General features: G+C 60.2%; 54 protein-coding genes and 1 riboswitch (2 of these 55 only partly in view). Of the genes, 32 read left to right on the top strand and 22 right to left on the bottom strand.

The window, feature by feature from the left end:
- Positions 1-608 carry the 3' portion of a DcaP family trimeric outer membrane transporter gene (locus ACN0RV_RS01325; protein ID WP_417344867.1) on the top strand. It extends 430 nt beyond the left edge of the window, so 608 of the gene's 1,038 nt are visible here — the last part of the coding sequence; its start codon lies off the left edge, out of view; the stop codon is at positions 606-608.
- A 62-nt stretch (positions 609-670) separates the two neighbouring features.
- Here ACN0RV_RS01325 and ACN0RV_RS01320 read toward each other — a convergent pair whose 3' ends face one another.
- The 3 genes from ACN0RV_RS01320 to ACN0RV_RS01310 form a co-directional block, all read right to left on the bottom strand.
- Positions 671-1,597 (bottom strand): SphA family protein, encoded by a 927-nt coding sequence (locus ACN0RV_RS01320; protein WP_417344865.1) that lies wholly within the window; start codon positions 1,595-1,597, stop codon positions 671-673.
- Positions 1,598-1,706: 109 nt separating this feature from the next.
- On the bottom strand, positions 1,707-2,195 hold the full coding sequence (locus ACN0RV_RS01315; protein WP_417344863.1) for a cytochrome c3 family protein: 489 nt from the start codon (positions 2,193-2,195) through the stop codon (positions 1,707-1,709).
- 54 nt (positions 2,196-2,249) lie between these two features.
- Complete coding sequence (locus ACN0RV_RS01310) at positions 2,250-3,965, bottom strand: FAD-dependent oxidoreductase (protein ID WP_417344862.1); 1,716 nt, start codon at positions 3,963-3,965, stop codon at positions 2,250-2,252.
- Between the two features lie 187 nt (positions 3,966-4,152).
- Between ACN0RV_RS01310 and ACN0RV_RS01305 the strand changes: the two genes are divergently transcribed.
- Complete coding sequence (locus ACN0RV_RS01305; protein ID WP_417344860.1) at positions 4,153-5,772, top strand: sigma 54-interacting transcriptional regulator; 1,620 nt, start codon at positions 4,153-4,155, stop codon at positions 5,770-5,772.
- Positions 5,773-5,837: 65 nt separating this feature from the next.
- Here the strand turns inward: ACN0RV_RS01305 and ACN0RV_RS01300 are convergent, their stop codons facing one another.
- The 5 genes from ACN0RV_RS01300 to metB all read right to left on the bottom strand — a co-directional run bounded on the left by ACN0RV_RS01300 (position 5,838) and on the right by metB (position 13,917).
- On the bottom strand, positions 5,838-7,412 hold the full coding sequence (locus ACN0RV_RS01300; protein ID WP_417345382.1) for a methyl-accepting chemotaxis protein: 1,575 nt from the start codon (positions 7,410-7,412) through the stop codon (positions 5,838-5,840).
- Positions 7,413-7,624: 212 nt separating this feature from the next.
- Positions 7,625-9,199 (bottom strand): PAS domain-containing methyl-accepting chemotaxis protein, encoded by a 1,575-nt coding sequence (locus ACN0RV_RS01295; RefSeq protein ID WP_417344858.1) that lies wholly within the window; start codon positions 9,197-9,199, stop codon positions 7,625-7,627.
- A gap of 284 nt (positions 9,200-9,483) precedes the next feature.
- Positions 9,484-10,365, bottom strand: a complete 882-nt coding sequence (gene metF / locus ACN0RV_RS01290) for a methylenetetrahydrofolate reductase (RefSeq protein ID WP_417344856.1) — start codon at positions 10,363-10,365, stop codon at positions 9,484-9,486.
- A gap of 31 nt (positions 10,366-10,396) precedes the next feature.
- Positions 10,397-12,766, bottom strand: a complete 2,370-nt coding sequence (metL, locus tag ACN0RV_RS01285) for a bifunctional aspartate kinase/homoserine dehydrogenase II (RefSeq protein WP_417344854.1) — start codon at positions 12,764-12,766, stop codon at positions 10,397-10,399.
- Complete coding sequence (metB, locus tag ACN0RV_RS01280; RefSeq protein ID WP_417344852.1) at positions 12,763-13,917, bottom strand: cystathionine gamma-synthase; 1,155 nt, start codon at positions 13,915-13,917, stop codon at positions 12,763-12,765. Before metB ends, metL begins: the two co-directional genes overlap by 4 nt.
- 181 nt (positions 13,918-14,098) lie before the next feature.
- On the opposite strand from metB, the gene metJ reads away from it, so the two are divergent.
- Entirely contained in the window at positions 14,099-14,416 is a 318-nt protein-coding gene (gene metJ / locus ACN0RV_RS01275; RefSeq protein WP_417344850.1) for a met regulon transcriptional regulator MetJ, read from the top strand.
- A gap of 135 nt (positions 14,417-14,551) precedes the next feature.
- On the opposite strand, the gene ACN0RV_RS01270 is transcribed toward metJ, so the two are convergent.
- Both ACN0RV_RS01270 and rpmE read right to left on the bottom strand, forming a co-directional pair.
- Entirely contained in the window at positions 14,552-15,799 is a 1,248-nt protein-coding gene (locus tag ACN0RV_RS01270) for a malic enzyme-like NAD(P)-binding protein (RefSeq protein ID WP_417344848.1), read from the bottom strand.
- 534 nt (positions 15,800-16,333) lie between these two features.
- Positions 16,334-16,549, bottom strand: a complete 216-nt coding sequence (gene rpmE / locus ACN0RV_RS01265; protein ID WP_028107834.1) for a 50S ribosomal protein L31 — start codon at positions 16,547-16,549, stop codon at positions 16,334-16,336.
- 245 nt (positions 16,550-16,794) lie between these two features.
- Here rpmE and priA point away from each other — a divergent pair, with 245 nt between their 5' ends.
- From priA to ACN0RV_RS01230, 7 genes are all read left to right on the top strand, one after another.
- On the top strand, positions 16,795-18,984 hold the full coding sequence (gene priA, locus ACN0RV_RS01260) for a primosomal protein N' (protein WP_417344846.1): 2,190 nt from the start codon (positions 16,795-16,797) through the stop codon (positions 18,982-18,984).
- Positions 18,985-19,144: 160 nt separating this feature from the next.
- On the top strand, positions 19,145-20,896 hold the full coding sequence (argS, locus tag ACN0RV_RS01255; protein ID WP_417344844.1) for an arginine--tRNA ligase: 1,752 nt from the start codon (positions 19,145-19,147) through the stop codon (positions 20,894-20,896).
- Positions 20,897-20,899: 3 nt separating this feature from the next.
- Positions 20,900-21,451 carry an SPOR domain-containing protein gene (locus ACN0RV_RS01250; RefSeq protein ID WP_417344843.1) on the top strand — a complete coding sequence of 184 codons (552 nt, stop codon included), beginning with the start codon at positions 20,900-20,902 and terminating at the stop codon, positions 21,449-21,451.
- A 58-nt stretch (positions 21,452-21,509) separates the two neighbouring features.
- On the top strand, positions 21,510-22,106 hold the full coding sequence (locus tag ACN0RV_RS01245; RefSeq protein ID WP_417344841.1) for a tRNA-uridine aminocarboxypropyltransferase: 597 nt from the start codon (positions 21,510-21,512) through the stop codon (positions 22,104-22,106).
- A gap of 204 nt (positions 22,107-22,310) precedes the next feature.
- A complete protein-coding gene (hslV, locus tag ACN0RV_RS01240; RefSeq protein ID WP_417344839.1) occupies positions 22,311-22,841 on the top strand; it encodes an ATP-dependent protease subunit HslV in 531 nt (176 codons plus the stop codon).
- A gap of 5 nt (positions 22,842-22,846) precedes the next feature.
- Complete coding sequence (gene hslU / locus ACN0RV_RS01235; protein WP_417344837.1) at positions 22,847-24,172, top strand: HslU--HslV peptidase ATPase subunit; 1,326 nt, start codon at positions 22,847-22,849, stop codon at positions 24,170-24,172.
- A gap of 17 nt (positions 24,173-24,189) precedes the next feature.
- The gene (locus tag ACN0RV_RS01230) at positions 24,190-24,579 is read left to right on the top strand and encodes a gamma-butyrobetaine hydroxylase-like domain-containing protein (protein ID WP_417344835.1); all 390 of its coding nucleotides are present in this window, start codon (positions 24,190-24,192) and stop codon (positions 24,577-24,579) included.
- Positions 24,580-24,642: 63 nt separating this feature from the next.
- Here ACN0RV_RS01230 and ACN0RV_RS01225 read toward each other — a convergent pair whose 3' ends face one another.
- The 3 genes from ACN0RV_RS01225 to ACN0RV_RS01215 form a co-directional block, all read right to left on the bottom strand.
- Positions 24,643-25,704 (bottom strand): MJ1255/VC2487 family glycosyltransferase, encoded by a 1,062-nt coding sequence (locus ACN0RV_RS01225; RefSeq protein WP_417344833.1) that lies wholly within the window; start codon positions 25,702-25,704, stop codon positions 24,643-24,645.
- A 13-nt stretch (positions 25,705-25,717) separates the two neighbouring features.
- Positions 25,718-26,236 carry a phosphatase PAP2 family protein gene (locus tag ACN0RV_RS01220; protein ID WP_417344832.1) on the bottom strand — a complete coding sequence of 173 codons (519 nt, stop codon included), beginning with the start codon at positions 26,234-26,236 and terminating at the stop codon, positions 25,718-25,720.
- 175 nt (positions 26,237-26,411) lie between these two features.
- Positions 26,412-26,660, bottom strand: coding sequence for a YgjV family protein (locus tag ACN0RV_RS01215; protein ID WP_028107844.1), 249 nt, complete (start codon positions 26,658-26,660; stop codon positions 26,412-26,414).
- 342 nt (positions 26,661-27,002) lie between these two features.
- On the opposite strand from ACN0RV_RS01215, the gene rraA reads away from it, so the two are divergent.
- Positions 27,003-27,488, top strand: a complete 486-nt coding sequence (gene rraA / locus ACN0RV_RS01210) for a ribonuclease E activity regulator RraA (protein WP_028107845.1) — start codon at positions 27,003-27,005, stop codon at positions 27,486-27,488.
- A gap of 2 nt (positions 27,489-27,490) precedes the next feature.
- Positions 27,491-28,552, top strand: coding sequence for a formimidoylglutamase (locus ACN0RV_RS01205; RefSeq protein WP_417344830.1), 1,062 nt, complete (start codon positions 27,491-27,493; stop codon positions 28,550-28,552).
- On the opposite strand, the gene ACN0RV_RS01200 is transcribed toward ACN0RV_RS01205, so the two are convergent.
- Together ACN0RV_RS01200 and ACN0RV_RS01195 are read right to left on the bottom strand one after the other, a co-directional pair.
- Positions 28,524-30,440 (bottom strand): EAL domain-containing protein, encoded by a 1,917-nt coding sequence (locus tag ACN0RV_RS01200; RefSeq protein ID WP_417344829.1) that lies wholly within the window; start codon positions 30,438-30,440, stop codon positions 28,524-28,526. The two genes, ACN0RV_RS01205 and ACN0RV_RS01200, sit on opposite strands and share 29 nt — an antisense overlap.
- Complete coding sequence (locus tag ACN0RV_RS01195) at positions 30,437-31,102, bottom strand: transglutaminase-like cysteine peptidase (RefSeq protein ID WP_417344827.1); 666 nt, start codon at positions 31,100-31,102, stop codon at positions 30,437-30,439. The genes ACN0RV_RS01200 and ACN0RV_RS01195 overlap by 4 nt, the downstream gene beginning before the upstream one ends.
- Positions 31,103-31,260: 158 nt before the next feature.
- Here ACN0RV_RS01195 and ubiE point away from each other — a divergent pair, with 158 nt between their 5' ends.
- From ubiE to ACN0RV_RS01135, 12 genes are all read left to right on the top strand, one after another.
- Entirely contained in the window at positions 31,261-32,013 is a 753-nt protein-coding gene (ubiE, locus tag ACN0RV_RS01190) for a bifunctional demethylmenaquinone methyltransferase/2-methoxy-6-polyprenyl-1,4-benzoquinol methylase UbiE (protein WP_286340691.1), read from the top strand.
- A 12-nt stretch (positions 32,014-32,025) separates the two neighbouring features.
- Positions 32,026-32,628 (top strand): ubiquinone biosynthesis accessory factor UbiJ, encoded by a 603-nt coding sequence (locus ACN0RV_RS01185; protein ID WP_417344825.1) that lies wholly within the window; start codon positions 32,026-32,028, stop codon positions 32,626-32,628.
- On the top strand, positions 32,625-34,259 hold the full coding sequence (ubiB, locus tag ACN0RV_RS01180; protein ID WP_417344823.1) for a ubiquinone biosynthesis regulatory protein kinase UbiB: 1,635 nt from the start codon (positions 32,625-32,627) through the stop codon (positions 34,257-34,259). The genes ACN0RV_RS01185 and ubiB overlap by 4 nt, the downstream gene beginning before the upstream one ends.
- A 65-nt stretch (positions 34,260-34,324) precedes the next feature.
- On the top strand, positions 34,325-34,549 hold the full coding sequence (tatE, locus tag ACN0RV_RS01175) for a twin-arginine translocase subunit TatE (RefSeq protein WP_417344821.1): 225 nt from the start codon (positions 34,325-34,327) through the stop codon (positions 34,547-34,549).
- A gap of 6 nt (positions 34,550-34,555) precedes the next feature.
- Positions 34,556-34,948, top strand: coding sequence for a Sec-independent protein translocase protein TatB (gene tatB, locus ACN0RV_RS01170; RefSeq protein ID WP_417344819.1), 393 nt, complete (start codon positions 34,556-34,558; stop codon positions 34,946-34,948).
- Positions 34,949-34,950: 2 nt separating this feature from the next.
- Positions 34,951-35,706: a twin-arginine translocase subunit TatC gene (gene tatC / locus ACN0RV_RS01165; protein WP_417344817.1), complete on the top strand. Its 756-nt coding sequence runs from the start codon at positions 34,951-34,953 to the stop codon at positions 35,704-35,706.
- A gap of 40 nt (positions 35,707-35,746) precedes the next feature.
- The gene (locus ACN0RV_RS01160; protein ID WP_417344816.1) at positions 35,747-36,259 is read left to right on the top strand and encodes a hypothetical protein; all 513 of its coding nucleotides are present in this window, start codon (positions 35,747-35,749) and stop codon (positions 36,257-36,259) included.
- Positions 36,256-37,032 carry a TatD family hydrolase gene (locus tag ACN0RV_RS01155; RefSeq protein WP_417344814.1) on the top strand — a complete coding sequence of 259 codons (777 nt, stop codon included), beginning with the start codon at positions 36,256-36,258 and terminating at the stop codon, positions 37,030-37,032. The genes ACN0RV_RS01160 and ACN0RV_RS01155 overlap by 4 nt, the downstream gene beginning before the upstream one ends.
- A 154-nt stretch (positions 37,033-37,186) precedes the next feature.
- On the top strand, positions 37,187-38,158 hold the full coding sequence (gene hemB, locus ACN0RV_RS01150; protein WP_417345380.1) for a porphobilinogen synthase: 972 nt from the start codon (positions 37,187-37,189) through the stop codon (positions 38,156-38,158).
- A gap of 161 nt (positions 38,159-38,319) precedes the next feature.
- Positions 38,320-38,859 carry a thioredoxin family protein gene (locus ACN0RV_RS01145; protein ID WP_417344812.1) on the top strand — a complete coding sequence of 180 codons (540 nt, stop codon included), beginning with the start codon at positions 38,320-38,322 and terminating at the stop codon, positions 38,857-38,859.
- 193 nt (positions 38,860-39,052) lie between these two features.
- Positions 39,053-39,132: riboswitch (cyclic di-GMP riboswitch) on the top strand.
- An 82-nt stretch (positions 39,133-39,214) separates the two neighbouring features.
- Positions 39,215-41,860 (top strand): hypothetical protein, encoded by a 2,646-nt coding sequence (locus ACN0RV_RS01140; protein WP_417344810.1) that lies wholly within the window; start codon positions 39,215-39,217, stop codon positions 41,858-41,860.
- Between the two features lie 321 nt (positions 41,861-42,181).
- On the top strand, positions 42,182-42,544 hold the full coding sequence (locus ACN0RV_RS01135; protein WP_417344808.1) for a DUF3718 domain-containing protein: 363 nt from the start codon (positions 42,182-42,184) through the stop codon (positions 42,542-42,544).
- A 43-nt stretch (positions 42,545-42,587) separates the two neighbouring features.
- Here the strand turns inward: ACN0RV_RS01135 and ACN0RV_RS01130 are convergent, their stop codons facing one another.
- The 4 genes from ACN0RV_RS01130 to rhlB all read right to left on the bottom strand — a co-directional run bounded on the left by ACN0RV_RS01130 (position 42,588) and on the right by rhlB (position 47,741).
- Positions 42,588-43,922 (bottom strand): CoA-disulfide reductase, encoded by a 1,335-nt coding sequence (locus tag ACN0RV_RS01130; RefSeq protein ID WP_417344807.1) that lies wholly within the window; start codon positions 43,920-43,922, stop codon positions 42,588-42,590.
- 61 nt (positions 43,923-43,983) lie between these two features.
- The gene (locus ACN0RV_RS01125; protein WP_417344805.1) at positions 43,984-45,378 is read right to left on the bottom strand and encodes an L-cystine transporter; all 1,395 of its coding nucleotides are present in this window, start codon (positions 45,376-45,378) and stop codon (positions 43,984-43,986) included.
- 169 nt (positions 45,379-45,547) lie between these two features.
- On the bottom strand, positions 45,548-46,471 hold the full coding sequence (locus tag ACN0RV_RS01120; RefSeq protein WP_417344803.1) for an exopolyphosphatase: 924 nt from the start codon (positions 46,469-46,471) through the stop codon (positions 45,548-45,550).
- Positions 46,458-47,741 (bottom strand): ATP-dependent RNA helicase RhlB, encoded by a 1,284-nt coding sequence (gene rhlB, locus ACN0RV_RS01115; RefSeq protein ID WP_417344802.1) that lies wholly within the window; start codon positions 47,739-47,741, stop codon positions 46,458-46,460. Before rhlB ends, ACN0RV_RS01120 begins: the two co-directional genes overlap by 14 nt.
- A gap of 321 nt (positions 47,742-48,062) precedes the next feature.
- Here rhlB and trxA point away from each other — a divergent pair, with 321 nt between their 5' ends.
- Together trxA and rho are read left to right on the top strand one after the other, a co-directional pair.
- Positions 48,063-48,389 carry a thioredoxin TrxA gene (gene trxA / locus ACN0RV_RS01110; protein WP_417344801.1) on the top strand — a complete coding sequence of 109 codons (327 nt, stop codon included), beginning with the start codon at positions 48,063-48,065 and terminating at the stop codon, positions 48,387-48,389.
- 223 nt (positions 48,390-48,612) lie between these two features.
- On the top strand, positions 48,613-49,878 hold the full coding sequence (rho, locus tag ACN0RV_RS01105; protein WP_286340707.1) for a transcription termination factor Rho: 1,266 nt from the start codon (positions 48,613-48,615) through the stop codon (positions 49,876-49,878).
- A gap of 50 nt (positions 49,879-49,928) precedes the next feature.
- Here the strand turns inward: rho and ACN0RV_RS01100 are convergent, their stop codons facing one another.
- Positions 49,929-50,882 (bottom strand): LysR family transcriptional regulator, encoded by a 954-nt coding sequence (locus ACN0RV_RS01100; protein ID WP_417344799.1) that lies wholly within the window; start codon positions 50,880-50,882, stop codon positions 49,929-49,931.
- A gap of 451 nt (positions 50,883-51,333) precedes the next feature.
- On the opposite strand from ACN0RV_RS01100, the gene ACN0RV_RS01095 reads away from it, so the two are divergent.
- From ACN0RV_RS01095 to ACN0RV_RS01075, 5 genes are read left to right on the top strand one after another with little or no spacing between them, the layout of a single operon-like run.
- A complete protein-coding gene (locus ACN0RV_RS01095) occupies positions 51,334-51,513 on the top strand; it encodes a hypothetical protein (protein WP_286340709.1) in 180 nt (59 codons plus the stop codon).
- Between the two features lie 46 nt (positions 51,514-51,559).
- Positions 51,560-52,027, top strand: coding sequence for a nitrite reductase (locus ACN0RV_RS01090; protein WP_417344797.1), 468 nt, complete (start codon positions 51,560-51,562; stop codon positions 52,025-52,027).
- Positions 52,024-52,689 (top strand): 4Fe-4S dicluster domain-containing protein, encoded by a 666-nt coding sequence (locus ACN0RV_RS01085; protein WP_417344795.1) that lies wholly within the window; start codon positions 52,024-52,026, stop codon positions 52,687-52,689. Before ACN0RV_RS01090 ends, ACN0RV_RS01085 begins: the two co-directional genes overlap by 4 nt.
- Positions 52,689-53,648, top strand: a complete 960-nt coding sequence (gene nrfD, locus ACN0RV_RS01080) for a cytochrome c nitrite reductase subunit NrfD (protein WP_417344793.1) — start codon at positions 52,689-52,691, stop codon at positions 53,646-53,648. The genes ACN0RV_RS01085 and nrfD overlap by 1 nt, the downstream gene beginning before the upstream one ends.
- A 26-nt stretch (positions 53,649-53,674) precedes the next feature.
- Entirely contained in the window at positions 53,675-53,965 is a 291-nt protein-coding gene (locus ACN0RV_RS01075; protein WP_417344791.1) for a cytochrome c3 family protein, read from the top strand.
- A 582-nt stretch (positions 53,966-54,547) separates the two neighbouring features.
- Here the strand turns inward: ACN0RV_RS01075 and ACN0RV_RS01070 are convergent.
- Entirely contained in the window at positions 54,548-55,006 is a 459-nt protein-coding gene (locus ACN0RV_RS01070) for an NfeD family protein (RefSeq protein WP_417344789.1), read from the bottom strand.
- Entirely contained in the window at positions 55,003-55,935 is a 933-nt protein-coding gene (locus tag ACN0RV_RS01065; protein ID WP_417344788.1) for an SPFH domain-containing protein, read from the bottom strand. The genes ACN0RV_RS01070 and ACN0RV_RS01065 overlap by 4 nt, the downstream gene beginning before the upstream one ends.
- Positions 55,936-56,059: 124 nt before the next feature.
- On the opposite strand from ACN0RV_RS01065, the gene ubiD reads away from it, so the two are divergent.
- Positions 56,060-56,881, top strand: partial view of a 4-hydroxy-3-polyprenylbenzoate decarboxylase gene (gene ubiD, locus ACN0RV_RS01060; RefSeq protein WP_417344786.1) — the 5' portion only. 645 nt of this gene lie beyond the right edge of the window; 822 of the gene's 1,467 nt are visible here — the first part of the coding sequence; the start codon lies at positions 56,060-56,062; its stop codon lies off the right edge, out of view.

Genomic DNA, 56,881 nt, shown 5'->3' with positions numbered 1-56,881 from the left:
GCCAGGCCCAGCTGCGTTACCAGGGCGAGCACTGGCAGCTGGCACTGGAGAATCCCAAGACCTACGGCACCCAGTCCGATGGACAGAACATCGATGACAACAACGATTGGATGCCGGACCTGATCCTGCGCCGGGACTGGCGCGGTGACTGGGGAGAGCTGTCGATAAGTGGCCTGGCCCGTTACCTGGCCCCGGATGGACTGGCGGAGCTGGGACTCGGTGCCTCGGCCTCCGCCAGCCTGCACCTGGGCCAGGACAGTCTGAAACTGCAACTGCACCATGGCAACCTGGGGCGCTACGTCGGCACCTCCGCCGCCAAGGACATTGCCCACGGCGAATTGGAGACCACCAGCGCCGCCATGCTGGGTTACCAACATCACTGGGGCAACGCCCTGCGCTCCACCCTATTTGTGGGCAAAATCCTTACCGATGTGGAAAAGGTGGACCGCACCCACCTGGGCATCAACCTGTTCGCCTCCCCGGAGCCCTACCTGGATCTGGGACTGGAGCTGGGCCACATCCAGGTGCAGGATGAGGACATCCACTTTCGTCAGCCCCGGCGCGGCGGTTCCAGCTACCTGCAGGCCACCGCCCTCTACCGCTTCTAGCCACAAAAAAAGCCCCGGATGACCGGGGCTTTGCTTTAAAGGGTGATGATGAGAAGGCCAAGCTAGAAGGATTTGGTGAAGGTCAGGGTGATGCAGTCTCCCTCGACGGTATTCTCGGCGCCAAACTCGTTGAGATAACGCAAGTTGGCTTGCAGCAGCCAGGGCAGATACATCAAGTTGACCTCTGCACCGACGCCGTAAACCCGTTTACGCTGGTCCTTCACCGTACCCGGGCCATCGTGGTTGTCGTCACTGATCTGCCAGGAGGCGGCATAGTTGATGCCGGGGCGAATCAGCCAGTGGTCGTCCAGCATCATGTTCTTACCGACGCCCCCCTCCAGGGTGAACTCCATACCGGGGCGCACATCCGTCTCATCCTGTTTGCCATGAAACAGGGTGCGGGACAGGGTACTGAAGCTCCAGCTGCGATCCTCGTCGAAGAAGTAGGTACCGCCGGCGGTGACCATACCGGACCAGTAGCCCAGACCAACGGACTCCGGCTCATCGGCGGAATAGGAACCGGTTGGCGCAATCGCCGCCAGCGCCAGGATGGCGTCGAACTTTGGGGTGTACCAGAACAGGGCCAGGGGCTCGATAACGATGTCCGCCACCTCGAAATCTGAGGAGCGATCGAAGGCACCACCTATGGCGATCTCCTTCTTCACCACGGGCACGATCAGGTTGTAGGCCCAGTTGGCGCCAAAGATCTTGGTGTCGGTGACGTTGACGAAGCGGTGGGCCTGGGCGTACACCTCCAGGTTGAAGTCCATGGTCAACTCATCGCCATTGTCATCCATGAGGCGACCGGCGTCATACCAGGTGTTGTACATGCGGTAGTGCATCCCAGGAGGGGGCGGCGTACCCGCCTCCACACCCTCTGTGCCTATGGAGTAATGGGTGCCAGAGGTGGCCGCCAGCGCTGCCCCACAGTCTGCCAGGAGAAATGAAAGCAGTACTGCACGGGAGCAGTGAGAATATTTCAGTTTCATCGTTATTATCTCCAGCGCCCGTCTCTTTTTTAAAGACAGGCACCTTATTTACAGCCAAAGAAACGACTGATGGATTTTTATTTTTGCGGCGAATTAATTGCCGGAAAAATTAATTATTCACAGACCAACCCTGAGGCAGCCTTTTATCCCATTCGGCGGTATGACATTCGCCGCACAACAGTGTCGAGGGCTGATGGGACTTGTGGCACTGATAGCATTCCGGGTCCACATGGGAGTGGTGAGGGTTGATGCCCCACGCCTCCTCAAGGTGGTGAGTCTGCTGCGCCAGCGCCTCGTAACCCTCGTGACAGCGAAGACAGAACTCGTTGTCGAACTCCCGGGTATACATGGGATCGTCATACTCGCCCTTGGCGTAGGCTTCGGCCTCCCAGGCGCGGGTTTGCGCATCCTGCTCATGGCAGTCGGTGCACTCGAGCCCCATCGCCAGATGCCTGGATGAGAGCAGCCTGGTGTCGCTGGCTGCCTCAACATAGGGCTGGATGATGTGGCACTCTCCGGCGCAGGATTCCTGGGCCGATGCGCCACCACTGGCGGCCACCAGCAGGGCCAGGCCCGCCAGCTGTAACTGTGTTTTCACGTTGTTTCACTCCTATCGCGGCGCTGCCCCTTTCAGGGCAGCGCACTCAGGCAATTACACGTCGATGGAGGGCATCAGCTTGTCCACGTCGCCACCGGCGGCGAGGATGCCGGCCATGCGACCATAAGTGAGGCAGCGGCCATGGCCGATACCGGGACAGATGGTGGGGTAGTCATTGGCAAAGAAGTCGCCCTGGGCGGCACCAACCACGTACAGGCCGGGAATCGACTTGTCATCCTTGTCCTTCACCAGCAGGCTGGAGTCGGTGCTCAGGCCACCGCACATGGTGAGCACGGTGCTGTAGAGCTTACCGGCGTAGAAGGGAGGCTTGATCACCGGGGTCAGCAGTTCCTTGCGCTTACCGAAGTCGGGATCGTTCTGCTGCTGATACAGCTCGTTATACCGGGCGATGGTCTTCTCCAGCTGCGCCTTGGGTACACCCATCTTGTCGGCCAGTTCGCCGACGCTGTTGGCCACCAACACCTTGCCATCCTTGATGTGGGCCTCCTGGGTCATGAGCTCGATCTCTTTGTTCCAGCCTTTGCCCCAGGGCTGCCACATCTGGCCATAGAACAGGCCGCCGGCGATGTTGGCGTCCACCTGGGCCTTCACCTGATCCGCCCAATCGCGGTCATAGATGGTCCAGGCGATGCCATCGGGCTCCAGCTCCTTGGTGCAGCTCTTGGACTGGGTGTTCACATCCTCGTTCTTGAAACGCTTACCGTGGGCATTGACGTGGAGGAAGCCGTAACTGGCAGCCCCGGCCTCCAGATGGATCACCGCCGCGTGGGGCTCGTGCTTCTGCATCACCGCCCCGGCCTGCATCGCCTGAATCATGCCGTCACCGGTGTTGCACTTGTTGGGGAAGTAGATCTGTGCGTCCGCCTTCAGGGCGAAGGGGGAGAAACGCTGCATCATCTCGCGGTTGGACGCATAGTCGCCGGTGGCAATGATGACGTTCTTGGCGTTGAACTGGGTGTAGTTGCCACGCTTGCCGGCGATGACGCCCACCGCCTTGCCTTCGGCATCCCGCAGGATCTGGGCAGAAGGGGTCTTGTAGTGAACCTTGACGCCCTTGACGACCGCCTCCTTCTCCATGGCCGGTACTATGGTGGCATTACCAATGCCTTTGGAGTGACCGTAGACGTAGGAGAGATCGGCATCCTTTTCATGGAAGAAGTGGGTCACCGGGTACTCGGTGTAATCCGGGCCCTTGTAGTACCCCTCCCACATGGTGACTTCCAGGCCATGCTTTTTACCAATCTCAGTGGCCCAATCCATGGCGGCGCCACTCTTGCGGAAGAATTGCCACAGCAGCTCCTCATCCACCCGGCCCTGGGCCCAGGCCACCAGCTCTCGAATGATCTGGCGGGTGTCGTTCTCAATGCCCATGGACTTCTGCACCTGGCTGTCCAGGGCTGTGATGTGACCACCACGGAAGGCAGGCACCTTGTTCTTCTCAACGATATCCACCTTGGCACCCAGCTCTGCGGCGGAGATGGCCGCAGACAGACCCGCCAGACCGGCACCGATCACCACGATGTCGGTCTCAACCACCTTCTTGATGTGGCGCTTTGGAATGGGTTTGGCCGGTTTCTCCCAGCTCCACTGGTGGGTGTCGGCAGCGGGTTGGCCAATGTTCATGCCTCCGGCGAACGCCGCTCCGGGCATGGCTGTCCCCACCACGGCGGCGGCACTGGCCACAGCACCACCTTTCAGAAAACCTCGGCGAGACGCATCAGCAATACCGGTATTTTTTTCATCTTTCATATCAGACTTCTCCATTATTTTTATCGGCCTAAAAGAGGGGCCTGGCTGAATAATTGCAGTCTCTGTGCCAACACGTTTTAGGCAATATTTCTTGAAGGAAGTCTCAAATGAATCATTTTTATGAAGCGCCAATTATCAGATTGATATATTCATTATCAAATCGATAATCATGAAGCCGAGCCAGATTATGAAAGCCTCAGAATTAACCCTGAAAGACCTGCTGACCGTTTCGCCAAACGACTCACTGGTTCGCTTTATGCAGCAGCGCGTGCTGATCTTCGATGCGCTGGCACTGGGCCTGCTCCGCAAGGAGCTTATCGATACCCTGGGCCGCAAAGGCGCCCGCAAGGTGCTGACCCGCTTCGGCTATGCCCACGGCTGGCGCACCGCCAAGATGCTGGAGGAGGAGTTTCCCGACGTGGTCTCCGAAGGTCATGGCGGCGAGCACCTGCATCGCCTCTTCGGTCTGGTGAACACCACCAAAATCATCGTGGGAGATGGCCAGGAGGGACGCCCGCTGATCGAATCGACCCTGGCCGACTCCTACGAAGCGGAGCAACACCTGCAGCTGTTTGGCCAGGCCAAGGAGGGGGTGTGCTGGACCCTGGTGGGGTTTGCCAGTGGTTATGAGACCGGCAAGACCGGACGAGAGGTCTACTTCATCGAAGACCGCTGCTGCGCCTGCGGTGCAGACAGCTGCCACATCGTCGGTCGGTTTCGCGAGGAGTGGGGAGAGGAACTCACCCCTCACCTGCCCTATTTCGAAACCACGGACACCGACAGCCTGCTGGCCAGGCTGACCGACAAGTTTCACGATCTGGAGCGACGACTGGACCAGAAGAAGCGGGAGCTGGCTCTGTTCAACGACGATACCGACCCCATTCCCGGCTTCGTGGTACGCAGCCAACCGATGCAGAAACTGATGGAGATGGCCCGCCGGGTCGCTCAGGTGGACTCCTCCATCCTGGTCACCGGCGACAGCGGCGTGGGCAAGGAGCAGGTCAGTCGCTACGTACACCACTGCTCCTCCCGAAAGGAGCGCCCCTTCATCACGGTGAACTGCGGCGCCCTCAGCGAAACCCTGCTGGAGTCCGAACTCTTTGGTCACGCCAAGGGTGCCTTCACCGGCGCCGACCGTGCCAGGGCCGGCCTGTTTGAGGAAGCGGATGGCGGCACCCTGTTTCTGGACGAGATTGGGGAAACCAGCCTCAATATGCAGGTCAAGCTGCTTCGTGCCCTGCAGGAGCGCGAAGTGAAGCGGGTGGGCGAAAACCTGTCCCGCCCCTTTAATGTCCGCATCATCGCCGCCACCAACCGCGACCTGGAGCAAGAGGTCGAGGCGGGACGTTTCAGGCTGGATCTGCTCTACCGCCTCAAGGTGATTGAGCTGGACATCCCGCCGCTGAACCAGCGCGGCGAAGATATTCTGCCCCTGGCCAACCAGTTCCTCTACAAATTCAGCAGCGAGATGAACCGCAACATCATCGGCCTCTCCCGCGCCGCAATACAGAGGCTGATGAACTACCGCTGGCCTGGGAATGTCAGGGAGCTGCATAACGCCATGGAGCGGGCCGTTGCCCTGTGTCAGGGGGAGTGGATTGAGCCGGAGGATCTGCCCCGGGAGATCTCGGCGGCCATCGACGAACCCAAGGTCGACACCCAGATTCGTCCTCTGAAGGCGGTGGAGCGGGACTACATCCTATCGGTGCTTGACGCCTGTGGCGGCGATAAGCAGCAGGCCGCCCAGGCGCTGCAGTTGGGCATTGCCACCCTCTATCGCAAACTCAAGGAGTATGGCGTCTCCTGAGCCACACACTTACCCAGCCACAAAAAAGCCCCGGATGACCGGGGCTTTTCTCTGTTTGGTGCGACTCAGTACTCCCGCTGAACGCTCTGCTTCCAGAACTGCTGGGACAGACCGTGGGTCTTGGTGGACAAACGGCTCATCTGCTCACAACGGTCCTTGGCCATCTCGGTCTGTTCCAGGCTCTGCTCCGCCAGCTCGCTGATCACCTGAATTGCCCCGCTGATCTCACTGGCCACCGTGGTCTGCTGACCCATGGCGGTGGCGTTGTGCTCGGACATCTCGGTGATGCGATTGATGGAGGCGCGCAGCTGCTCGAAGGCGGCGTCCGCTTCCTCTGCCAGCTCCACAGAGCGGCTGGCCTGGGTCTGGCCCGCCTGCATCGCCTCGGTAGCACGGCGGGTGCTGTCCTGGAACTTGTTGACGATGGTTTCGATCTGAGCGGTGGACTCGCTGGTGCGGCTGGAGAGCTGACGCACCTCGTCGGCCACCACGGCGAAGCCGCGGCCGGACTCACCGGCACGGGCCGCCTCAATGGCGGCGTTCAGGGCCAGCAGGTTGGTCTGCTCGGCGATGCCACGGATAACGTCCAGCACGCCGCTGATGTCACGGCTGTCGCGCTCGATGGAGGCCACCACTTCGGAGAAGTGCCCCACCTCTTCGCTGAGCTTGTTGATCGCCTCGATCACCGTCATCAGACGGTCGTGACCCTGCTCGGCGGCGGTATGACTGCGGCCCATCTCTTCGGCGGCGCTCTGGGTGTTGCTGTTCACCTCGGCGAAGCTGGCGGTCATCTCCTCCATGGCGGTGGCCGCCTGGCTGGTTTGCTGACTCTGGCTGTCGGCCCGCTCGCGGGTGTCGTTGATGGTGGAGGTCAGGTTCAGGCTCTGCTCACTGATGGAGCCGGCGGAATCCGCCATGCGCCCTACTACACCCCCGGTCTCGGTGACCAGGAAGTGCATCGCCAGATCCAGCTTGCCGATCTCATCCTGGCGGCCGGTGTACACCCCCTGGGCAATGGGATCGGCAATGATGTTGTTGGCGGTCTCCACCAGGGCCCGGAAGGGGGCCAACAGGCCGTAGATGCCGGCGACACCCAGCAGACCACCGGCAACACCGGCAGCCACAGGCGAGTACACGGCTCCGGCGGCGGTAGCGGCGCTCACCGAGGCGGCCCACAGCATCAGTCGACCACCGAAACCCAGAACGTCTTTGCGCAGCTCTTTGGGAGTCTTGCCCTGATTGATCGCCGAGTAGATGCGCTCTGCCGAGGCCACCTGTGCGTCGGTGGGCTTGCGGCGCACCGACTGGTACTCATGAATCTTGCCGTTCTCATACACCGGCGCCACATAGGCGTTGACCCAGTAGTGATCGCCGCTCTTGGCGCGGTTCTTCACCACCCCCATCCAGGGCTGGCCTGACTTCACTCTCTCCCACAAGGAGTTGAACGCCGCCGGAGGCATATCCGGGTGACGCACGATGTTGTGGGGTTGGCGATGCAGCTCCTCGAATGAGTACTCCCCGACCTCGATGAAGGTCTCATTGGCGTACTTGATGTTGCCATCCAGGTCCGTGGTGGACAGCAGGATGCAATCACGACTGAGCGTCTTCTCTTTCTGGGTAACCGGTTGATTATTGCGCATGGTGATCGGGGCTTTTTTTATAAGTGGCGCCATTCTGGCAAACCCCTTCGAACCGGGATATGACCCACATCACGTTATTGATACGTTAAATGAGCTAACCAATAAAATCAGGGGGAAGGAGAGGAGAAGCCGATCATTTATGACAGCTTTGTGAACAGAACCGCGGGCGCTGACGCGACCCGCGGTAGTGCATCTATTCGAATAATCCGTGCTTAGTATTCGCGTTGTACGCTTTGCTTCCAGAACTGCTGGGACAGACCATGGGTCTTGTCCGCCAGGCGATTCATCTGTTCACTGCGATCCTTGGCCAGCTCGGTCTGATCCAGGCTCTCCTGGGCCAGTTCACTGATCACCTGGATCGCCTGACTGATCTCACTGGCTACCGTGGTCTGCTGCCCCATGGCGGTGGCGTTGTGCTCGGACATCTCGGCGATGCGGTTGATGGACGCGCGCAGCTGTTCGAAGGCAGCGTCCGCCTCCTCGGCCAGCTCCACGGAACGACTGGCCTGAGTCTGGCCCGCTTCCATCGCTTCGGTGGCGCGGCGGGTGCTTTCCTGGAACTTGGAGACGATCTGCTCGATCTGGGTGGTGGACTCGCTGGTGCGACTGGAGAGCTGACGCACCTCGTCGGCCACCACCGCGAAGCCCCGGCCCGACTCCCCGGCACGAGCCGCTTCGATGGCGGCATTGAGGGCCAGCAGGTTGGTCTGATCGGCGATGCCCCGGATCACCTCCAGCACCCCGTTGATCTCGCGGCTGTCCTCTTCGATGGAGGCCACCACTTCGGAGAAGTGGCCCACCTCTTCGCTGAGCTTGTTGATCGCCTCGATCACCGTTTCCAGGCGGTCATGGCCCTGCTCGGCGGCCTGGTGGCTGCGCCCCATCTCTTCGGCGGCAATCTGGGTGTTGTTGTTCACCTCGGCAAAGCTGGCGGTCATCTCCTCCATAGCGGTGGCCGCCTGGCTGGTCTGCTGGCTCTGCTGATCCGCCCGATCCCGGGTCTCGTTGATGGTGTAGGTCAGCTCTGTACTCTGTTCGCTGATGGACCCGGCAGAGTCGGCCATGCGCCCTACTACGCCGCCGGTCTCAGTCACCAGGAAGTGCATCGCCAGATCCACCTTACCAATCTCATCCTGACGACCGGAGTACACCCCACGAGCAACCGGATCGTCGATGATGCTGGTGGCGGTGCCGACCAGTTTACGCAGGGGCGACAGCAGGCTGTGAATGCCCAGGGCGGCCACGGCGGCCCCGGCCAGGCCCGCCGCAATGGGCGAGTAGATGGCACCCACGGCGGTCAGAGAGGTGGCCGCCAGGGTCCATAGCATCAATTTGCCACCAAAGCCCAGAATGCTGGGCTTCAGCTCTCTGGGGGTCTTGCCGGCGTTCACCGCCTTGTAGATGCGGTCGGCGCGCTCCACCTGCTCCGAGGTGGGCTTACGACGCACCGACTGGTACTCATGCAGCTTGCCATCTTCATAGACGGGGGCGATGTAGGCGTTCACCCAGTAGTAATCACCGTTCTTACAGCGGTTTTTCACTACCCCAATCCAGGGCGTGCCGGACTTGATCGTGTCCCACATGGACTCGAAGGCCACCGGCGGCATGTCCGGGTGACGGACGATGTTGTGCTCCTCACCGTGGAGCTCGTCGAAGGAGTAGCCGCAGATGTCGCTGAAGTCCTGGTTGGCGTACTTGACGTCGCCGTCCAGATTGGTAGTGGAAAGCAGGATGGAGTCCAGATTAACGGGCTGCTCTCGTTCGGTAACCGGTTGATTGTTGCGCATGAGATGGATGTTCTTATGTAGGGTGTCGGCATTTTGACAGTTGCCCTGACTCAAGAACTTGACCGCTGTCAAACTTACACCTGTGCACCCATAGGCAAACCGCTAAATTTTCGAGCGAAATCACAACATTTTTCACATGAATTTCAGTGAATATAAGCGGGGCTAAATTGTAGCGCAGAACAAAACTTGAACAGGGCGCTTCATCACCGCACCGGTCAAAACGTCATGAAATTGTCACCGGCCCCAGATAAGACAACGGCTGCCCAGTGGCAGCCGTTTGAGGCTTAGGGGCGCACCCCCAGGGCGTGGCAGATGGCGTAGCTCAGCTCAGCCCGGTTCAGGGTGTAGAAGTGGAACTCCCTCACCCCCTCTTTGGCCAGCACCTTAGCCATCTCGATGGCAACGTTGGCCCCCACCAGTTTGCGGGTCGCCGGGTCGTCATCCAGGCCATCAAACATGTGGTGCAGCCAGTTGGGGACATGGACATTGGTGAACCCGGCAAACTTCAGCAACTGACGGTAGTTGGTCACCGGCAGGATGCCCGGGACAATCTCCACGTCGATGCCGGCGGCGGCACAGCGGTCACGGAAGCGCAGGTAGGCTTCGATGTCATAGAAAAACTGGGTGATGGCGCGATTGGCTCCGGCATCCACCTTACGTTTGAGGTTGATGAGATCCGCCTGGGCACTGGCGGCCTCGGGATGCACCTCAGGATAAGCGGCCACGGAGATCTCGAAGTCATGCTCCTCCTTCAGCAGCTTCACCAGGTCCACCGCGAAACGGTCGGGGCGGCCCTGCCCCTCCGGCAGGTCGCCACGCAGGGCGACGATGTGGCGCACGCCCTGCTCCCAGTACTGATTGGCCAGGCCACGCAGCTCCTCTTCGGTGGCGTCCACCACGGTCAGATGAGGGGCGGCCACCAGATCGGTCTGGTTGTGGATCTTCTCGATCACCTTGTGGGTTCGATCCCGTACCCCGGAGTTGGCCCCATAGGTCACGGAAACGAAGCGGGGCTTCAGCGGCGCCAGCCGTTCAACCGAGTTCCACAGGGTCTGCTCCATCTCCTCGGTGGAGGGGGGGAAGAACTCGAAGGAAACCTGGATATCTTTCAGGTGGCTCAAACGCTCGTTCAGGGCTTCTAACTGCTGTGCGTGATGAAATCCCATTGATACTACTCCCGTAAAACGTGCGTCCGGCTCAGTGAAGCAGACGTCGGCAAATGGCTACAAAATCGGACTGAACCGCGGCGGCGGTCACTTCCCTTCCGGCCCCAGGGCCCTGAATCACCAGGCCATTGGGGTAATGCTTGCTGAGGAACAGGAACTGATTGTCCCCCGCAGGCAGGTTGGCGAAGGGGTGACTCTGATCTACCTGCTCCAGACCCACACGGGCCTTCACCTCGCCCGCCTCTATGGTCAGGCTGGCGGCGTATCTCAGGGCCAGGCCCTTCTCTTTGGCGCTGTCGGCGGCCCCCTGCATCACAGGGTCCAGCTCTCCGATGCGCTCCAGGAACTGGTTCAGGGGCAGATCCGCCAACGCCTCTGGCACCAGGGACTCCAGCTCAATCTGCTCCAGCTCCAGGTTCAGTCCCAGTTCACGGGCGAGAATCAGCAGTTTGCGCTGCATGTCCCGGCCGGACAGGTCATCCCTGGGGTCGGGCTCAGTCAGCCCCTGAGCCTTGGCGTTGAGCACCAGCTCGGAGAAGGGGCCACCGCGATCGAAGTGATCGAACAACCAGCTCAGGGTGCCGGAAAACACCCCGGACACCGAAGTGATGGCATCACCGCTGCGCTTTAGGTCATCGATGCTGTAGAACACCGGCAGTCCGGCGCCCACCGAGGCGTTATAGCGCCAGTAACGGTGGCAGTTGGACAGCTGGCGCTGCAGCTCCTGATAGAAGGCACCCGGGCCGCTGCCCGCCTGCTTATTGGCGCTGACCAGGTGCAGGCCGGCGGCCACAATTTCAGGATAGTGCAGCGCCAGGGTGGCCGAGGCGGTGATGTCCAGCAGCACCACCTCATCCAGATCCATGGCGGCGGCCTGATCCAGCCACTCCAGAGAGGCAAACTCCAGGGCTTCATCCTGGTAGCGGGCCAGTCCGCTATTGGGCTCGATACCCGCTTCATCGATCAAATAGTGTTGGGAGCCGATGATCCCCACCAGCCGCATCTCAGCCTCAAACTCGTCGTTGAGCTGCTGCTGTTGCAGGGCGAAGAGATCCAGCCAGGCGGAACCGATGTTGCCCTTGCCCGCCAGCACCAGTCCGATGCGCTTGCGGGGGCCGGCACAGCGGCGGTGAATGGACTCCACCAGTGCGGTCACCTCGCGAGCCGGCACCAGGGTGACCAGGGCCTGATCGTGGCGACAACAGGGCAAGGCGCTGCGACTAAGCAGGCGGGAGAAGGCCCCAGCCAGTCGACCTGGGTGCTGACTCACCAGCCCCACCAGGCCGTAATCGTCGCCGCTGCTGAGCAGGGTCAGGCCCAGTTTCTTCGCCTGGTCCGCCAACTCACTGCCGAGGGCCTTGGCCTGCTCACAGGTCAGGGCCAGGGCTAATGATTGGTCGTAGTGGGCCAGGGGCGGCAAACCCTGCTGCGCCAACCAGTCACACAACTGGTGAAAAGCGGGGGCTTTGCCTTTGAAACGGAACAGGGTTACCCGGCTGAGGCTGGTGACCACAGGTTCGGTCTGCTCATTGCCTCTGGGCAGGATGCGGGTAAAAGGGCTGTCCGGGGTGTAGCTGGAGCGAACATTCAGAGCCAGCGCCACCTGACGCAGGGGCTGCAGGGTACGGCTGTGCAGAACCGGGGAGCCCAGGCGAGCCAGTTGATCCGCTTCATCCAGGCTGAGGCTGCCCTGCAGACGGGCGTCCGCCAGCAGGTTGGGATCGGCGTTGTAGATGCCGGGCACGTCGGTCCAGATGGTCACCTCAGTCACTTCGGCCAGGGCACCGATGAGGGTGGCACTGTAGTCAGAACCGTTGCGTCCCAGCAGACGGGTGCGCCCCTGGCCGTTGGCCCCAAAGTAGCCGGTGATCACCACACGCTGGTTGGGGCGCTGCGCCAGAGCGCGATGCAGGTTCTCGGAGGATTGCCCCCAATCCGGGCGGGGCTGGACGCTGTCATCCAGCAACAGGAAATCTCTGGCGTCCAGGGCAGTCGCCGGAGCGCCGAGCTTGCTCAGCAGAGCCGCCAGCAAGCGGGCAGACCACAACTCACCGAACGCCTGGATGGCGGCGCAATCTCTCGGATCGGCAGCCAGGGCCTGATCGATGTGGTCGATGTCAGCAGCCAGCTGATGGGTCAGGGACTGCCCCGACTCCCCCAGGGTGTCGGTCACCAGCCCCAGTTGGAATGCCTTCAGCTGATCCAGCTCTTCCGCGTAGTTGTGACCATGACGGGCCAGCCGCAGCAGTTCCAGCAGGGCATTGGTGGTCTTGCCTGCGGCAGAGACCACCACCAGATCCCCGGCGTGACCGTGGGTCTGCAGTATGTGGGCGACCCGGTGGTAACACTCGGCGTCTGCCAGGCTGGAACCACCGAACTTGTGCAGCTGCTTCACTGTCACTGCAGAGCCTCCAGGGCCTGGCGCAGGTCCGCCACCAGGTCCTCACTGTCTTCGATGCCCACGGAGAGGCGAATCAGGGTGTCTTCGATGCCGGCGGCGCGACGGGCTTCCGGCGCCATGGCAGCGTGGGTCATGGTGGCTGGGTGAGCCACCAGGCTCTCTACCCCGCCCAGACTCTCCGCCAGGGAGAACAGCTCCAGCTGAGCCAGGAAATCACGCACCTGCTGCTCGCCGCCCTTAAGTTCGAAGCTGAGCATGGCACCGAAACCGCTCTGCTGACGCTTGGCCAGCTCATGGCCAGGATGGGAAACCAAACCGGGATAATGCACCCTGGCCACCGCAGGGTGGCTCTCCAGCAGGGCGACCACCGCTTCGGCGTTCTCCTGGTGCTGGCGCATACGCAGCGGCAGGGTGCGCAGGCCGCGCAGGGTCAGGAAGGAGTCAAAGGGGGCACCGGTGATGCCCAGGCAGTTGCCCCACCAGGCCAGGGTTTCCGCCAGCTCCGGCTCGCGGGCAATCACCGCCCCGCCAACCACGTCGGAGTGACCGTTGATGTACTTGGTGGTGGAGTGAACCACGATGTCCGCCCCCAGGTTCAGAGGCTTCTGCAGCACAGGGGAGAGGAAGGTGTTGTCCGCCACCACCAGGGCACCGGCCTCTTTGGCCACCTTGGCCACCTTCTCCACATCCACCACGCGCAGCAGCGGATTGCTCGGGGTTTCCAGCCACACCATCTTGGGGCTCTTCGCCAGGGCTTCGGCCAGGGCCTGCTCATCCCCCTGATCCACCACGGACAGCTCAAACGCACCCTTGGCGGCCAGGCTGGTGAACAGGCGGTAGCTGCCGCCGTAACAATCGTGGGGCACCACCAGGCGCTCGCCAGGCTTTAGCAGGCTCACCGCCAGGTTGACCGCCGCCATGCCGGTGGCGGTGATCACCGCGCCAGCCCCCTCCTCCAGCTGTGCCAGGGCGTTGCCCAGGCTATCCCGGGTGGGGTTGCCGGAGCGGGTGTAATCGTATTGGCGTGGCTCGTTGAAGCCGGCAAAGGTGTAGTTGGTGGACAGGTAGACAGGTGGCACCACGGCACCATGAGTCAGGTCAGTATCAATCCCTTCACGGGCAACAATGGTGGCGGGCTTGTGAGTACTCATTCCGTGGCTCCTGGTTATTCTGTGCGCTCAAGATGTCTGGACGTCCAAATTAGTCGATCCAGATTTGGGCGTCAAGACTTTTAGACGTCTAAACGTTTATAGGTTAAGATATCTACAATTTGACTCAGAAATCAGAGCAGTTACAATTTGCACCCGTTAACCCAAGTCAAAGGCAAAGGCAATGAGCACTGAGTGGAACGGCAACTACATCAGCCCCTACGCGGAACACGGTAAAAAGAGCGAACAGGTGAAGAAGATCACCGTCTCCATTCCGTTGGGCGTATTGAAGTTGCTGACCGATGAGCGTACCCGTCGCCAGGTTAATAACCTGCGTCACGCCACCAACAGCGAGCTGCTCTGCGAAGCCTTCCTGCACGCCTTCACCGGTCAGCCTCTGCCCGAGGACAACGACCTGAGGAAGGACCACCCGGACACCATTCCGGAGTCTGCCAAGCGCCAGATGAAAGCCCTGGGCATCGACTGGGAAGAGATGGAGTAAGACTCCAACGAATTAAAAAGAAAGGGATACCGCGAGGTATCCCTTTTTTGTTGAGCCCGGGCAGCTGACCGAGGCTGTCCCCAGGAGATCAAAAAGGGCAGCCCGATGGCTGCCCTGGCAACGAGGCCGGCGTGATCAGTCGATCATGTAGTGAGCAGGCAACTCTTCGAGTTCGGCCACGCCGGAGTCGATGGCCGCCTTGGCCACCGCCTTGGCCACTCGGGGCAGCAGGCGGGGGTCCATCGGCTTGGGCAGCACGTACTCGGAACCGAAGCTCATCTCGGTCGCCCCATAGGCGTCCAGAACGGTCTGGGGCACAGACTCCTTGGCCAGCTGGCGAATCGCTTCCACCGCCGCCACCTTCATCTCATCGTTGATGGCGCGGGCACGTACGTCCAGGGCACCGCGGAAGATGAAGGGGAAGCAGAGCACGTTGTTCACCTGGTTGGGGTAGTCACTGCGACCTGTGCCCATGATGACGTCAGGACGGGCGGCCTTGGCCAGCTCAGGCTTGATCTCCGGATCCGGGTTGGAGCAGGCAAACAGCACCGGCTTGTCTGCCATCAGCTTCACCTGCTCTTCACTGATGAGGTCAGGGCCGGATACCCCCACAAACACGTCCGCGTCCTGAATCACGTCGGTCAGAGTGCGCTTGTCGGTGTTGTTGGCAAACAGCTTCTTGTACTCGTTCAGGTCTTCGCGGCGGGTGTGCAGCACGCCCTTACGATCCAGCATGTAGATCTTCTCACGCACGGCACCACAGGTGATCAGCAGCTCCATGCAGGCCACGGCGGCCGCACCGGCGCCCAGGCAGACAATGGTGGATTCACACAGCTCTTTGCCCTGTATCTCCAGGGCGTTGAGCAGACCGGCCGCGGTGACAATGGCGGTACCGTGCTGGTCATCGTGGAACACCGGCACCTGGCAGCGTTCAATCAGCTGCTTCTCAATCTCGAAGCACTCGGGTGCCTTGATGTCCTCCAGGTTGATGCCACCGAAGGTGTCCGCGATGTTGGCCACGGTATCGATGAACTCCTCCTGGGTGCGATGCTTCACCTCGATGTCGATGGAGTCGATGTTGGCGAATCGCTTGAACAGCAGGGCCTTGCCCTCCATCACCGGCTTGGAGGCCAGGGGACCCAGGTTGCCCAGGCCGAGGATCGCGGTGCCGTTGGTGATCACCGCCACCAGGTTGCCTTTGTTGGTGTATTTGTAGGCATCGGCTGGGTTGGACGCGATCTCCCGAACAGGCTCTGCCACACCCGGGCTGTAGGCCAGGGCCAGATCCGTCTGGGTTTCCGCAGGCTTGGTCAGCGAGATGCTGATCTTTCCAGGGACAGGTTGGGCGTGATACTCGAGGGCTTGTTCGCGAAGGTCTGCCATTCTCTTAATTCCAGTCACTACTTTATTTGGGAAGGGGGGTACAGTCGCCTGAAACCTTACTCCTATTGCCTGATTTTGCAACCAATCTTGTTATTAATACTTGATATAACAAGCAGTTCTGACCAGTTTCATTGCCAAAGGGTCAAAAGTAACAGAATAGACAATTATATTTCAGGAAAAGTGATTAATGGGGCGTGAAACATTATTCAGTGAATTTAATTAGATAGAAGGCACTTAGCACCAAAAACTCTGAGTTATGCCGGTCACGCGGGAAATTGGACTGACCAATAAAAATTTACCTTTTCCCAAGCATAATGAGGTTCATTGAGGGCCGTTTAGAGGAGGAGGTGCCCTTAAAGCCAGTTGAGGATGGGTGTACCTGAGCTCCTGCTGGAGACAAAATGTCGTCCTGACTGTCCTGGCTCGGCCAGCATCGACTCAATTCCGGCACTCCCGGGCTCAGGGGGACGGACAGGGTGCAGAGCAGGCACAAAAAAGGGCGCCCTGAGGCGCCCTTTTCCGATGCGGTTCGGCTTACTTCTTGGAAGACAGAGCACCGAAACGCTTCTTGAACTTGTCTACGCGACCGCCGGTGTCCAGAACCTTCTGCTTACCGGTGTAGAAGGGGTGACACTCGGAACATACGTCCAGGTGCAGGTCCTTGGCTACGGTGGAGCGGGTCTTGATCACGTTACCGCAAGAGCAGTTGGCAGTGATCTCGTTGTACTCAGGATGAATACCTTGTTTCATGGGGAAAACCTCAGTTAAGGCCGTATCGCTATCCGATCCAAAGCCGGACACCATACGTCGTTAGTGATAAATTAAAGGCGCGTAATAGTACACGATGCAATCAACCCCCGCAAGCGCAGAAACGCTCTGCATAGTAAGATTATGCCGCCTCTGATAGGGTATCCACCTGGCCACCAAAATTCGCTGGCCTGCGGGACATCAACCCGATAAAGATCTTCCAATTCAGTAACCCGGGATCCTCATACGTGTACATTCAGGTCGCCCTGCCCCTGCCTCTGCGCCAACTGTTCAGCTACCTGCCCGCCGAGGGTCAACCCCTGCCGGGGATTGGCTGTCGGGTAGAGGTGCCCTTTGGCCGCCAAACCCAGATTGGGGTGGTGGTGAGCCTGTGCGAGCACAGCGACCTGGATGACAGCAAGCTCAAACCCATACTCCGCTCTCTGGACCATGAGAGAGTCATCAGCGATCGACTGTGGCAACTGGCCCAGCTGGCCGCCCGCTACTACTTCAGCCCCCTGGGGATGGTGCTCAGTCAGATGCTTCCGGTGAAGCTGCGCCAGGGAGAGAGCGCCGCCCCCGAGCCCATCAAGCTTTGGCAGCCCACAGAATCGGGCCAGGCCCTGAACCTGGACACCCTGAAACGGGCGTTCCAGCAGCAGCGGCTGCTGGCCTACCTGCAGACTCAGGGCAAGCTGAACGATGGCCAGGTCAGCAAGCTGGAGTTCAGCCGGCAGGCACTCAAGGCGCTGGAAGACAAGGCGCTGATTCACCCAGTAGAGCAGACGCCTGAGTTTGACCTCTCCTGGCCCGAGTCCTTTGCCCTGGGCGAGGAGCCCCAGACCCTCAACCGGGAACAGGCGATCGCGGTGGCCACGGTCAGTGGTGATGGCGGTGGCTTCCGTCCCTGGCTGCTTGAGGGGGTCACCGGCTCAGGCAAGACCGAGGTCTACTTCCACCTGATGGAACCCGTGCTCAAGGCAGGCCGACAAGTGCTGGTGCTGGTCCCCGAGATTGGCCTGACGCCCCAGACCATCGCCCGTTTCCGCCGCCGCTTCCAGGTGCCCATCGGGGTGCTGCACTCCGCCCTCAACGACGGCGAGCGACTGCAGGTGTGGCAGCAGGCCCGCGCCGGTGCCCTGGGGATCATCATCGGCACCCGCTCCGCCCTGTTCACCGACCTGCCCAGCCTCGGAATGATCATCATCGACGAGGAGCATGACGCCAGCTTCAAGCAGCAGGAAGGCTTTCGCTATCACGGCCGGGACCTGGCGGTGATGCGGGCCAGTCTGGAGCGGGTGCCCATCATCCTGGGCTCCGCCACCCCCTCTTTGGAGAGCCTGCACAACGTGGCCACCGGTAAGTACCGCCGGCTGCAACTGACCGAGCGCGCCGGCGTTGCCCGCCATGTGCAACAGAAGATCGTCGACCTGCGGCTGCAGAACCTGGACGCCGGCTGCTCCCATGAGCTGCTGACCGAGATGACCCGTCACCTGGAGGCGGGCAATCAGGTGATGCTGTTTCTCAACCGACGCGGCTTCGCCCCGGCCCTGCTGTGTCACGAATGCGGCCACCTGCATGGCTGCAGCCGCTGTGATGCCTTCTATACAGTGCATCAGGGCAGCGGCCTGGTGCAGTGCCACCACTGCGGCAGCCAGAAACGCCTTCCCCGCCAGTGCAGCGAATGCGGCTCCACCCAACTCTTTACCCAGGGGGTGGGCACCGAACAGCTGGAACAGGCCCTGAGTCAGCGCTTCCCCGATTACCCCGTGGTGCGCATCGACCGGGACACCACCTCGCGCAAGGGCAGCCTGGATGCCCTGCTTGAGAAGATCCGCCGCGGCGAAGCCAGGATCCTGATTGGCACCCAGATGCTGGCCAAGGGGCACCACTTCCCCGATGTCACCCTGGTGGGGCTGCTGGATGTGGACGGTGCCCTGTTCTCCGCCGACTTCCGGGCCTCGGAACGCCTGGCTCAGCTCTATATTCAGGTGGCCGGGCGCGCCGGCCGCGCCAGTAAAGCAGGGGAAGTGCTGCTCCAGACCCATCAACCGGACCATCCGCTGTTGCATCAGCTCACCACCCAGGGTTATGGCCCCTTCGCCGACGCCGCACTGAAAGAGCGGATGGATGCCCTGCTGCCCCCTGCGGGCCAGATGGCGATCCTGCGGGCGGAATCCAGCCACCCCCAGCAGGCGCAACAGTTTTTAAACGAGGCCAATCAGTGCTTCGGTGACCTGGCCCTGCAACGGGTCGGTCCCATGCCCGCCCCCATGGAGCGCAAGGCGGGGAAATTCCGCTTTCACACCCTGCTGCTGGCCAACGACAGAAAACGGCTGCAGCAGGCGCTGGATCTGGCCCTGCCAGCCATAGAGCAGCTGGCCTCAGGCAAGCGCTGCCGCTGGCATCTGGAGCGGGATCCCCAGGATCTTTTGTAGCCCCCTGCCGGCCCGGGCAGCCCCCCTGCCCGATAATGCCCGTTTTATCTGGTTAAACCGGCAAACAAACCGTTGGTATTGCCATAGTTAGGCGTTAAAATGTGCGGTTTGATTCATCAGCCGTTATGCGGCCAGTCCCCATCAGTTTTTCGGTGTCGCAATGAAAGAACATATCCAGCAATTACTTGAACAGACCGTAACCCTGCTAAAAGAGCGCGAGATCATTCCCGCCGACGCAGCGCCCCGAGTTCAGGTAGACCGAACCCGAGACAAGAGCCATGGCGATCTGGCCACCAACCTGGCGATGATGCTGGCCAAGCCAGCCAAGAAGAATCCCCGTGAGCTGGCCCAGGCGATCATCGATACCCTGCCCGCCTCCGAACTGGTTTCCAAGGTAGAGATCGCCGGTCCCGGCTTCATCAACTTCTTCCTGGACAGCGGCTGGCTGGGCAAGCAGGTGGAGAAGATCGCCACCGATGAGAGCCGCGCCAATGTGGCGGCCCTGGCTCAGCCTCAGACCATTGTCACCGACTACTCCGCCCCCAACGTGGCCAAGGAGATGGCGGTCCACCACATCCGCTCCACAGTGATCGGCGATGCGGTAACCCGCACCCTGGAGTTCCTGGGTCACAAGGTGGTCCGCGCCAACCACATCGGCGACTGGGGTACCCAGTTCGGCATGCTGATCGCCTACCTGGAGAAGATGGAGAACGAGAGCGCCTCCGATATGGACCTGTCCGATCTGGAAGCCTTCTATCGGGAAGCCAAGAAGCACTACGACGACGATGAGGCCTTCGCCGAGCGCGCCCGTAACTACGTGGTGAAGCTGCAGGGTGGCGACGAGTACTGCCGCACCATGTGGAGCAAGCTGGTGGACATCACCATGGCTCAGAACCAGGCGATCTACGATCGCCTGGGTGTGTCCCTGAGCAACGACGACATCATGGGCGAGAGCCTGTACAACCCGCTGCTGCCCGAGATCGTCAACGACCTGACCGAGAAAGGCCTGGCGGTGGAAGATGACGGCGCCAAGGTGGTGTTCCTCGACGAGTTCAAGGGCAAAGACGGCAACGCCATGGGTGTGATCATCCAGAAACGTGACGGTGGCTTCCTCTACACCACCACCGACATCGCCGCCGCCAAGTACCGGGTGGACAACTTCGATGCCGACCGCATCCTCTACTTCATCGATTCCCGTCAGGCTCAGCACCTGCAGCAGGCCTGGCTGATCGCCCGCAAGGCCGGCTACCTGCCGGAAACCACCAGCACCGAGCACTGCGCCTTCGGCATGATGCTGGGCAAAGACGGCAAGCCGTTTAAGACCCGCTCCGGCGGCACCGTCAAACTGGCGGATCTGCTGGAAGAAGCGCACCAGCGCGCCCTGAAGCTGATTGGTGACAAGAACCCGGACCTGCAGGGCGACGAGCTGGAAACCATCGCCAGCACCGTGGCCATGGCTTCGGTGAAATACTCGGATCTGAACAAGAACCGCACCACCGACTATGTGTTCGACTGGGACAACATGCTCACCTTCGAGGGCAACACCGCCCCCTACATGCTGTACGCCTTCAGCCGCATCCAGTCCATCTTCCGCAAGGCCGGCGTCAGCGCCGATGCCCTGAGCGGCGAAGTGGTGATCGACGCGGAGAAGGAGGAGGCCCTGGCTCAGAAGCTGGTGCAGTTCAATGATGCGGTACTCAGTGTGTCCGCCAAGGGCGCCCCGCACCTGATGTGCACCTACCTGTATGAGCTGGCTGGCGCCTTTATGAGCTTCTACGAAGCCTGCCCCATCAACAAAGATGACGTGGCCGAGGCCACCAAGGCCAGCCGTCTGCGTCTGTGTGCGGCCACCGCCAACACCCTGAAGGTGGGCCTGGGCCTGCTGGGGATCAACACCCTGGAGCGGATGTAATCCATGGCCACCCGCGACTACGCCAAGCGGGGGCGCAAGCCCCGTAGCCGTGGCCGCAAGGCCGCTGCAAAAGCCAGCTTCCCCTGGGTTCGCCTGGTGGTGGTGCTGGCGCTGATCGCTGGCTTTGGCTACTTCCTGTGGAGTATCCAGGGTGCCTCGGACGAGGTGGTTGAGCCACAGCCGGCCGCTGAAGTGGTCAAGCCCAAGCCAAAATCCAAGGCCGAGGCTGAGCTGCCGGAAAAGCCCAAGGAGACCTGGGAGTACATCGAAACCCTGCCTGAGAAACAGGTGGAGGTTGAGGTGCCCAAACAGGAGCTCAAGGGCCCCTACCAGATGCAGTGCGGCTCCTTCCGCACCCAGGATCAGGCGGAAGCGATGAAGGCACGCATCGCCTTTATGGGTCTGGAGTCTGAGATTCGCCGCACCGAGGGCAGCAACGGCGTCTGGTACCGGGTCAGGCTGGGCCCCTACGAGCGCAAGCGCCTGGCAGAGAGCGATCGTCACGCCCTGCAGCGGGGTGGCATCAACACCTGCCAAATCTGGCTGTGGAACTGACGCATCGGGCCGCCTTAGGGCGGCCTTTCTCTTTGGGTAGTGAAATGGAGAGCCGAGCATGAGTCAACGCCAACAGTGTCCGCGCTGCCTGCGACCCCAAAGCGTCTGCCTGTGCCCGTCTCTGGGCCACTGCGTCAGTCGCCACAAGGTGACCATCTTGCGCCACCCCTCCGAAGCCAAATCCGCCAAGGGCACCGCCCATCTGTGCTCTCTGGTGCTAGAGGGGTGCACCCTGGTCGATGGCGAAACCGACACGGATTTTGCCGACCTGCGGGCGTCGTTGAATCGGGAAAACCGCCCGGTATGGCTGCTCTATCCAGATGAGGATGCCACGCCACTGGAGTCCATGGGCAGCGACTGCCAGCCCGGCCACCTGCTGGTTCTGGATGGCACCTGGAAGAAGGTGCATCGGATGCTGCAGCTCAATCCCTGGCTGCAATCCCTGCCCAAGGTCAGCTTTGGGGAACTGCCCCAGGGCAACTATCAGATCCGCAAGGCTCGCCGGGCCGACAGCCTCTCGACCCTGGAAGCGGTCGCCCACGCCCTGCCGAGGATCGACCGCTGCGACACCGCCCCCCTGCTCACCGCGTTCGAGGCCCTCAAGCAGAGCCAGCTGGCTCATATGCCGGAATCGATACGCCAGCGCTATGAATAATGAGGCCAGGGCGGGTTCACCCTGGGATCACACCATTCTCAACTTCTCCCTTGATCAATCCCCCAACCCGGCCAAAGGTTAACAGGGGATCACGAAATCAATCGCTTCGGGGTTGAAGGCGGGGATGCCCGTCCCCACATCTATCTCAACGCAAGAGAAGATTCCCCTGTCGGGCACAGGCCCGACGACAGATAAGGATTCACTATGACCACCATAGTTTCGGTTCGCCGCGGCGACAAAGTTGTCATCGCCGGTGACGGCCAGGTTTCCCTGGGCAACACAGTGATGAAGGGTAACGCTCGCAAGGTTCGCCTGCTGAGCGGCGGCAAGGTACTGGCCGGGTTCGCCGGCGCCACCGCCGATGCCTTCACCCTGTTCGAGCTGCTGGAAGCCAAACTCAGTGCCCATCAGGGGCAGCTGACCCGGGCCGCCGTGGAACTGGCCAAGGCATGGCGTACCGAACGCTCCCTGCAGAAGCTGGAAGCGATGCTGATTGTGGCCGACGCCGAGACCACCCTGCTGATCTCCGGCAACGGCGACGTGGTGGAGCCCGAACACGAGGCGATCGCCATCGGTTCCGGCGGCAACTACGCCCAGGCCGCCGCCCTGGCCCTGGTTCAGAACACTGAGATGGGTGCGCGGGATATCTGCGCCAAGTCCCTGCAAATCGCCGGAGATATCTGCGTGTTCACCAACCAGCACCACACCATCGAAGAATTGACTACCAAGGGTTAACCACCATGTCCGAGATGACCCCAAGAGAGATTGTTTCCGAACTGAACCGTCACATCATCGGGCAGGAGGGCGCCAAGAAAGCGGTAGCCATCGCCCTGCGTAACCGCTGGCGTCGCATGCAGCTGGACAGCGAGCTGCGCCAGGAGGTGACTCCGAAGAACATCCTGATGATCGGCCCGACCGGCGTGGGTAAGACCGAGATCGCCCGCCGCCTGGCCAAGCTGGCCAAGGCGCCCTTCATTAAGGTGGAAGCCACCAAGTTCACCGAGGTGGGCTATGTGGGCAAAGAGGTGGAGACCATCATCCGCGACCTCACCGACTCTGCCATCAAGATGACCCGGGACATGGAGGTGGAACGCAACCGCTTCCGCGCCGAGGAGGCCGCCGAGGAGCGCATCCTCGACGCCCTGCTGCCCAAACCCAAGGATGAGTGGTCCCACGACAACAAGACCGACAGCGCCACCCGTCAGACCTTCCGTAAGAAGCTGCGCGAAGGCCAGCTAGACGACAAGGAGATCGACATCGACGTGGCCCAGTCTGCCGCCGGCGTGGAGATCATGACCCCTCCGGGCATGGAGGAGATGGCCAGCCAGCTGCAGTCCATGTTCCAGAACCTGGGCAACCAGCCCAGCAAGCGTCGCAAGATGAAGGTTCGCGATGCCATGAAGCTGATGATCGACGAGGAAGCGGCCAAGCTGGTGAATCCGGAGGAGCTGAAGGAGAAGGCGATCGAGGCTGTGGAACAGAACGGCATCGTTTTCCTGGATGAGGTCGACAAGATCTGTAAACGTGGTGAGTCTTCCGGCCCGGATGTGTCCCGGGAAGGGGTGCAGCGTGACCTGCTGCCCCTGGTGGAAGGCTGCACCGTCAACACCAAGCACGGCATGGTGAAGACCGACCACATCCTGTTTATCGCCTCCGGCGCATTCCAGCTGGCCAAGCCGTCGGACCTGATCCCCGAGCTTCAGGGCCGCCTGCCCATCCGGGTAGAGCTGGAAGCCCTGTCTGCCGAAGACTTCGTGCGCATCCTGACTGAGCCCAATGCCAGCCTCACCGAGCAGTACCGGGCGCTGATGGCCACCGAAGGGGTGACCATCTCCTTTACCGAGGATGGCATCAAGCGCATCGCCGAGGCGGCCTGGCAGGTGAATGAGCGCACAGAGAACATCGGTGCCCGCCGCCTGCACACTGTGATGGAGAAGCTGATGGAGGAGATCTCCTTCGACGCATCTGACAAGGGGGGCGAAGCGATGACCATCGACGCCAACTACGTGAATGCCCATCTTGATATGCTGGTAGAGAACGAAGATCTCTCCCGCTTCATCCTCTAACCGACAAGGAGTGGATCATGCGTCAGGCCCCAAAGGTGACCAAACTGAAACTCAAACGCCAGTCCCGCATCCTCGAGGTGGGATTCGAGAATGGCGAGACCGCCCAGCTCAGCTGTGAATTGCTGCGGGTCTGCTCCCCCTCGGCGGAAGTGCAGGGGCACGGCAACCCGGTGTTGGTGACCAACAAGAAGATGGTCAACATCGACAAGATTGAACCTGTGGGCAACTACGCGGTGAAGCTGGTGTTCGATGATGGCCATGACTCCGGGCTGTTCTCCTGGGACATCCTCTACGCCTTTGCCATGAATCAGAGCACCATGTGGGAGGATTACCTCAAGCGCCTCAAGGCCGCCAAGGGCAGCCGGGAACCCCTGCTGGATGTACAGATCCACTACAGCGACAAGTGATTGAGAGAAAAGAAAAGGAGCCTTTCGGCTCCTTTTTTTTGCGCGCGCTAACAAACAGCAGACTCAATAGGCGTAGGCCCATTTGTGCTTCCAGCTCTCCGGCAACCTGGCTTCGCTCCAGGCCTGCTGACACAATTCGGAGACCTTATGCCACTCCCCTTTGGCCAGCCAGCGAGCCAGCATCTGGCCCATCTGGGGGTAGTGGATCACCTCCTGGGCACTGGAGGCCATCCAGGCCCGGATCTCCTCCCGGTCACCCCGCTTCATGGTGCGGGCGGCCCCCAGCAGCTCCAGGGCCAGGGCATTGGATTTCTGCTCAAACTGGCCCTTGAGGGGCTTGAGCAACAACTTCTTGCCCAGCACCAGGGCTTCGGACACCAGCTCGAAGCCCGCGGAGCACACCACCCCTGAGCAGCCGCTCAGGTGCTGATGGAACCCGGCACGCTCGAAGCCGTGCCAGTGAATGTGGCCAGGCAGATTGGCCGGGGCCGGCTTGCCATGGTAGACGTGACACTGAATCTCGGGCACAGAGGCCAACAGGGCGGCGATCTCTTCTGGCTCCTCAAACGGCAGGTAGATCAGCAGATGCCCCACATCCCTGGCCTGAGACTCGGGAGGCTCAATGAAGGGGGGCAGCAGATCACAGCCGAAGTGGTGCCAATGACACCCCAGGTGAATGGTGGCCGGAGCAAACTTCTCCATGATCATCCTGTCTATCCATCGCTGGCCAACGACCGGCACCTTATGCTGGAACGCGTTCTGGTGACTGACGCTGACGCACTCCTTGCCCTGCTGACGGGCCGCCCAGGCGGTGATGGGCTCAAAGTCATTCAGCACCAGATCGTAATCGCTCAGATCCAGCCCCTTAACGTCACGCCAGAACTGACGCAGGCTGTTCTTCTTGTAGGTGCCCCACATGCTGACCTCGCCACCCTTGGTGGCAAAGGTCAGTCCGGCGCGGCAATCGAAGTCGCCAAAGGGCGCCATATCGAAAAACTGCTCTCTGGGCCGACCGGAGAACAGGTAGTCCACCTCGATCCCTTCCGCCGCCAGGGCGGGGGCCATCACCCGTCCGCGGGTCAGATGGCCGTTTCCTGTTCCTTGAATTCCGTACAAAACTCGCATTTGACGTCCTTTCCTAAAGCAGCATGTTCATACTCATCAGGGCCGCCATAGTCCCCAGGGAAGCGCCGGCCACCACGTCACCCGGATAGTGGACACCCAGTACTATCCGCGCCCAGGCAACGCCGCAAGACCAGAGGAAGCACCAGGGGCCCAGTTCCGGTATGTACCAGCACAGTATGGTGGCAAACAGAAAGGCTGCCGCACTGTGGCCGGAGGGCAGGCTGAATCTGTCATGAGGGTCCACCAGGGCCCGACAGCCAGCCACCGCCTGACAGGGGCGGGCTCGACGCAATCGGGTTTTCAGGATCCAGTAAAGAGGCAGCTCGATGGCGTAAGCCATCAGCAACAAGCCGAACAACAGCGGCCCCTGATGGGGGTCCGCCGCAGCCGCAACCAGGGCAAACAGCGCATAGCCGGCTCCATCACCACTGCGGGACAGTTGACGCGCCGCCAGCTGACACAGGGGGCGATCCGCGGCGCGGTTGAGTATCAGGAAACAGCGCTTGTCCCAGCTATCCAGTCGTTGCCACATGAGAGTCTGCCTCGTCGAGTGAATGATTCAGACCTTAGTTATCGGCAATGACACTCACATGACAGGGGAGGGTCAGTTTGGTGACACAGCGAGCTGCGGGAGTGGTTTTTGAGGCGGGGAGAGCGGGGCACAAAAAAGGGCCGCCATTGGCGACCCTTTTCCAGGAGAAAGTGGCTTACGCCCCCTCTGCCTGAGGTGACTTCTGCTCGCGGAACATCTTAACCAGGTAGTAGACGTTTACGCTGGCCACGAAGGCGTTCATGGTCCACACCGGAGATGCATCGATGATAAGACCGTAGATAACGAACAGAGAGCAACCGATGAAGTTCAGCACACGCAGGCGAACAATGTTTTTCATCATCAGAGAGATGGCAACCATAACGGAGGCCATGTGACCGACTACTTCAACCAGGTTCAGTTCCATAGTATTAACCTTAAGAAAACGACTGACTGATCCCCTCGACCCTGACTGGTACTGGGGGTTCCTTGCCCCGAACTGTCTGGTGAATCATTAATCAAACTGTAAGAAATGGTAGCAAACAAGTTGTTAACATCAATACATTTATGCCCTTAACGTGATCAGGGTCACGCCAAAAGCCGCCTTGAGGTTGATTTATTTCGTTAATTTACAACACATCATTTTCGGCGGACGGCAAAGATTACTAAAAGTCGATTAACAAACAATGAGTTCTGCCACAAAAGCCGCATTTCAACGGTAAAAATTGCGGTTATACTTGAGCTGCACCAGTTATGCGAGGAGGGCATCATGCACTACAACACTTCTGAACTATGCGATCTGTACGCCGAACAGGTGGACGTGGTGGAACCCATGTTCAGCAACTTCGGTGGCTGTAACTCCTTTGGCGGAGAACTGCACACCATCAAGTGTTTCGAAGACAATGTGCTGATCGCCGAGACCCTTGAACAGGACGGCACCGGCAAGGTCCTGCTGGTGGACGGAGGCGGCTCACTGCGCCGCGCCCTAGTGGATGCGTCTCTGGCAGAGCTGGCCGCCCGCAACAACTGGGAAGGCCTGATCATCTATGGCTGCGTCCGCGAAGTGGATGCCCTGGAAGATATCGACATCGGCATTCAGGCCCTGGCCCCCATCCCGGTGGGTGCCTACCAGACCGGTGAGGGCGCCGTGGACGTGCCGGTGAACTTCGGCGGCGTCACCTTCCTGCCCGAAGATCATGTCTACGCCGATTCCACCGGCATCATCCTGTCACCTGATCCACTGGACATCGATTGATCATGCCCTTGCAACTGGCTGACCGCGCCTACCTGGCGCGGTTTTTGTCTCACCGTGCCGGCGAGGCCCATCAGGGTGAGCACTGGTTGCTGGCCGGCGAGCTGAGCGGACACACCCTTCCCCAGATTCTGGCCCAGGCCAGGCAACAGGGCGCCAGCTATGTGCTGCTTGGGGTACCGGAGGATCTCGGTCCCCGGGCCAACCTGGGCCGCGGCGGCGCCACCGATGCCTGGCACGCCTTCCTCGGCCAGTTCGCCAATATGCAGTCCAACGCCTTCCTTGGGGGGGAGCAGATTCTGCTGCTTGGGGAGATTCGTACCGAATCCCTGCAGCAACAGGCCCAGGGCCTTTCCAGCGACCACCCACAGGAGCTGGCCACCCTGCGCCAGCTTACCGAGCAACTGGATGCCCTGCTCAAACCGGTTGTCGCCCAGGTGGTTGCCGCCGGCCTGGAGCCCATCGTCATCGGCGGGGGACACAACAATGCCTACCCCATACTTGCGGGTGCCAGTGAAGCCATCGATGGCCCTCTTTCCGCGGTCAACCTGGACCCCCACAGCGACTTTCGAGCCACCGAGGGGCGTCACAGTGGCAATGGCTTCGCCTATGCCCACGAACAGGGCGCGCTGGATTACTACCACGTTCTGGGCCTGCACGAACTGAAGAACAACAGCACCAGCCTGGCGGCCCTGCAGGAGGCCGACAAGCGCTGGACCAGCTACCAGGCGATCTGGGTGCGACGGGAACTGAGCCTGGCCCAGGCTCTGGAGAGGATCAGCGATGACCTGCACCTGGCTGGTCGGCCACTGGGAGTGGAGTTGGACCTGGACGCGGTGGCCGGCCTGGCCAGCTCGGCAGAGACCGTTGCCGGCATCCCGCTAACCGATGCACTGCACAGTGTCTTTCACCTGGCGCGGCATCATCGCTGCGCCTACCTGCACCTGGCTGAAGGGGCGCCCGCCTGCCACCCCGCAGGTCCGGACGCCGGTCGCCGTCAAATCGGCCAGGCTCTGAGCGAGCTGGTATTCAGCTATCTCAGCGGCCGCCTTTCGGCAATTCACTGAAGGCAACCGGGCCGCTAAAGGCGAAACCCTGCAACCCATCCACCTGAAAATCGTGGAGGCGCTCAGCCACTGAGTGCTCCTCTACCTGTTCCGCCACCACCAGTACGTTGCGGGCGTGGGCCGCGGTGACCATCAGTGGCAGCAGAGACTCGTAGCTGCCCTCCTGGTTCATATGCCGGCTGTAGGCCGGATCCAGCTTTATCCCCTCCACGGGCAGGCTCTCCAGCTCCGCCAATCCCGCCGGGGTCACATGATCCAACCAGACCGGCACGCCCTGCTGTTGCATCAGCGTCACAAAGTGGCGACAGCCATCGCGATACTCCAGTGCGGCCTGCTCCGGGATCTCCACCGCCAGGGTGGCCCCAAGGTTTGACGCCTCCCGGGCGGCGTCCCGCAGCCGACTGATAAAGTGCTGGGACAGCAGGGAGGCCGTGGTCAGGTTCAGGGCCAGGGTCTGGGAAACCGGCGCCTGCCTGAGCTGCGACAGCAGGGTCTCCAGCACCAGCAGATCCACCTCCACCTGACGCTCCAGCCTCTGCGCCAACACCACCACAGCCCCGGGCGTACGCCACTGCTTACCGTCATGGAAACGGGTCAGCACTTCGTAGTAGAGGGTTTGGGCCTCACGGTCGATCACCTGATGAGCAAGCAATCTGGGCGGGTGCGCCAGCATGGCATCCAGCCGTTGGCTCTGAGCCACCTGATCACTGGGTACTACAGTCGTCGCCGGGCCGGGCTCACCGGCCAGCAGCCGCTGCAACTGCCCGTGGAGTCGCTGCTCCACCTCGGCCACCTCACCGCCAAAGATGAAGGCTTCGGACGCCACCATTGCCCGAGTGGCCCCCGCCTGCTGCACCCGCTGGCACAAATGCTGTTCCAGCTCCGCCCCCTGGGGCAGCCAGTCCTGCAGTTCGATGCCCGGCAACAGCGCCCAGAAGTCGGCCTGGCCCATGCGATAAAGGCGTCCTAAGGGGAAGCGTGCCAGCTGCTGACGCAGCAGCTCGGTGATCCCCGCCATCAGCGGCTGCTGGGCGGCCACCCCGCGGCTGCGCTCCAGGCCTTCCAGGCCCGACAGGTGCACCTGCACCACCACCCCCTGCTCCACCTCCCGATCCTTAAGCAGGTTGTCCAGCCGGTCCCGGCCACGGGTGCCGTTGCCCAGGCCGGTCTCGGCATCGATAAAACAGTTCTGCTGCAGCTGACGCATCCGCTTGCACTGCTGCCGGTACTGCAACTCGCTGTTCTCCACCATCCGATTCATGGTCAGGGTCAGCGCCTTGAGCTCCAACACCCAGGGCAACTTCTGCTGACGCAGGAAGCTGCGTCGCCTCAGTGCCTCCGCCTGGGCCTGTGCCGACTTCAGCGGCGCCAGGATCCAGCGAAGGCCCCAGGCGCCGCTGAAGATGGCCACCGCCGCCACCACCAGGGCCACCAGAAGCGCATTGAGGGAGATACGGTAGAGGTGTACCAGGGCCGGTTCGGGATTGACCTCCACCCGCAGGGTCGCCACCAGCTGCCAACCGGCATTGATCTCGGTTTCCCGCATCGGCACCTTGAGGTCTATCCACTCCCGGAACCAGCCGGGGGCGGTTTCTGGCGACCCAGTGATTCGGCGCGCCAGCCTGTTGTCACGGCCAACCAGCTCCAGGGAGGCGTAATCGCCCCGGTCGAAGATGGCGTCCACCATGGACTCCGCCAACACCCAGTCCCCCTCGGCCAACACCGGCGACAGTGACAACCCAAATGAGGTGGCGGTGTCCTGACCATGGCTGGCCAGCTGCTCCACCAGATAAGCCTGGCTGCCGCGGACAAACAGCAGCAGGGTGGTGGCGGTCAGAGAGGCCACCAACAGGACCAGGCAGATGAGAAGGAGTCGGAATAGGGTCATGAGGAGTCTCCTGCCAGTCGCTGCAGCAGGTCCTGCCACAGCAGTATGCCGTTGTCGCCCTGTTTCAGGCGCACGCCCTGATCGAAGGCCCGGGCCCGCCACAACCCCTCACCGTTGAAGGCGTAGACAGGCAACAGATCCGGACGTTGGTCGCCGGGAAGTATCTTGGGGTTAAGGTTATCCAGAACCAGGGGCATGGCGCTGTCGCTCTCCAGGTAGATCAGCACCATGTGCGCCTGATTCAGTTCCAGAGCCTTGGCGTACATCAGCCTGAGGTGTTCAGAGGAGAGGCCCAGCACCCTCAGGGTGAAGAACTTGGCCAGGGAGAAGTCCTCACAGTCCCCACCGCCGCTGGCCACAAATTCGAAGGGCGTCGCCCAGTAGTCATCCCGGTTCCAGTGAGTGGCATCCGCAACGAAGTGGTAACGGTTGAAGTGGTCATTGACCGCAGCAAGATGATCATGGGCGGGCAACTTCATCGCCAGTCTGGCCTCGATAAAGGCCTTGAGTTCATGAACCTGGGCAAGCCCCTGTTCGCCAAAGCGTCTTTCAATGGGAACCAGGCGCTCTGGCAGGAAGAAGTCTCGCCATTGAGGCACCTCCTCCGCCCACCCGGGCAGGCTCGGCATCAGCAAAAGGAGAAGCCAAATTGTAACTCTCACATCCCTGTGTCCTGTGGCCTGTCTGTCCCCATGAGTCCGATCACCGTCGTGCGCCACAGTGATAAGGGTTACAGATTGATCCCGCACCATTTCTGTTCATTGCTTTAAAGTGTAGACTGTGTCCAATTTCCAGCTAGCAAACATAGGAATGCCCGCTCATGGCAGACAACGGGGACAAGACCCATTTCGGATACAAGACGGTGGAAGCCGACAAGAAGGCCGAAATGGTGGCCGACGTATTCCATTCCGTCGCATCCAAATATGACCTGATGAATGACCTGATGTCCTTTGGCGTACACAGGTACTGGAAACGCTTCACCATCGAGTGCGCCGCCGCCCGTCCCGGCATGAAGGTGCTGGACCTGGCCGGCGGTACCGGCGACCTGACCCGCAAGTTCTCTCAGCTGGTGGGTGAAAAGGGTGAGGTGGTGTTAGCGGACATCAACGACTCCATGCTGAAAGTGGGCCGAGCCAAGCTGCAGGATCAGGGCGTGGTGGGCAACGTCAACTATGTTCAGGCCAATGCCGAAGCCCTGCCCTTCCCGGACAACCACTTCGACATCATCACCATCGCTTTCGGTCTGCGCAACGTCACCGAGAAGGCCAAGGCGCTGGCCTCCATGCAGCGTGTCCTCAAGCCAGGCGGCAAGCTGCTGGTTCTGGAGTTCTCCAAGCCCCTGAACCCGATGATGCAGAAAGCCTACGACTTCTACAGCTTCCAGGTGATCCCCCGCATGGGCTCCATGGTGGCTGGCGATGCCGAGAGCTACCAGTACCTGTCTGAGTCCATTCGTATGCACCCGGATCAGGAGACCCTGAAGCAGATGATGCTGGACGCAGGTTTCGACCAGGCTGACTACGTCAACATGACCAATGGTGTGGTTGCCCTGCACCGCGGCTATAAATTCTGATCCTGAGGTAATATGCACCTTGCGACCCTGGTAGCAGGCAGCCTGGAAGCGGCGCTGGGGCACCTGCTGACGTACCATCCCGATCCTCGTCCCCTGGCTGATTGCCGGGGACAGGTTGTGGAACTGCAACTGGCGGAGCTGCCCTGGCCGCTCTTCCTGATCCTCAATCACCCCATCCAGGTCTACAGCCGTTACGGCGGTGAGCCTCAGGCAACCCTGACCGTCAGCCTGTCGGTGCTGGCCGATATCCAGCAGGGCGCCCCCCTGTCGGAGCTGGTGCAGCAGAAGAAGCTGGAGATCAGCGGCGACATGCAGCTGGTGGGTAAACTGGCCCAGGTGCTGACCGGCATCGAACCGGACATCACCGAGCCTCTGAGTAAGGTGCTGGGCGACGGCATGGCCTACCGGGTACACAACCTGGGACAGAGCCTATTTGCCATGGGCAAGAAGCATGTCAGCGCCACCCAGGCACACCTGGGGGACTACCTGGTGGAGGAGCGACGGGTCTCTCCCGCCGCCGATGAAGTTGCCAGTTTCTGCCGTCAGGTGGATGAGCTGGAACAACGCACCCAGGCCCTTGCCAGCCGGTTAGCGGCACTGGAGTCCCGCTCATGAGCTGGGGCGCCATCAAACGGGCCTACCAGGTCGCCCGTACCTTTCGCCAGTACCGCCTAATTGAACTGCTGCCGGAACACCGCCGCCCTCTGCCCCTGAAGCTAATGGACGCCAGCCTGTTCTGGGTCGGTCGCAAGTCCCTCGATGCCCACCCCTCGGTGCGGGTGCGCCTGGCCCTTCAGAGTCTGGGGCCGGTATTCATCAAGTTCGGTCAGATGCTGTCCACCCGACGGGATCTGCTCCCGGACCTGTTCGCCGATGCCCTGGCCCAACTGCAGGATCAGGTGCCTCCCTTCGACGGCGAATTGGCCAAGGCGGAGATCGAGTCCGCACTGGACCATGAGATCCATACCCTGTTCGATCACTTCGACATCACCCCTCTGGCCTCCGCCTCGGTGGCCCAGGTGCACACCGCCACCCTGCGCAGCACCGGTGAAGAGGTGATTCTCAAGGTGGTGCGCCCGGACATCGAAGCGGTGATCCTGGCAGACCTGACCCTGATGGAGGCCGGCGCCCGGCTGGTTCACAACACCCGCAAGGGCAAGCCTCTGCGCGCCATTGAGGTGGTGGAGGACTACCGCAAGACCATCCTGGCGGAGCTGGACCTGGTGCAGGAAGCCAGCAATGCCCGCCGTCTTCGGGACAACTTTGCCGGTTCCCCCGCCCTCTACATCCCCCGGGTCTACCCGGAGCTGTGCCGGCGCAAGCTGCTGGTGATGGAGCGGATTCACGGCATCCCGGTGACCGACATCGAGGCCCTCAAGGCCCAGGGCACCAACATGAAGTTGCTGGCGGAGCGCGGCGTGGAAGTGTTCTTCACTCAGGTGTTCCGGGACAACTTCTTCCACGCCGACATGCACCCGGGCAACATCTTCGTCAGCCGGGAGCACCCGGACGACCCCATGTACATCGGCATCGACTGCGGCATCGTCGGCAGTCTCACCGAGAACGACAAGCGCTACCTGGCGGATGTGTTCCTGGCATTCTTCAACCAGGACTACTCGCGCCTGTCCCAGGTGTACATCGACTCGGGCTGGATCAGCGCCGACACCAACCCGGTGGAGTTTGAAAAGGCCCTGCGTAAGGTGCTTGAGCCGCTGGAGAACAAGCCACTGTCACAGATCAGCTTCGGCCACCTGCTGGTGGAGCTGTTCCGTTGTGCCCGTGAATTCGAGATGGAGGTGCAACCTCAGCTGGTGCTGCTGGAGAAGACGCTGCTCTACATCGAAGGGCTGGGACGCCAGCTGTACCCCCAGCTGGACCTGTGGCAGACCGCCAAACCCTTCCTCGAGCAGTGGATGGCGGAACAGCTTGGACCCTCGGCTCAAATGAAGCGGGTAAAGGAGGCTTTGCCCTTCTGGTTGGAGAAGCTTCCGGAGATGCCGGATCTCATCCACGACAATTTACAGTTGAGCAAGGCGCTATTGCGACATCCGCAAGGTGTGATGGAGCGCTACATAAATCAGCGTCGAACAATTCACAATAGTCACTACTTCCTCATTATTGGCTCGGTTTTGTTGATCTCGGGCACACTATTGATAGGGAAATTCAGTACAATCTGGCCTTCTATAACCCTTGCCCTGACCGGGCTGGCCTGTTGGGCCAAAGGGTGGCGACTTAACAACCAGTGAAAATGTCGCCGATACTTGTTACATTGAACATCGTTTATTGACCTGTTAAATACCCCGGAGACAACATGGGCGGCATCAGCATTTGGCAACTTCTTATCATCGCACTCATCGTGGTACTGCTGTTCGGTACCAAGAAGCTGCGCGGCATGGGCTCTGATCTGGGCGGCGCTGTAAAGGGCTTCAAGAAAGCCATGGGCGACGAAGACAAGGGCGCAGAAAAGAAAGCGATCGAAGAGAGCAAAGCAGAGGACAACACCACTGCCGAGCAGAAAAACAAAGAACAGGCCTAAACCACTATGATCGACGGTATCGGCCTGTTTGAACTGGTCCTGATTGCCGTTCTGGGCTTGGTGGTTCTGGGGCCCGAACGTCTACCAGTGGCGGTGCGCAGCATCAGCCGCTGGGTCAGCACCATCAAGCGCATGGCCAACTCGGTGAAGGATGAGCTCGAACAGGAGCTGAAGATCGAGCAGCTGCAGTCGGATCTGAAGAAGGCGGAGTCCAAAGGACTCGAGTCTCTGGATCCCGGTCTGAAACAGTCTATCGAGGAACTGCGTTCCGCCGCGCAATCGGTGAACCGCCCCTACCAGATGGACGACAGCAAGCCCGACGCATCCACCCCCACTGTCTCGCCACAACCCGAGATCAGCGAAAAGAAAGCCGCTGAACCGGGTAAAACCGCAGAGTAAGTATGTCCGAGCAGCAACCCCTAATCAGTCATCTGCTCGAGCTGAGAAACCGCCTGTTGCACGCAATAGGCGGCATCCTGCTCGTGTTCGCCAGCCTCGCCTACTGGGCCAACGACATCTACAACTTCCTGTCGCTGCCCCTGTTGGAGGTGATGCCGGAGAACGCCTCCATGATCGCAACGGACGTGGCGTCCCCCTTCTTCGCCCCGTTCAAGCTGACCATGTTTGTGGCGCTGTTCATCGCCATGCCCTATGTGTTGTATCAGGTGTGGGCCTTTATCGCCCCGGGACTGTACAAGCATGAGAAGAAGCTGGTCTTCCCTCTGCTGTTCAGCAGCTCCATCCTGTTCTACGGCGGCATCGCATTTGCCTACTTTATCGTGTTCCCCGTGGTGTTCGGCTTCTTCACCAGCGTTGCTCCGGAAGGAGTGCAGGTGGCCACGGACATCAACAGCTACCTGAGCTTCGTCCTCAAGCTGTTCTTCGCCTTCGGCCTCGCCTTCGAAATTCCGGTGGCGGTGATACTGATGGTGTGGACCGGCATGACCACCCCGGACGACCTTAAGAAAAATCGCCCCTATATTGTTGTCGGCGCCTTCGTTGTTGGTATGCTGTTAACGCCGCCGGACATCATCTCTCAAACCATGCTGGCTCTGCCTATGCTGCTGCTGTTTGAGGGAGGCGTGTTCTTCTCTCGTCTGTACCAACCTAAGGACGATGAAGAGGAAGAGGTGCAAGAGGAGCCTACCGAAGAGTAGCCCAGTCACGGCGGTCCTTACGTTTAATCAAGGAACAGTTATGCTTAAGACCGCCGTATTCTCCCTGCTGCTAGCCCCGGCAGCTGTCTCCGCCGCAGACGCGGCCTGTCACGCCATCCAAGACCAGATCCAGCGCCTGGCCTGTTACGACAAGGCCGCCGAGTCCGTGGTTAATTGCGCCAGCCTAAATGACAAGCTGGATCGCCTGGTGTGTTTCGACAAGCTGGGTAAGCCTGCCCACGCTGGCATCCCCGCCAAACCTGCCGCCCCTCAGGCAGCGGCACCGGCCGATGCCGACGAGCGCTTTGGGCTGAGCGATAAACGTCCCGAAGAGCCGGAAGCCATCAAGGCCAGCATCAACAAGCTGAAGAAAGACCCCTACGGCAAGTTCATCGTGACCCTGGACAACGGCCAGGTGTGGAAGCAGATCGACTCCAAGCGCTTCCGCCTGAAGCAGGACAAACCGGTCACCATCGAAAAGGCCTCCCTGGGCTCCTTTATGCTGACCCAGGAGGGCAGCAGCAAGAGCGCCCGGGTGAAGCGAGTGCAATGATCGACATCGCCGTAAACCTGACCTCCAGCCAGTTCAGGGACGACCTTGAACTGGTGCTTACCCGCGCCAGGGAAGCCGGGGTCGACACCCTTATCGGCCTGGCCAGTGACCTGGAGGAAGCGCAACAGCTGCAGCCACTGGCGGAGCAGTATCCCGGCATCTTCATCACCGCCGGCATCCACCCCCACTACGCCAGTCACTTTGACGCCGCCAGCATAGAACACATCGAGGATCTGTGCCGCCACCCCAAGGTGGTGGCCGTCGGGGAGTGCGGCCTGGACTTCAACCGGGACTTCTCTCCTAGACCGGACCAGCGCCGCGCCTTCGAAGCCCAGCTCAAGCTGGCCTGCGATCTGGGCAAACCGGCGCTGATGCACTGCCGGGATGCAGGAGCGGAGTTCACCGCCATGGTCTCGGACGTGCGCGGCGACCTCAGCGGCGGTGTGCTGCACTGCTTCACCGGCAGCGAACAGGAGCTGCAACAGGCCCTGGAGCTGGATCTCTACATCGGCATCACAGGCTGGGTCTGCGACGAGCGCCGGGGCGCAGAACTTGCCAGGCTGGTGCCGCAGATCCCCGATGATCGCCTGTTGCTGGAGACCGATGCTCCCTACCTGCTCCCCAGGGATATCCGCCCCAAACCCAAGACACGGCGCAACGAACCGAGATGGCTGCCACACATCGCCAATAAAGTGGCCGAGCTGCGCAACCAAAGCGTGGATGCGCTGTCCCATCACTGTCTACAGAATGCCAAGCGCCTGTTTCAAGTGTGATTAAGCTCCTGCCTTAAGGAGTAGAGTTTGCTAATATTGACGCCGTCATATCGGCCTTGACCCCCGTCACACCGTGATCGGTCTTTGGCGATACCCCCTCATTCATAAGGAGCTGCAAGTGACCGTTGTAACCGGACCTTTTTCCCGCCGCCGTATGCGTCGGATGCGTCGCCATGACTTCTCCCGCCGCCTGATGGCCGAGAGCCAGCTGAGCGTCAACGATCTGATCTATCCGGTGTTCGTTCTGGAGGGCAATGCCCGTAAGGAAGTGGTCGACTCCATGCCTGGCGTCGAGCGTCTCTCCATCGATCTGCTGATCGAAGAGGCCCGCGAGCTGGTAGAGCTGGGTGTGCCTGCCGTAGCCCTGTTCCCGGTTACCCCTCAGGAGCAGAAATCCCTGGGTGCCGAAGAGGCCTACAACCCAGAGGGTCTGGCCCAGAAAGCGGTCCGCGCCCTGAAACGTGAGTTCCCCGAGCTGGGCGTGATCACCGACGTGGCCCTGGATCCCTTCACCACCCACGGTCAGGACGGCATCATTGACGACGAGGGTTACATCCTCAATGACATCACCACCGAAGTGCTGGTGAAACAGGCCCTGTCCCACGCAGAAGCCGGTGCCGACGTTGTGGCACCCTCCGACATGATGGATGGCCGCATCGGTGCCATCCGTGACGCCCTGGAAGAGGCGGGTCATGTGAACACCCAGATCCTGGCCTACTCCGCCAAGTACTCCTCCAGCTACTACGGTCCCTTCCGCGATGCGGTCGGTTCAGCCGGCAACCTCAAAGGTGGCAATAAGCACACCTACCAGATGGATCCCGCCAACTCCGATGAGGCCCTGCAAGAGGTGGCCATGGACATCGAAGAGGGCGCCGATATGGTGATGGTGAAGCCTGGCATGCCCTACCTGGACATCGTACGTCGAGTGAAGAGCGAGCTGCAGGTGCCCACCTTCGCCTACCAGGTGAGCGGCGAGTACGCCATGCACATGGCCGCCATCCAGAACGGCTGGCTGGACGAGCGCAAGATCGTGATGGAGTCCCTGCTCTGCTTCAAGCGCGCCGGAGCCGATGGCATCCTGACCTACTTCGCCAAACGTGTGGCCCAGTGGCTGAACGAGAAGTAAGGTAAACACCTCAATGACACAAGGGGAGCCTCGGCTCCCCTTTTCATTGCCTACCCCTGTTCGGTTTTGACCGATCCCGGTCACGTTTCCACAATTCTGGAAGAACATAGTCGACAATTCTGAGTCAGACTGATCAGCAGGATAGAGAGAATGAGAGCACCATGAAAAAGACAACTTTGCTGGCCATGATGCTGGCCCCGGCTTTGATGAGCACCTCCGCTATGGCAAACTCCGGCTGTGGTTTCGAAGAGGGCCAGAAAGGTCCCTTCGCCACCTGCACCCAAGAGGAGAAACAGGAGGTAATTTTGACCGGTGAACTGGCCATGGCCGATATTATGGAAGCGATCCCCGGCTACGGCGATAACTTCGACAGCTACGCCCCCGAATCCAAGTGGATTGATGCCCTGAAGGCGGTAGACACCCCCACCGAGATCGTAGTGATCATCGGCACCTGGTGTCCCGACTGCCATCGCGAGACCCCACGCTTTGCCAAGCTGCTGGAGCTGGTGAACAATGACAATCTGTCGGCCCGCTACATCGGTGTCGACCGCCAGAAATCCGATCCGCAGAACCTGGCTGCCGCCTACGAGTTCAAGCGTATCCCCACCTTCATGGTGATCCAGGATGGCAAGGAGATCGGCCGCATCGTCGAGACTCCTGAGCACTCCCTGGAGCAGGATCTGGCCGAAATCCTCAAATAGTCCCCTCAGGCCGAATCAGCTCAACTGGTTCGGCCTCTTAGCGCCACTTCAAACAACTGATTTGTAAAGATAATATTTACAGGCGCTCATCACTTAATCTCAGCACCAAGTACACCCACTGACACCCTCACTTCACCATGCTCTAATGGGCCCGACCCAAGATAAAACCGAGCCTTGGGTTCGATTTTCGTTACGCTGACAATGGCAAACCAACCGTGAGGTTGGGACGCAAAGCTTCCGGTCTCGCCCAGGTGAGATAGCGGGGTTTCCAGCGGAGGGCCCCTGTTTGTTTTTGGGGCTCCATACAGCCAAAGACAGCGTTTGGATAGGATCAACCATTGGAGATGGTAGATTTATGCAGTTCAAGCGCCACCTTATCGCCCTGTCCCTGACAGCGGCACTGACCCAACTCACCGCCTGCGGCGGCGGCTCCTCAGACTCCGCCCCGGCTCCGCAACCCGAACCCCAGCCAGGCCAAAGCCTTCAAGGCGCCACCGCCGATGGTTACCTGGTCAATGCCCAGGTGTGCCTGGATCTCAACAGCAACGGCGAATGCGATGCCGATGAGCCCAGCACCCTGACCCAGGCCGGAGGCCAGTACAGTTTCGAAAACCTCGATGCGGCCCTGGATCTCAGCCAGGTGCAGATGCTGGTTAAGGTGATCGCCGGCCAGACCGAGGATGAAGACAACCCGGGCGTAGTGCTGACCCAGGGCTACACCATGACGGCACCGGCCGGTGTGGTGGAGTTTGTCAGCCCCCTGACCACCCTGCTCGCCTCTGAGATGGACAGAGCCGGAGTGGACCAGGAGACCGCGGCCGCGGCCCTGGAACAGACTCTGGGCATTCTGGGCTCAGACCTGAGCCTGGTGGAAGACTACATTGCCGGCAAACAACAGCAGGCCAATGGCGACGGCTACAAACGACTGCACCGGGTCGCCCAGGTGGTCGCCCGTGTCACTGCCAAGGCGAAACACGCCGTCGAGCAGAACGGCGGCACCGGTGGTGATGCCGAAGACAACGAAGTCGCGGATGCCATCGCCGAAACCCTGACCGAAAACCTGGAGCGTCTGGTAAACCGGGTCGATGAGGCGGAAGCCAACGGCCAGGAGCCCGATGCCGACACCATCGCCGATGAGGTTGCCGGCGAGCTGCCTCTTGACCCCGAAGAGGTTCAGGACAGAGTCGAGCGCAAACGTGAGCGTGGCGACCTGGAAGAGGCCAGCCTGGTGACCCTGCTCGAGTCCGAAGGGGGCATGTTCGAACTGGATGGCCACTCCGATGTGTTCTTCGACGCCAGCACCAACCAGTGCATCAAGGAGCGCGAGCTGGGCTATCAGCAGATCCAGAAGGTCGAGTCCCTGATCACCTTTAACCGCTTCCGCTACGACGGCCCCGATGCCGGCTTTGTCGAGGTCAGCGAAGATGAACAACGCGGCATGCTGGTGTGGAAAGGGGAAGCCTGGGCAGAGATGAACGACCAGGTGGAGGTTGTCTCCCTGGAGGAGGATGGCTCCGTCATCGTCAGCTCCGATATGGATGGCCGCCAGCAGGTCTGGGCTCAGCAACTGGACCTCTCTGACCTTAAGCTGAAGCGCTACGCCAAGGGCGAGCACGAGTGGAAATCCCTGTTCAGTGGCGATCAGCTGTTCCCAGAAGGCGCCAGCGGTTACCAGATGACCTTCAAGCAGCTTGAGAGTCGCGCCATGCTGCCCTACCGGGCAGAGTGTGACGCTTCTGTTCAATGGTGCAACCAGGTGGTTCTGCCCACAGGTCCGGTTCAGACCCTGGCCGAACTGATGAATGACGCCACCACCGAAGAACCCAAGCTGGTCTACATCGGCGGTGACGACGACACCAGCCTGGCCATCGCCCTGCAGGGCTCCATCGAGGAGGACCAGGGTAAGGTACAACTCTATGTGGTTGAGCACGATGAGTGTGATGACAACGGCTGCGGCGCTCCCGAGCTGAAAGAAAACGCCGACGCCAGCTGGAGCAAGACGCCCATGGGCCTGGTACTGGACCTGCCTGAGTGGGGCCACTCCTTCACCCATCGTCGCCGCGCTCAGCCCCTTCTCACCGAGTATGAGGGCGCGGTGCGCCACGGCTTTGTTCTTGGCGAGGGCCTGACCCGCAGCGATCAGTGGGGCTTCAACCAGGTGGCCATGGACGCCTTCCTGGCCAACCTGGGTACACCTGAGCTGCGTGAAGTGGAAGACGCCGAGGAGTGTGGCTTCGAGCCTGACGACGGCCAGGAGCCCGATGATGGCGTTGAGCCCGGGGAAGAGCCAACCAACCCGGACCTGGTGGCCGATGAGACCGCCATGGCCGCCCTGGTGGGCAACCGCTACCTGGCCAAGGACAGCGACTTCGAAGCCCTGCTCCACTTTATGCCAGAGGGTCGTGTCCAGGTGTGGCTGGAGGAGATGGACTCCACTGGCGACAATACCGAAATTCTGGCCGGAAGTTGGCTCATCGACGCCCAGCATCAACTGCTGATGAAGTTTGGCGAGAATGACTGGGTACTGATCCAGCTGCCCTCAGAGGGCCTGGACGGCGACGTAATGAAGGTCACCGAAGAGGATGAAGGCCAGATTCGCGAATACAGCATGAGCCTGGTACGCCCCTTCACCCTTGAGGGACTGGAAGCGCCTCTGGACCTGCGGCTGTCTGCCACAGGCGAGGATGGCTGCGTCTTGGATCTGCACCTCAATGGGGTGGCCACAGACCAGCAGGGAACAGGCTGGGTCGATCTGGCCCAATGCCCGGACGAAGATCCCAACGCCCCCACCGCCTTCGAGATGGTCTGGTACCAGACCGGCTCCGGCCTGGAACTGAGCCCTGTTGGCCCCAATGGTGAAGCCTCACCCCAGCGTCACCACCTCTACTGGTTTGGCAGTGAAGGGACCGAACAGGTTCTGACCCGAAGCTTTGCCGTGGCCGAAGATGGCACTGCTGAGCTGGAATCTCTGGACAGTTTCCTGTTTAGCCTGATTCGCTAACATCCTCAGAAAGGGGCGGCCTGAGCCGCCCCTTTTCATTCTCCGGCTCTCCCAAGAGCCCGGCACCTCGCCCTATTGGCGCAGCGACTCCTTCGCCGCGTGCCAACTCATGCCACCGTTGATGTCAAACTGTGTCCAGCTGTAAGCGGCCATAACCAACCTCTGCGGTTTTAGGCGGCTAACCCTATGAAAGCCATCGCACCTGCCGTGAACTCCTCATATGAGCAGTCTAAGGCGGTTACAACTGCTCATCATCTGCTAACAGCTTTTCCCTGCCACTCTGCCAAGGTGTGCTTAAACCCACCCACAGAAGGACACTGGATGATGAAAGCACTGTTGATGACCGGACTGCTGGCCCTGGGCTCGCTGAGTACCGCCATGGCTCAGGACACTCAGTTTGTTGCCGCCGATGACAGAATAGAAACCCAACTCTGCCTGACCGCCGTCACCGAAAGTTGGCGTTCGATGGATCGCACCCTGAACCACTCAGGCTACAGCCTGATGCATGTCTCGCGGGCGCTGAAGTGCAATGATATCCCGGTGGCCGTGTTTGCCGCCCAGTACAATGCGGATCCCAGAATGGCCAAGCACCTGACCAAATTCAGCCGGGACACCATCAAGCAGGAGGTGGAGATCACCGACCTGACCGCCATGACCAGGACGATTCGGATAGAGGGACACTAGCCCCAAAAAAGGGAGCCTGTTGGCTCCCTCTTCCGTTCAGGCTTTACCTGGCTACGTTGCCCGCCACGTTGAGGGCGTCCCAGGTTCGGGCAAAGGGGGGCGCATAGACCAGATCCAGCATCCCCAGGTCTTCGGTGGTCAAACCGCCAACGATGGCCGCCGCCAAGGCATCCACCCTAAGCACCGCGCCCGGTCCACCGGCCACCTGGCCCCCCAACAGGCGCTTGTCCTCGGTGCGGTACACCAGCTTCACCCGCAGATCACGCTGTTCCGGCACATAGTTGGTGGTGTTCTTGTCGTTAATCACCACGGTGCTGAAGGCCAGCCCCTGAGCCTGGGCCTCCTGCTCGCTCAGGCCGGTGCGACCCGCCTCCAAGCCCAGCACCTTGACCCCGGCACTGCCCAGGGTTCCCGGGAACACCTTCTCCCTGCCACAGAGATTCTCACCGATCATCCTTCCCAGCTTGTTGGCACTGGTGGCCAAAGGCAGGTAGGCAGGACGGCCACTCACTCTGTGAGGCACGGTGGCGCAATCCCCAGCCGCATACACACCGGGCAAGCTGGTGCGCCCCTGAGGGTCGATGACGATGGCACCGTTGGCCAGACGGTCTATGCCGGTATCGGCCAGAAACTCGGTGGTGGGCTTCACTCCGGTGGCCAGAATCACCAGATCGGCCGGATACTGTCCAAGCTCCGACACCACCTGACGGACCTGTCCCTCCCCTTCCAGAGAGGTCACAGACTCATTCAGGTGCAGCTGCACCCCCTGGCGGATCAGCTCCGCTTCCATCAGTTCGCTGATCTCGGCATCGAAGGATTCGCTGAGGACCCGTCCGGCACGTTCGATCACCCGCACCCGCTTGCCTTGGTGAACCAACGCCTCGGCCACCTCCAGACCGATGTAACCGGCGCCGATCACCACCACGTCCTGCACCTCGTCGGATGCCAGCAACGGCTTGATGGTCAGGCCATCCTCGAGGGTCTTAAGGAAAAACACCCTGTCCAGCTCCAGGCCGTCAATGGGAGGGGCCACCGGGGCAGCGCCGGTGGCGATCATCAGCTTATCGAAGGGCTGGGGAAAGCTGTGGCCCTTGTCCAGATCGGTGACCAGCAGGGTGCGTTTGGCCATATCCACCCGTTCGACACGGTGGCCAACGCGCAGATCGATGCCGGAATCGCGGAACTGCTCGACACTGCGCTCCGCCATAAACCCACTATCATCGAAACTGTCACCAATGTAATAGGGCAAGCCACAGGCGCCGAAGGAGACGACCTGGGACTGTTCGAACACAATGATCTCCGCCTCACGGTCGGTGCGTCTGGCCTTGGCGGCGGCGCTCATTCCGGCGGCTTCCGCCCCGATAATGACAATTCTCATACTCTGCATCTTCCAAATAAAAGGCCGCCTCGGGGCGGCCTTGATCCTATTCTTGGGCGGCTCAGGCCGACTCCAGATCCACGTCCAGTTCCTGCTCAGAGTTATACACCGACATGTCGGTCTGACCCAAGACCCGACTGGTAACAAAACCGGCGGTCATGGCGCCATTCACGTTCAGCGCGGTCCGGCCCATGTCGATCAGCGGCTCGATGGAGATCAGCAGGCCCGCCAGGGCCACAGGCAGATCCAGAGCGGTCAGTACGATCAGCGCCGCGAAGGTGGCACCACCACCCACACCGGCCACGCCAAAAGAGCCCACCACTATGGTGGCGATCAGGGTGGCGATAAAGGTCGGCGTCATCGGATCGATGCCCACGGTAGGGGCGATCATCGCCACCAGCATCGCCGGATAGATGCCGGCGCAGCCATTTTGACCTATGGTGGCCCCGAAGGAGGCCGCCAGGTTGGCGATGCCATCCGGGATCCCCAGTCTGTGGGTCTGAGTCTGAATGTTCAGCGGTATGGTACCGGCACTGGTACGGCTGGTAAAAGCGAAGGTGAGCACCGGCAGCACCTTGCGTACGAAGGTGATCGGGTTGCCGCCGAAGAAGATAATCAGTCCCAGGTGCACCAGGAACATCAGTCCCAGGGCCAGGTAGGAGGCGGCCACAAAGTTGATCAGATTAAAGATGTCGGCGAACTGACTGGTGGCCAGTACCTTGGTCATCAACGCCATCACCCCATAAGGGGTCAGCCTCAGCACCAGGGTGACGATGCGCATCACCACTGCATAGGCCACTTCCACGATGCGGTCGAAGCGCTCAGCCACCTCCGGCTGCTTGCGGTGCAGGCCCAAACCAGCCACTCCGACAAAGGCGGAGAAGATCACCACGGAGATGATGGAGGTATCCCTGGCTCCGGTCATATCCAGGAAGGGGTTAGCGGGGATCAGGTTGACCAGGGTATTGGCGATGGAGATGCCGGTGGCCGCACCCTCACGAGACATCAGGTAGGCGGCACGATCCGCTTCCCGGGCGCCCTGAGTCAGCCCCTCGGCAGTCAGACCAAACAGGTTGGCGACAAAGAACCCGATGAGGCCGGCAATGGCCACGGTGATCAGCAGCACCCCGATGGTCAGGCCGCTGATTCGGCCCAGGGCCTCGGCGTCTTTGAGCTTGAGAATGGCGCTGATGATGGACACCATCACCAGGGGCATGACGATCATCTTCAGCAGCTGGACATAGCCCTTGCCGACAACATTGAAATAATCGATGGAGGTCGCCAGCTCAGGAGAGTCCACTCCGTAGATCAATTGCAACACCAGACCAAAGGCCACGCCCAGGCCCAAACCGGCAAATACCCTGTGGGTAAACTTCATGTGTTTCTGCTGCATGCGGTACAGCACCCACAACAGGGCCAACATCACCAACAGGTTGGCGACCACCAGTAGACTCATACTCTTTTACCTCACCCCAATGGGGCTATCTCTGCGAAATGTTAAAAAAATTGGTGCGATATTATTGTTTAGACCCGCAAATCGAGGGATTTATTTCGGGCGGTAGTACAGGATACCCGAGGCCAAAAGCCCGGCTTTAGCACCAAAATGCATTGCATATAAGTAAAAGTTAATAAAAAGCCAGGGCACTCTGCAGTTGGTGCAACACCCCTTCACGAAGGGCGCCGCCCGCCAGGCTCAAGGCATCAATTTCCAGAAGCTCGAACAGAGCCAGTAAGATGGCCACACCGGCAGCAAAGGGAATACGCCGCTCCTCATCCAACTGCGCCAGCAACGCCTCGCTGTCCTGACACAGGCTCTGACGCACCTGACGCAGATACCCCAGTGTCAGGGCGTCCATGGTGCGCCCCTGGGCTTCGGCCAGCTCAAACAGGGCCCGAACCGTACCGGAAACACCCAGACAGTGTTGCCAACGCTGCGCCTGCAGCCGGGACAGCTGTTCCGCCAACCTGGCCTGCACCGCAGCATTGGCCGCTTCGAAGGCGGCTTCGTTGATCTCGCCGGAGAAATACCCCTGGGTGTAGAGGACGCAGCCCAGGTCAAAGGAGTGCTTGTAGTGGATCTGCGCTTCATTCCCCACCACCAGCTCGGTGCTGGCACCGCCGATGTCGATCACCAGGGCTTCCCCCTGAATCGGGGTAGAGGCACGCATGCCGGCATAGATGAGTTCCGCTTCCTCTTCGCCGGAGATCACCTGGATGGCATGGCCCAGCAGGGGCTTGGCCTGGTCGCAGAACGCGGCACCGTTGGCGGCGCAGCGCAAGGCGGCGGTGGCCAGGACGGCCACCTGGGCAGGCTGAGCCTGAGCCAGGATCTCGCCGAACCAGGCAAGGCAATCCAGACCACGAGCCTGTGCCTCGGCAGAGAGGCCGCGCTCATCCATCCCTTCGGCCAGACGAACCTTGCGCTTATGCTTGGCGACAATACGGGGGAGAGAACCCGGCACGGGCTCGGCCAGGAGCAGGTTGAAACTGTTGGACCCTAGAGTAACGGCGGCCAAAAGGCCGCCGTTGCTGGTACTAACGCTTGTCATGTCGACGCTGACCGGAGGAGCGGTCACGTCCGCCGGGGCGCTTGCCGCCGGTGTTGGTGCGGCGATGGCGCTGAATCCGCTGAGGGCGCTTGAGATCGCTCAGCAGAGCGTCAGGATCATAGCCGGTCACCGGAACGGAGTGGCCGATGTAGGCCTCGATGTCCGGCAGGTTGAGGGCGTACTCTTCACAGGCGAAGCTGATGGAGGAACCTTCGGCACCGGCACGACCTGTACGACCGATGCGGTGCACATAGTCTTCGCAGTCATCGGGCAGGTCGTAGTTGAAGACGTGCGTCACGTCGGAGATGTGCAGGCCACGGGCCGCCACATCGGTAGCCACCAGGAAATCCAGCTGGCCGCCCTTGAACTGCTCTAGGATGCGCAGGCGCTTCTTCTGGGGCACGTCGCCGGTCAGCAGGCCAACACGGTGACCATCGGCCTCCATCCAGCCGTGAATGTCTTCACAGCGGTGCTTGGTGTTGGCAAACACGATCGCCTTATCGGGCCACTCCTCCTCGATGAGGGTCAGCAGCAGCGGCATCTTTTCCCTGTTGGAGGGGTAAAACAGCTCCTCCTTGATGCGCTTGGCGGTCTTCTGCTCAGGCTCCACCTCGACGTGCACAGGATCGTTCATGTGCTCATAGGCCAGCTCCTTCACCTTGAAGGAGAGGGTGGCGGAGAACAGCATATTACGACGCTCTGCAGCAGGCGGCATGCGGCGGAAGATGTAGCGGATATCACGGATAAAGCCGAGATCGAACATCCGGTCCGCCTCATCCAGCACCATCACCTGAATGGCGTTGAGGTTGTAGACGCCCTGCTTGAGGTAGTCGATCAACCGGCCGGTGGTGCCGATAAGGATATCGGTGCCCGCCTGCAGCTGGTTGCGCTGGGCGTCGTAGCCTTCGCCGCCGTAGACCAGGCCCATCTTGAGGCCGGTACTCTTGGCCAGGGGCTCCGCATCCTTGTGGATCTGGATGGCCAGTTCCCGGGTTGGAGCCATCACGATGGCGCGTGGACTCTTGCCGTCGTGCTGTTCGGGCGCAGGGCGAGTCATCAGTTCATGGAAGGCCGCCGTCAAAAAGGCCAGAGTCTTTCCGGTTCCGGTTTGAGCTTGACCGGCAATGTCCTTGCCGCCCAGCACGATAGGAAGGGAGAGGGCCTGAATCGGCGTACAGTGGGTAAACCCGGTCTCCACCAGAGCGTCAGCCACCTCTTTGGCGAGTGGCAGGTCGGTGAAACGGGTGTCAGTCAAGTGTGTTTTGCTCATGGTTGGAAAGCATACCGGATGCGCTTGCATTAGAAAACGTGATCCAGTCAAATATTACCGATTCTGTTGCCCTGTCCGAAACTCGATCCTCCGAGGTCCGGTCTGAAGAGGAAATGCCCAGAAACAGAGCCTGTCTGCGAAAGCGGCACAGGCACGCACATCTTCTGTGGCAGGGAGGAAATCCCAGCAGAAACCGACACAAACAGTGCCCCGGTGAAGATTTACGCACTTTTTTAGCCACCGGAGGCTTGAAAGCCAAGGCAAGGAGCCCAAGATCGCAACCATGGCTCCGAACCGAGCTATCACTAAACGGAGTAAACAATGAGCGATAAGATTGTACAGCTGACCGATGACAGCTTTGACGCTGACGTACTGCAGTCCAGCAAGCCTGTACTGGTAGACTTTTGGGCTGAGTGGTGTGGTCCCTGCAAGATGATCGCCCCAGTCCTGGATGAACTGGCGGAAGAGTATGGCGACCAGATCGTCATCGGTAAGGTTAACGTGGACCAGAACAACGCCACCCCGGCGAAATTCGGCATCCGCGGCATCCCCACCCTGCTGCTGTTCAAGAACGGCGAGCTGGCCGGCACCAAGGTTGGTGCGGCTTCCAAGACCCAGTTGAAAGAGTTCATCGACTCTCATCTGTAATGGGATCCAGCCCAGGCTTCGGCCTGGGTTTGCCCTCCCCCTCTCACAAAGCCGTAAAATCCCTTAGGGACACTGGACGCCTTTTTCCTTTAGTGCTAGTTTATTAGCCAACACTTGCCTGCCTGATTCGGCTCCAGCCCTCGGGCACTCCCTTAAAATTTCAAATAATTTGTAATGAAAGCGTGGGCATCAGCCACACGCAAACAACCACAAAGACCCTCCCATGAATTTATCTGAACTTAAGCAGAAACCCATTTCCGAGCTCGTTGCCTTGGCTGAGTCTATGGGCCTGGAAAACATGGCTCGCGCCAGGAAGCAAGACATCCTGTTCGCCGTACTCAAAGCCCACGCCAAGAGCGGCGAAGACATCTTCGGCGGTGGCGTTCTGGAGATCCTCCAGGATGGTTTTGGTTTCTTGCGCAGCGCCGACGCCTCCTTCCTGGCTGGTCCGGACGACATCTATGTCTCCCCCAGCCAGATTCGCCGCTTCAACCTGCGTACCGGTGACACCATTGCCGGTAAGATTCGGCCCCCGAAAGAGGGCGAGCGTTACTTCGCTCTGCTTAAGGTCAACCAGGTCAACTACGACCGTCCGGAAAACTCCCGCAACAAGATTCTGTTCGAGAACCTGACCCCACTGCATGCCAACGATCGTCTGCGCATGGAGCGAGGCAACGGCTCTACCGAAGACATCACTGCCCGGGTTCTGGATCTGGCCAGCCCCATTGGTAAGGGCCAGCGTGGTCTGATTGTGGCCCCGCCCAAGGCCGGTAAGACTCTGCTGCTGCAGAACATCGCCCAGTCCATTGCCTACAACCATCCGGACTGTGAGCTGATCGTACTGCTGATCGATGAGCGTCCCGAAGAGGTGACCGAGATGCAGCGCCTGGTGAAGGGTGAGGTTGTGGCCTCCACCTTCGACGAGCCGGCCTCCCGTCACGTTCAGGTGGCCGAAATGGTGATCGAGAAGGCCAAGCGCCTGGTGGAACACAAGAAGGACGTGGTGATCCTGCTGGACTCCATCACCCGTCTGGCCCGCGCCTACAACACCGTTATCCCCTCCTCCGGTAAAGTACTGACCGGTGGTGTGGACGCCAACGCCCTGCACCGTCCCAAGCGATTCTTTGGCGCGGCCCGTAACGTGGAAGAGGGTGGCAGCCTGACCATCATCGCCACCGCCCTGATCGACACCGGCTCCAAGATGGACGAAGTGATCTACGAGGAGTTCAAGGGCACAGGTAACATGGAACTGCACCTGTCTCGTAAGATCGCCGAGAAGCGCGTCTTCCCAGCCATCGACTTCAACCGCTCCGGTACCCGCCGTGAAGAGCTGCTGACCAGTCAGGATGAGCTGCAGAAGATGTGGATTCTGCGCAAGATCCTCCACCCCATGCAGGAGGTGGAAGCGATGGAGTTCCTTATCGACCGTCTGGCCATGACCAAGACCAACGATGAGTTCTTCACCGCCATGAAGCGCTCCAAGGGTTAAACTGACCCCCATGAAAAAAGGCCGCTGATGCGGCCTTTTTTGATCCCGGGTCAGTCCCTCGACTGAGCGGCATCCCGAACGAACTCTCGTACCGATTCCACCAGCCAGGCAGGTGCCTGATGGCCCGGACGCTGCAGCATGTGGAACCCAGGCATCTGCTCGCCGAAATTATGCTTTACCACCACCCGGCGCAGCTCTTCCGGCAATCGTTGCACCCGAATGCCGTACACGGAGCGCAGGAAACCCACCGCCTGACTGCCACACACCACAGACAGGTTCTCTGAGTCCGCCACCATCTCCACCAGCTCCGCCAGGCTGTTTACCCGAGCCTCCACCAGCAACTCCTGCCCCATGGCCCTGGCGGTACGCTGAAGCAAGCCTTCTTCCGTGTTCACCTCGGTCATCTCGGTCACCACCTGAGGGTAGCTCATCAGCGCCTCCAGGGTCAGCGGCGCTTCCTGCCAGATGTCGTGCCCGGCACAGCCCACCAGGTAACTGGCCTGATTCTCCGCCACCAGTTCACTGCCCATTTTGGGGTAACCGTGGGCGGAGCAGAATACGCCGATGTCCACCTGGTTTCGCTCCATGTCCTCAAGAACACCGGCGCCCCAGGTGCGGGTCACCAGATCGATGCTGGCCTGATGTTCATGACAGCTGTAATTCAGGTGCTGGGTTAACCCGGCGCGCAGGGGAGCCGGCACGCTGAGCACCACCTTGAGCTTCTCCTGCTCTACAGGGTGCAACTGTCTGGACAAGGCTTTGGCATGCTTCAGCAACTGTTCCATCTCGGGAAAGATGCGGGTCGCCACGGGCGTGGCTTCGAAACCGTACTGACGGCGAATGAAGAGTGGATCACCCAAGCTCTGGCGAAGGGAGGCCAGGGCACGACTGACTTTGGAGGGCGGCACCTGCAGGTGCTTGGCCACCGCCTGGGAGTTCAACGTGCCATAGAGTCGGACAAATACCAGAATATTAAACAGGGTTAACTCACAAAGCTTATCCATTCCATATTCTTCAGACATTGTTAGACCCTCGCAAAAAAGCTTGAATTTAAAATAGCATTAATTAGCTACAGTGCGCCACATAATTAAACTTTTAAATTGACAGTTTTATAATCCTGTTATCCGTTTTCTGAAACCGGCTCTTTCATTTAGTGCATTTGACTCCCTGGAAAACCTATAAAAAGCCGGTTTTACGTAGAATTACGATTATCATAATGGCCTATTGCATTTATTCACATATAGAAAGCCAGTAAACCGAAAGACAACTATGTAATTATCCGATTTTCGCAGAATACTTTTCCCATAAATGGAAATATTTCCCAGATCAAAAAACGAGTCGGTTTTATTTATTTGCACGATTTAAATTGATCGCAATCAAGTAATTTCTATTATTTAAATGGAGATAATAATAACCAAGAAAGGGAAACGCCCTTTTTAAATCCAGGAGGATATTATGAGCTTCGGTACTTTCTTAACTGTCGTTATACCTTATCTGTTCCTGTTCTTCGTTCTGTTCGTTGCCCTGCCCTATATCGCCTCTGCGATTGTTGTCGGCATGTATGAATATCTGACCCAAGGACGGAAGCGGGAGGTGAAAAGCACTGCACCCCGCCACATCAATCACCAACACTGAACACCCTGGGCGCCCGCAAGGGCTCCCGCTCTCCCCGGAGGAAATTATGAGAGATCGATGCCTGATTTCGATCCTGGTCAGCTGCGCCCTGATGCTTGGGGTGCAGCCCCTGGCCCAGGCTGCAAAGGACCCATCCGCTCAATGCCTGCGCTGCCATAAGCGCAACGGCACCATGGAGGGAGTCCACGCCTCCATCGGCAGCAAGGGGCTGGCCTGCACCAGCTGCCATGGCGACAAGGGACAGCATCCCAAGAACAAAACCCCAGTGATCACCTTTGGACCGGACAGCGTCACCGATGTTGCGGTACAGAATCAGCGATGCGCCCGCTGTCACAAGCCGGGCAAGCTGAGGGCCGGTGACTGGACCCATGATGTGCATCAGAAGGTGCTGAGCTGTGCGGCCTGCCACCAGCTGCATCCAGGCCAGGATCCCATTCGGGGCATCGGCGAAACCCAGCGCACCCAGCTGTGTGTGGACTGCCACGGCGCCCGCAAGGCTAAGGAGTCACTATGAGCCTGACCAGACGAGACTTTCTGGGCTGTTCTGCCCTGTGCGCTGCCGCAGCGGCAGTGGGCATCAGCGAAGCCGGAGAAACCTCTGTCCAGGGGAAGAACCTGGCACTGATTCACGATGAAACCAAGTGCATCGGTTGCCGCGCCTGTGAACAGGCCTGCCGTGAGGTCAATCAGGTCCCCGAGGGCGTCAGCCGCCTCAAGCTGAATATTGATGGCCCCTACCACGAGGAAGATCAGCCCTACTACGCCTTCACCCGTGAAAGCTGCCAGCACTGCCAGGATGCCCCCTGCATCAGCGTCTGCCCAACCGGCGCCGCTTTCCGGGACGAAGCCACCGGCATAGTGGACGTGGATCCCTTCAAGTGCGTAGGGTGCCAATACTGCCTGGCCGCCTGCCCTTACCGGGTTCGCTTTATCAACCCGGTGACCAAGGCCGCCGACAAATGCGACTTCTGCCGCAAGACCAACCTGGCTCAGGGCAAGCTGCCCGCCTGCGTGGAAGCCTGCCCCACCGGCGCACTGATCTTCGGTGACCTCAACGATCGCAACAGCGAGCTGGTGTCGGTACTGCGTAATGCCCGAACCGTGCGCGACAAGTTGGACCTGGGCACCAACCCCAAACTGTTCCGCATCCCCAGTCAGAAGCCGGGAGTCCTATGATGAGCAACTTAGACAGCGTACTGCACTTTGACACCCTGGTGTGGCACTGGCCCATCGCCATCTACCTGTTCCTGGCGGGGGTCTCTGCCGGTGCCACCCTGGTGGGCATTCTCACCAAGCGCAAGCTGGAAAACAAAGGCCTGCCCGCACACCACAGCGGCATTGTTCAGGGCGCCGCCGCCGTTGGTCCTCTGGCGATCATGGTGGGCCTGATGCTGCTGGTACTCGACCTGACCAAGCCGCTGGAATTCTGGAAGATCATGGTGTTCTACAACCCCACGTCGGTGATGAGTCTCGGGGTGATTGCCGCCTCCCTCTACATCGGCGTGCTGCTGGTATGGCTGCTGATCGCCTTTGCAGGCCCGCTGCAGAAACTGGATGTGGCACTCCCAAGCTTCGTTAAGTTGGTGAACTGGCTCTGCCGACATGCTCGCCCCATAGAGAACAGCCTGGCGCTGTTGGCGATCATCCTCGGCGCCTACACCGGATTCCTGCTGTCCGCCCTCAAGGGCTACCCCATGCTGAACAATCCGATATTGCCCATCCTGTTCCTGGTATCCGGGGTCTCCTCCGGTATCGGTGCGTCCATCCTGATGAGCCTGGCACTGTTCAAGCACAAGCCGACCGACGAAGACATCCACTATGTGCATCACCTGGAAACCCCGGTGGTGATTACCGAAGCCTTCCTGCTGTTCGCCTTCTTTGTAGGGCTGGCCTTTGCCGGAGGCCAGAGCCTGGTCGCCGCCAAGGTCGCCCTGGGCGGGGGCTTCTGGTCTGCCATCTTCTGGGGACTGGTGGTGGTTGGCGGCATGCTGGTACCCGCCGCCCTCAATCGCTGGCTTCCAGAGCGGATCAAACAGAGCAACGCCATGGTGGTCACCAGTTGCCTGCTGACCCTGGTCGGGGTGTTTGCCCTGCGCCATTTCGTACTCTACGCAGGCCAGATGACTGTGGCCTGACACAACAACCTGTAAGGGAAATGATGATGAAACCTAGACTCGTGCTGTTGGCTGCCTGCCTGGCCTGGCCCCTGGCGGCCCAACCCCTGGCGGATATGCACAGCGACATGTCAGGCTGCGAAAGTTGCCACGCCGACGGCGTCCCCAGCAGCGACCTGGCCCATGAGAACGAGGCCTGTACCCAGTGCCATGGCACCCTGGAGGAGCTCGAAGGAGAGACTCACCAGGCCCACCAGGGAAACCTGGAGTGCGCTGACTGCCACCAGGTCCATGAGGATACGGCTGCCAGCGCAAGCTGCGACAACTGCCACCAGTAGTAACACCGGGGCTGGGGCCCCGATGGACCCCCAGATGAGCCAGGAAGGCTCTGTCTTTCGAGACTCTCATCTTTTTTGGCCACCCTTAAGGGTGGCCCTTTTTTTGGGCGCTGTGCTACCAAGCCAAGTTAAAAGACGAATAGTGCAAAGCCAAATTAACAATCAAATAAAAAACCGTTAAAAAATAACCAACTCCAAATTTGATGAAATTCTGAATATCACATTGGAGCCTTCCAAAAATTAAAACTTTGAAATAATAATTGAGTCAGTGTGTCGTTTTACTCGGCGGCCAACTTTAAACAAATCTAATATAATATCCGCCACACCAAGCAGCTGGAGAATTATCTCCACCTCTAAAACGGCCCTCCTTTGTCGGCAACTGCCGACGACTCGACCAGACCGAACCCTTGAGAAGTACCAGACCGAATCCTTGAGAAATACCAGGCCAAACCCTAGGAGAACCAGGCCAATGACGACGCGAGGAAAAAATTAGAGTCAATGCTCCCCATCGATGTGCCGGCCAATAAAAAGGGGAGCGATTGACGCTCCCCTGGACAATTATGACCTTGCGGTGTACCCCGTTCAGTCGACGGCAGAGACCACCAGCTTGGTTCCCTCTACTCGCACTACCTGTACCCGGGCACCGGGCTCCAGAGTATCACCATCCTCGGTGCAGGCCAGCCAACTGCTGTCACCCAGCTTTACCCGCCCCTCCTGGGCAGTTACCTGAGCCATCACCACACATTGGCTGCCCACCAGTGCTTTAGCCCGCTGATTCAGGCCGCTTCGCTCCCGGCCCAGCTTGTCACGGCGGCGCTGATACAGGTACCAGGCCAGGGTAAAGAGCACCGACAGAGTGGCAAACAGCACCCACTGGTTCTCTGCGCGGATGTCACTGAGGCGTGCCACCACACTGGTGGCCATGGCCGCTCCACCGATCCACAGCAGGTAACCACCGGAACCGAGCAGCTCCATGGTCAACAGCACCAACCCCAGGATCAGCCAGTAGGTGGCGTTCATGGAGAGGAAGAGATCAATCACGACTGCTTCCTCACGGTTTCAATCAGTTCAGTAATGCCGGCAACGGAGCCTGCCAGGTTGCTCCCCTCCATGGGAAGCAGCACCAGCTTGCTGGAGTCGGCGGTACCTATGTTGGACAGGGCCTCGGTGTACTTCTGGGCGATAAAGTAGTTGATGGCATTCAGATCGCCCTGGGCAATGGCGTTGGACACCGTGGTGGTGGCGTTGGCTTCCGCCTCCGCCTGACGCTCCCGGGCTTCCGCTTCCAGGAAGGCCGCCTGACGCTCACCCTCGGCCCGCAATACCGCCGCCTGTTTCTCACCGTCCGCCTTAAGGATGGCAGACTGCTTCACCCCTTCCGCTTCCAGGATCTCCGCCCGCTTGGAACGATCCGCCTTCAACTGGGCATTCATTGCTTCGATCAGTTCCCGCGGCGGTGCAATGTCCTTAATCTCGATTCGGGTCACCTTCACGCCCCAGGGCTGGGTAGCCGCATCCACCACCGCCAGCAGACGATCGTTGATCTCGTCTCGTCGGGAGAGCATCTCATCCAGCTCCATGGAACCGAGAACGGTCCTCAGGTTGGTCATCGCCAGGTTCTGGATGGCATTCTCCAGATGGTTCACCTCATAGGAGGCCCGGGCCGCATCCACCACCTGGATGAAGGTCACCCCATCCACAGTGACGTTGGCGTTGTCTTTACTGATCACCACCTGACTGGGGATATCCAGCACCCGCTCCATCATGTTGACCTTGTCACCGATCTGGTCGACGAAGGGCACAATCACATGCAGCCCAGGCTTCAGGGAGGTGGTGTAACGACCGAAACGCTCTACGTTCCACTCATACCCCTGAGGCACAATCTTAACCGCGGTAAACACCCCTACCAGGGCAAAAACCACAAAGATGATGCTGGGTCCCAGCAGTTCGATTAGAAGACCTAAGTCCATCTCTCTTCCTTATCTCAATGGGTTGTAGGCGGCGACAGCCGGCCCCGGGACCAGTATACTGTCGTGCAATGATGTCATGACCACTTTCGGGAATGATTGCAGTCAGTAATGTAGAGACTATCGCATGAAATTCAGGGATATACGAGATTTCATCAACCACCTCGAACAGGAGGGGGAGCTCAAGCGGGTGACAGAACAGGTGGATCCCCACCTGGAGATGACCGAGATCAGCGACCGGGTGCTGCGCAGTGGTGGCCCTGCCCTGCTGTTTGAAAACGTCAAAGATAAACAGATGCCGGTGCTGGCCAACCTGTTTGGCACCCCCAAGCGGGTGGCCATGGCTCTGGGCCGGGAAGACAGCAGCGCCCTGCGGGAAGTCGGCGAGCTGCTGGCGTTCCTCAAGGAGCCCGAGGTGCCCTCCGGCTTCAAGGACGCCATCTCCAAGGTGCCGATGTTCAAACAGGCACTGAACATGCCGCCCAAGCGGGTCTCCAAGGCCCCCTGCCAACAGGTGGTGATCAGCGGCGACGACGTGGATCTGACCCAGTTACCGATCCAGCACTGCTGGCCCGGCGACGTGGCTCCCCTGGTCACCTGGGGCCTGACCATCACCAAGGGCCCCAACCAGAAGCGTCAGAACCTGGGGATCTATCGCCAGCAACTGCTGGGCAGGAACAAGCTGATCATGCGCTGGCTGGCCCACCGCGGCGGCGCCCTGGACTACAAGGATTTCCAGGAGAAACACCCGGGTGAACGCTATCCGGTGTCCGTGGCCCTGGGTTCGGACCCTGTGACCATCCTGGGGGCGGTGACCCCGGTGCCCGACGCCATGAGTGAGTACGCCTTTGCCGGCCTGCTCCGCGGCGAGCGCACCGAGGTGATCAAATCCATCAGCAACGACCTGGATGTGCCCGCCCACAGCGAGATCATCCTCGAAGGCTACCTG

The organism is Ferrimonas sp., from assembly GCF_048263965.1.
GTDB lineage: Bacteria > Pseudomonadota > Gammaproteobacteria > Enterobacterales > Shewanellaceae > Ferrimonas.
This window is presented reverse-complemented; position numbering and strand designations above follow the sequence as displayed.

Coding starts and splice junctions, on each gene's coding strand:
- ACN0RV_RS01270 (WP_417344848.1), bottom strand. CDS start 15,799: ATGGCAGACCTTCGCGAACAAGCCCTCGAGTATCACGCCCAACCTGTC.
- ACN0RV_RS01320 (WP_417344865.1), bottom strand. CDS start 1,597: ATGAAACTGAAATATTCTCACTGCTCCCGTGCAGTACTGCTTTCATTT.
- ACN0RV_RS01245 (WP_417344841.1), top strand. CDS start 21,510: ATGAGTCAACGCCAACAGTGTCCGCGCTGCCTGCGACCCCAAAGCGTC.
- hslV (WP_417344839.1), top strand. CDS start 22,311: ATGACCACCATAGTTTCGGTTCGCCGCGGCGACAAAGTTGTCATCGCC.
- rho (WP_286340707.1), top strand. CDS start 48,613: ATGAATTTATCTGAACTTAAGCAGAAACCCATTTCCGAGCTCGTTGCC.
- rraA (WP_028107845.1), top strand. CDS start 27,003: ATGCACTACAACACTTCTGAACTATGCGATCTGTACGCCGAACAGGTG.
- ACN0RV_RS01250 (WP_417344843.1), top strand. CDS start 20,900: ATGGCCACCCGCGACTACGCCAAGCGGGGGCGCAAGCCCCGTAGCCGT.
- ACN0RV_RS01215 (WP_028107844.1), bottom strand. CDS start 26,660: ATGGAACTGAACCTGGTTGAAGTAGTCGGTCACATGGCCTCCGTTATG.
- ACN0RV_RS01205 (WP_417344830.1), top strand. CDS start 27,491: ATGCCCTTGCAACTGGCTGACCGCGCCTACCTGGCGCGGTTTTTGTCT.
- ACN0RV_RS01090 (WP_417344797.1), top strand. CDS start 51,560: ATGAGAGATCGATGCCTGATTTCGATCCTGGTCAGCTGCGCCCTGATG.
- metB (WP_417344852.1), bottom strand. CDS start 13,917: ATGAGTACTCACAAGCCCGCCACCATTGTTGCCCGTGAAGGGATTGAT.
- ACN0RV_RS01225 (WP_417344833.1), bottom strand. CDS start 25,704: ATGCGAGTTTTGTACGGAATTCAAGGAACAGGAAACGGCCATCTGACC.
- ACN0RV_RS01160 (WP_417344816.1), top strand. CDS start 35,747: ATGCTTAAGACCGCCGTATTCTCCCTGCTGCTAGCCCCGGCAGCTGTC.
- ACN0RV_RS01295 (WP_417344858.1), bottom strand. CDS start 9,199: ATGCGCAACAATCAACCGGTTACCGAACGAGAGCAGCCCGTTAATCTG.
- ubiE (WP_286340691.1), top strand. CDS start 31,261: ATGGCAGACAACGGGGACAAGACCCATTTCGGATACAAGACGGTGGAA.
- ACN0RV_RS01100 (WP_417344799.1), bottom strand. CDS start 50,882: ATGGATAAGCTTTGTGAGTTAACCCTGTTTAATATTCTGGTATTTGTC.
- ACN0RV_RS01075 (WP_417344791.1), top strand. CDS start 53,675: ATGAAACCTAGACTCGTGCTGTTGGCTGCCTGCCTGGCCTGGCCCCTG.
- trxA (WP_417344801.1), top strand. CDS start 48,063: ATGAGCGATAAGATTGTACAGCTGACCGATGACAGCTTTGACGCTGAC.
- rhlB (WP_417344802.1), bottom strand. CDS start 47,741: ATGAGCAAAACACACTTGACTGACACCCGTTTCACCGACCTGCCACTC.
- argS (WP_417344844.1), top strand. CDS start 19,145: ATGAAAGAACATATCCAGCAATTACTTGAACAGACCGTAACCCTGCTA.
- metF (WP_417344856.1), bottom strand. CDS start 10,365: ATGGGATTTCATCACGCACAGCAGTTAGAAGCCCTGAACGAGCGTTTG.
- ACN0RV_RS01145 (WP_417344812.1), top strand. CDS start 38,320: ATGAAAAAGACAACTTTGCTGGCCATGATGCTGGCCCCGGCTTTGATG.
- tatE (WP_417344821.1), top strand. CDS start 34,325: ATGGGCGGCATCAGCATTTGGCAACTTCTTATCATCGCACTCATCGTG.
- ACN0RV_RS01300 (WP_417345382.1), bottom strand. CDS start 7,412: ATGCGCAATAATCAACCGGTTACCCAGAAAGAGAAGACGCTCAGTCGT.
- ACN0RV_RS01120 (WP_417344803.1), bottom strand. CDS start 46,471: ATGACAAGCGTTAGTACCAGCAACGGCGGCCTTTTGGCCGCCGTTACT.
- ACN0RV_RS01130 (WP_417344807.1), bottom strand. CDS start 43,922: ATGAGAATTGTCATTATCGGGGCGGAAGCCGCCGGAATGAGCGCCGCC.
- ACN0RV_RS01200 (WP_417344829.1), bottom strand. CDS start 30,440: ATGACCCTATTCCGACTCCTTCTCATCTGCCTGGTCCTGTTGGTGGCC.
- ACN0RV_RS01220 (WP_417344832.1), bottom strand. CDS start 26,236: ATGTGGCAACGACTGGATAGCTGGGACAAGCGCTGTTTCCTGATACTC.
- ACN0RV_RS01125 (WP_417344805.1), bottom strand. CDS start 45,378: ATGAGTCTACTGGTGGTCGCCAACCTGTTGGTGATGTTGGCCCTGTTG.
- tatC (WP_417344817.1), top strand. CDS start 34,951: ATGTCCGAGCAGCAACCCCTAATCAGTCATCTGCTCGAGCTGAGAAAC.
- ACN0RV_RS01185 (WP_417344825.1), top strand. CDS start 32,026: ATGCACCTTGCGACCCTGGTAGCAGGCAGCCTGGAAGCGGCGCTGGGG.
- tatB (WP_417344819.1), top strand. CDS start 34,556: ATGATCGACGGTATCGGCCTGTTTGAACTGGTCCTGATTGCCGTTCTG.
- ACN0RV_RS01155 (WP_417344814.1), top strand. CDS start 36,256: ATGATCGACATCGCCGTAAACCTGACCTCCAGCCAGTTCAGGGACGAC.
- ACN0RV_RS01140 (WP_417344810.1), top strand. CDS start 39,215: ATGCAGTTCAAGCGCCACCTTATCGCCCTGTCCCTGACAGCGGCACTG.
- ACN0RV_RS01310 (WP_417344862.1), bottom strand. CDS start 3,965: ATGAAAGATGAAAAAAATACCGGTATTGCTGATGCGTCTCGCCGAGGT.
- ACN0RV_RS01230 (WP_417344835.1), top strand. CDS start 24,190: ATGCGTCAGGCCCCAAAGGTGACCAAACTGAAACTCAAACGCCAGTCC.
- ubiB (WP_417344823.1), top strand. CDS start 32,625: ATGAGCTGGGGCGCCATCAAACGGGCCTACCAGGTCGCCCGTACCTTT.
- rpmE (WP_028107834.1), bottom strand. CDS start 16,549: ATGAAACAAGGTATTCATCCTGAGTACAACGAGATCACTGCCAACTGC.
- ACN0RV_RS01085 (WP_417344795.1), top strand. CDS start 52,024: ATGAGCCTGACCAGACGAGACTTTCTGGGCTGTTCTGCCCTGTGCGCT.
- ACN0RV_RS01135 (WP_417344808.1), top strand. CDS start 42,182: ATGATGAAAGCACTGTTGATGACCGGACTGCTGGCCCTGGGCTCGCTG.
- metJ (WP_417344850.1), top strand. CDS start 14,099: ATGAGCACTGAGTGGAACGGCAACTACATCAGCCCCTACGCGGAACAC.
- ACN0RV_RS01305 (WP_417344860.1), top strand. CDS start 4,153: ATGAAAGCCTCAGAATTAACCCTGAAAGACCTGCTGACCGTTTCGCCA.
- hemB (WP_417345380.1), top strand. CDS start 37,187: ATGCGTCGGATGCGTCGCCATGACTTCTCCCGCCGCCTGATGGCCGAG.
- nrfD (WP_417344793.1), top strand. CDS start 52,689: ATGAGCAACTTAGACAGCGTACTGCACTTTGACACCCTGGTGTGGCAC.
- hslU (WP_417344837.1), top strand. CDS start 22,847: ATGTCCGAGATGACCCCAAGAGAGATTGTTTCCGAACTGAACCGTCAC.
- ACN0RV_RS01065 (WP_417344788.1), bottom strand. CDS start 55,935: ATGGACTTAGGTCTTCTAATCGAACTGCTGGGACCCAGCATCATCTTT.
- ACN0RV_RS01095 (WP_286340709.1), top strand. CDS start 51,334: ATGAGCTTCGGTACTTTCTTAACTGTCGTTATACCTTATCTGTTCCTG.